This is a genomic window from Sphingomonas sp. BLCC-B65 (assembly GCF_028550675.1).
Lineage (GTDB): Bacteria > Actinomycetota > Actinomycetes > Actinomycetales > Microbacteriaceae > Microbacterium.
This window is the reverse complement of the sequence record NZ_JAQQGL010000001.1, coordinates 1,769,871-1,825,652: the sequence shown is the minus strand read 5'-3', so window position 1 is coordinate 1,825,652 and position 55,782 is coordinate 1,769,871. Positions and strand designations below refer to the sequence as shown.

At 69.1% G+C, this 55,782-nt stretch carries 56 protein-coding genes and 1 tRNA gene (2 of these 57 running past the window's edge); 27 read left to right on the top strand and 30 right to left on the bottom strand.

Features of this window, described 5'->3' with window-relative positions; genetic code table 11:
* Positions 1 to 184, top strand: the 3' portion of a protein-coding gene (locus tag PP359_RS08595) for an NUDIX hydrolase (RefSeq protein ID WP_039415234.1). 254 nt of this gene lie to the left of the window's left edge; 184 of the gene's 438 nt are visible here — the last part of the coding sequence; its start codon lies beyond the left edge, outside the window; its stop codon occupies positions 182 to 184.
* A gap of 18 nt (positions 185 to 202) precedes the next feature.
* Here PP359_RS08595 and PP359_RS08590 read toward each other — a convergent pair whose 3' ends face one another.
* Both PP359_RS08590 and PP359_RS08585 read right to left on the bottom strand, forming a co-directional pair.
* The gene (locus PP359_RS08590) at positions 203 to 679 is read right to left on the bottom strand and encodes an aminoacyl-tRNA deacylase (protein ID WP_036319491.1); all 477 of its coding nucleotides are present in this window, start codon (positions 677 to 679) and stop codon (positions 203 to 205) included.
* Positions 672 to 1,241 carry a hypothetical protein gene (locus PP359_RS08585; RefSeq protein ID WP_036319490.1) on the bottom strand — a complete coding sequence of 190 codons (570 nt, stop codon included), beginning with the start codon at positions 1,239 to 1,241 and terminating at the stop codon, positions 672 to 674. Before PP359_RS08585 ends, PP359_RS08590 begins: the two co-directional genes overlap by 8 nt.
* Positions 1,242 to 1,332: 91 nt before the next feature.
* Here PP359_RS08585 and PP359_RS08580 point away from each other — a divergent pair, with 91 nt between their 5' ends.
* Complete coding sequence (locus tag PP359_RS08580; protein WP_036282703.1) at positions 1,333 to 1,890, top strand: peptidylprolyl isomerase; 558 nt, start codon at positions 1,333 to 1,335, stop codon at positions 1,888 to 1,890.
* Between the two features lie 20 nt (positions 1,891 to 1,910).
* Positions 1,911 to 2,756, top strand: coding sequence for a rhomboid family intramembrane serine protease (locus PP359_RS08575; RefSeq protein WP_112932169.1), 846 nt, complete (start codon positions 1,911 to 1,913; stop codon positions 2,754 to 2,756).
* 104 nt (positions 2,757 to 2,860) lie between these two features.
* Here the strand turns inward: PP359_RS08575 and PP359_RS08570 are convergent, their stop codons facing one another.
* Positions 2,861 to 3,100 (bottom strand): cell division protein CrgA, encoded by a 240-nt coding sequence (locus PP359_RS08570; RefSeq protein WP_005054721.1) that lies wholly within the window; start codon positions 3,098 to 3,100, stop codon positions 2,861 to 2,863.
* A gap of 55 nt (positions 3,101 to 3,155) precedes the next feature.
* Here PP359_RS08570 and PP359_RS08565 point away from each other — a divergent pair, with 55 nt between their 5' ends.
* The 3 genes from PP359_RS08565 to PP359_RS08555 are packed head-to-tail and all read left to right on the top strand — an operon-like array spanning position 3,156 to position 4,937.
* A complete protein-coding gene (locus tag PP359_RS08565; RefSeq protein WP_294946437.1) occupies positions 3,156 to 4,088 on the top strand; it encodes a class E sortase in 933 nt (310 codons plus the stop codon).
* Positions 4,088 to 4,246 carry a hypothetical protein gene (locus tag PP359_RS08560; RefSeq protein ID WP_036319487.1) on the top strand — a complete coding sequence of 53 codons (159 nt, stop codon included), beginning with the start codon at positions 4,088 to 4,090 and terminating at the stop codon, positions 4,244 to 4,246. Before PP359_RS08565 ends, PP359_RS08560 begins: the two co-directional genes overlap by 1 nt.
* Complete coding sequence (locus PP359_RS08555; RefSeq protein ID WP_499250334.1) at positions 4,227 to 4,937, top strand: anthranilate synthase component II; 711 nt, start codon at positions 4,227 to 4,229, stop codon at positions 4,935 to 4,937. The genes PP359_RS08560 and PP359_RS08555 overlap by 20 nt, the downstream gene beginning before the upstream one ends.
* Here the strand turns inward: PP359_RS08555 and pknB are convergent.
* The 7 genes from pknB to PP359_RS08520 form a co-directional block, all read right to left on the bottom strand.
* Positions 4,872 to 6,575 (bottom strand): Stk1 family PASTA domain-containing Ser/Thr kinase, encoded by a 1,704-nt coding sequence (gene pknB, locus PP359_RS08550; RefSeq protein WP_036319483.1) that lies wholly within the window; start codon positions 6,573 to 6,575, stop codon positions 4,872 to 4,874. The genes PP359_RS08555 and pknB overlap by 66 nt on opposite strands.
* 101 nt (positions 6,576 to 6,676) lie before the next feature.
* Positions 6,677 to 8,407: a protein kinase domain-containing protein gene (locus PP359_RS08545; RefSeq protein ID WP_499250333.1), complete on the bottom strand. Its 1,731-nt coding sequence runs from the start codon at positions 8,405 to 8,407 to the stop codon at positions 6,677 to 6,679.
* Positions 8,404 to 9,864, bottom strand: coding sequence for a peptidoglycan D,D-transpeptidase FtsI family protein (locus tag PP359_RS08540; protein WP_295777272.1), 1,461 nt, complete (start codon positions 9,862 to 9,864; stop codon positions 8,404 to 8,406). The genes PP359_RS08545 and PP359_RS08540 overlap by 4 nt, the downstream gene beginning before the upstream one ends.
* A complete protein-coding gene (locus tag PP359_RS08535; RefSeq protein WP_036319477.1) occupies positions 9,861 to 11,252 on the bottom strand; it encodes an FtsW/RodA/SpoVE family cell cycle protein in 1,392 nt (463 codons plus the stop codon). The genes PP359_RS08540 and PP359_RS08535 overlap by 4 nt, the downstream gene beginning before the upstream one ends.
* Positions 11,249 to 12,487: a PP2C family protein-serine/threonine phosphatase gene (locus tag PP359_RS08530; RefSeq protein WP_499250332.1), complete on the bottom strand. Its 1,239-nt coding sequence runs from the start codon at positions 12,485 to 12,487 to the stop codon at positions 11,249 to 11,251. Before PP359_RS08530 ends, PP359_RS08535 begins: the two co-directional genes overlap by 4 nt.
* A 10-nt stretch (positions 12,488 to 12,497) precedes the next feature.
* On the bottom strand, positions 12,498 to 13,043 hold the full coding sequence (locus tag PP359_RS08525) for an FHA domain-containing protein FhaB/FipA (protein WP_036319471.1): 546 nt from the start codon (positions 13,041 to 13,043) through the stop codon (positions 12,498 to 12,500).
* Positions 13,040 to 13,771 (bottom strand): FHA domain-containing protein, encoded by a 732-nt coding sequence (locus PP359_RS08520; RefSeq protein WP_295817976.1) that lies wholly within the window; start codon positions 13,769 to 13,771, stop codon positions 13,040 to 13,042. The genes PP359_RS08525 and PP359_RS08520 overlap by 4 nt, the downstream gene beginning before the upstream one ends.
* Before the next feature lie 238 nt (positions 13,772 to 14,009).
* On the opposite strand from PP359_RS08520, the gene PP359_RS08515 reads away from it, so the two are divergent.
* The 8 genes from PP359_RS08515 (at position 14,010) to PP359_RS08480 (ending at position 21,662) form a co-directional block, all read left to right on the top strand.
* Positions 14,010 to 14,093 (top strand) — tRNA-Leu (locus PP359_RS08515).
* A 131-nt stretch (positions 14,094 to 14,224) separates the two neighbouring features.
* Positions 14,225 to 14,944 carry a response regulator transcription factor gene (locus tag PP359_RS08510; RefSeq protein ID WP_499250331.1) on the top strand — a complete coding sequence of 240 codons (720 nt, stop codon included), beginning with the start codon at positions 14,225 to 14,227 and terminating at the stop codon, positions 14,942 to 14,944.
* Positions 14,941 to 16,407 carry a sensor histidine kinase gene (locus PP359_RS08505; RefSeq protein ID WP_499250330.1) on the top strand — a complete coding sequence of 489 codons (1,467 nt, stop codon included), beginning with the start codon at positions 14,941 to 14,943 and terminating at the stop codon, positions 16,405 to 16,407. The genes PP359_RS08510 and PP359_RS08505 overlap by 4 nt, the downstream gene beginning before the upstream one ends.
* A 77-nt stretch (positions 16,408 to 16,484) precedes the next feature.
* Entirely contained in the window at positions 16,485 to 17,510 is a 1,026-nt protein-coding gene (locus PP359_RS08500; protein WP_499250329.1) for a phosphodiester glycosidase family protein, read from the top strand.
* A 9-nt stretch (positions 17,511 to 17,519) separates the two neighbouring features.
* The gene (locus PP359_RS08495) at positions 17,520 to 18,626 is read left to right on the top strand and encodes a GtrA family protein (protein WP_347418160.1); all 1,107 of its coding nucleotides are present in this window, start codon (positions 17,520 to 17,522) and stop codon (positions 18,624 to 18,626) included.
* On the top strand, positions 18,623 to 19,276 hold the full coding sequence (locus PP359_RS08490; protein ID WP_294979415.1) for a DUF4956 domain-containing protein: 654 nt from the start codon (positions 18,623 to 18,625) through the stop codon (positions 19,274 to 19,276). The genes PP359_RS08495 and PP359_RS08490 overlap by 4 nt, the downstream gene beginning before the upstream one ends.
* A complete protein-coding gene (locus tag PP359_RS08485) occupies positions 19,273 to 20,094 on the top strand; it encodes a VTC domain-containing protein (RefSeq protein WP_294979418.1) in 822 nt (273 codons plus the stop codon). Before PP359_RS08490 ends, PP359_RS08485 begins: the two co-directional genes overlap by 4 nt.
* Positions 20,095 to 20,105: 11 nt before the next feature.
* Positions 20,106 to 21,662: a carbohydrate-binding domain-containing protein gene (locus PP359_RS08480; RefSeq protein WP_499250328.1), complete on the top strand. Its 1,557-nt coding sequence runs from the start codon at positions 20,106 to 20,108 to the stop codon at positions 21,660 to 21,662.
* A 51-nt stretch (positions 21,663 to 21,713) separates the two neighbouring features.
* Here PP359_RS08480 and PP359_RS08475 read toward each other — a convergent pair whose 3' ends face one another.
* On the bottom strand, positions 21,714 to 22,379 hold the full coding sequence (locus tag PP359_RS08475) for a GntR family transcriptional regulator (protein WP_347418162.1): 666 nt from the start codon (positions 22,377 to 22,379) through the stop codon (positions 21,714 to 21,716).
* 143 nt (positions 22,380 to 22,522) lie between these two features.
* On the opposite strand from PP359_RS08475, the gene PP359_RS08470 reads away from it, so the two are divergent.
* The 4 genes from PP359_RS08470 to PP359_RS08455 all read left to right on the top strand — a co-directional run bounded on the left by PP359_RS08470 (position 22,523) and on the right by PP359_RS08455 (position 26,141).
* Positions 22,523 to 23,887 (top strand): ABC transporter substrate-binding protein, encoded by a 1,365-nt coding sequence (locus PP359_RS08470; RefSeq protein WP_347418163.1) that lies wholly within the window; start codon positions 22,523 to 22,525, stop codon positions 23,885 to 23,887.
* A gap of 85 nt (positions 23,888 to 23,972) precedes the next feature.
* Positions 23,973 to 24,893 carry a carbohydrate ABC transporter permease gene (locus PP359_RS08465; RefSeq protein ID WP_239498505.1) on the top strand — a complete coding sequence of 307 codons (921 nt, stop codon included), beginning with the start codon at positions 23,973 to 23,975 and terminating at the stop codon, positions 24,891 to 24,893.
* A 37-nt stretch (positions 24,894 to 24,930) separates the two neighbouring features.
* Positions 24,931 to 25,800: a carbohydrate ABC transporter permease gene (locus tag PP359_RS08460; RefSeq protein ID WP_347418164.1), complete on the top strand. Its 870-nt coding sequence runs from the start codon at positions 24,931 to 24,933 to the stop codon at positions 25,798 to 25,800.
* 2 nt (positions 25,801 to 25,802) lie between these two features.
* Positions 25,803 to 26,141: an L-rhamnose mutarotase gene (locus PP359_RS08455; protein ID WP_347418165.1), complete on the top strand. Its 339-nt coding sequence runs from the start codon at positions 25,803 to 25,805 to the stop codon at positions 26,139 to 26,141.
* A gap of 2 nt (positions 26,142 to 26,143) precedes the next feature.
* On the opposite strand, the gene PP359_RS08450 is transcribed toward PP359_RS08455, so the two are convergent.
* From PP359_RS08450 to PP359_RS08395, 12 genes are all read right to left on the bottom strand, one after another.
* Complete coding sequence (locus PP359_RS08450; RefSeq protein ID WP_347418166.1) at positions 26,144 to 26,908, bottom strand: FadR/GntR family transcriptional regulator; 765 nt, start codon at positions 26,906 to 26,908, stop codon at positions 26,144 to 26,146.
* A 9-nt stretch (positions 26,909 to 26,917) separates the two neighbouring features.
* Positions 26,918 to 28,096, bottom strand: a complete 1,179-nt coding sequence (locus PP359_RS08445) for a mandelate racemase/muconate lactonizing enzyme family protein (RefSeq protein WP_347418167.1) — start codon at positions 28,094 to 28,096, stop codon at positions 26,918 to 26,920.
* Positions 28,097 to 28,143: 47 nt separating this feature from the next.
* Positions 28,144 to 28,905 carry an SDR family NAD(P)-dependent oxidoreductase gene (locus PP359_RS08440; RefSeq protein ID WP_347418168.1) on the bottom strand — a complete coding sequence of 254 codons (762 nt, stop codon included), beginning with the start codon at positions 28,903 to 28,905 and terminating at the stop codon, positions 28,144 to 28,146.
* Positions 28,902 to 29,753 carry a fumarylacetoacetate hydrolase family protein gene (locus PP359_RS08435; protein WP_347418169.1) on the bottom strand — a complete coding sequence of 284 codons (852 nt, stop codon included), beginning with the start codon at positions 29,751 to 29,753 and terminating at the stop codon, positions 28,902 to 28,904. The genes PP359_RS08440 and PP359_RS08435 overlap by 4 nt, the downstream gene beginning before the upstream one ends.
* Before the next feature lie 30 nt (positions 29,754 to 29,783).
* On the bottom strand, positions 29,784 to 30,740 hold the full coding sequence (locus PP359_RS08430) for a sugar kinase (protein WP_347418170.1): 957 nt from the start codon (positions 30,738 to 30,740) through the stop codon (positions 29,784 to 29,786).
* Positions 30,737 to 31,375, bottom strand: coding sequence for a bifunctional 4-hydroxy-2-oxoglutarate aldolase/2-dehydro-3-deoxy-phosphogluconate aldolase (locus PP359_RS08425; protein WP_499250327.1), 639 nt, complete (start codon positions 31,373 to 31,375; stop codon positions 30,737 to 30,739). Before PP359_RS08425 ends, PP359_RS08430 begins: the two co-directional genes overlap by 4 nt.
* A gap of 8 nt (positions 31,376 to 31,383) precedes the next feature.
* Positions 31,384 to 32,142: an SDR family NAD(P)-dependent oxidoreductase gene (locus tag PP359_RS08420; protein ID WP_499250326.1), complete on the bottom strand. Its 759-nt coding sequence runs from the start codon at positions 32,140 to 32,142 to the stop codon at positions 31,384 to 31,386.
* Positions 32,139 to 33,161 (bottom strand): zinc-dependent alcohol dehydrogenase, encoded by a 1,023-nt coding sequence (locus tag PP359_RS08415; RefSeq protein ID WP_112932189.1) that lies wholly within the window; start codon positions 33,159 to 33,161, stop codon positions 32,139 to 32,141. The genes PP359_RS08420 and PP359_RS08415 overlap by 4 nt, the downstream gene beginning before the upstream one ends.
* The gene (locus PP359_RS08410; protein ID WP_347418173.1) at positions 33,158 to 34,033 is read right to left on the bottom strand and encodes an amidohydrolase family protein; all 876 of its coding nucleotides are present in this window, start codon (positions 34,031 to 34,033) and stop codon (positions 33,158 to 33,160) included. Before PP359_RS08410 ends, PP359_RS08415 begins: the two co-directional genes overlap by 4 nt.
* On the bottom strand, positions 34,030 to 34,992 hold the full coding sequence (locus PP359_RS08405; protein WP_499250325.1) for an aldo/keto reductase: 963 nt from the start codon (positions 34,990 to 34,992) through the stop codon (positions 34,030 to 34,032). Before PP359_RS08405 ends, PP359_RS08410 begins: the two co-directional genes overlap by 4 nt.
* A gap of 83 nt (positions 34,993 to 35,075) precedes the next feature.
* Entirely contained in the window at positions 35,076 to 36,212 is a 1,137-nt protein-coding gene (locus tag PP359_RS08400; protein ID WP_499250324.1) for a GDSL-type esterase/lipase family protein, read from the bottom strand.
* Positions 36,213 to 36,217: 5 nt separating this feature from the next.
* A complete protein-coding gene (locus PP359_RS08395) occupies positions 36,218 to 37,312 on the bottom strand; it encodes a LacI family DNA-binding transcriptional regulator (RefSeq protein WP_433719978.1) in 1,095 nt (364 codons plus the stop codon).
* 88 nt (positions 37,313 to 37,400) lie between these two features.
* Here PP359_RS08395 and PP359_RS08390 point away from each other — a divergent pair, with 88 nt between their 5' ends.
* The gene (locus PP359_RS08390) at positions 37,401 to 38,603 is read left to right on the top strand and encodes a serine hydrolase domain-containing protein (protein ID WP_499250323.1); all 1,203 of its coding nucleotides are present in this window, start codon (positions 37,401 to 37,403) and stop codon (positions 38,601 to 38,603) included.
* A 47-nt stretch (positions 38,604 to 38,650) separates the two neighbouring features.
* On the opposite strand, the gene PP359_RS08385 is transcribed toward PP359_RS08390, so the two are convergent.
* Positions 38,651 to 41,185 carry a glycoside hydrolase family 2 protein gene (locus tag PP359_RS08385; protein WP_499250322.1) on the bottom strand — a complete coding sequence of 845 codons (2,535 nt, stop codon included), beginning with the start codon at positions 41,183 to 41,185 and terminating at the stop codon, positions 38,651 to 38,653.
* A gap of 166 nt (positions 41,186 to 41,351) precedes the next feature.
* Between PP359_RS08385 and PP359_RS08380 the strand changes: the two genes are divergently transcribed.
* The 5 genes from PP359_RS08380 to PP359_RS08360 all read left to right on the top strand — a co-directional run bounded on the left by PP359_RS08380 (position 41,352) and on the right by PP359_RS08360 (position 49,016).
* Positions 41,352 to 42,722, top strand: a complete 1,371-nt coding sequence (locus PP359_RS08380) for an ABC transporter substrate-binding protein (RefSeq protein ID WP_112932195.1) — start codon at positions 41,352 to 41,354, stop codon at positions 42,720 to 42,722.
* A gap of 74 nt (positions 42,723 to 42,796) precedes the next feature.
* Complete coding sequence (locus PP359_RS08375; protein ID WP_135949536.1) at positions 42,797 to 43,687, top strand: carbohydrate ABC transporter permease; 891 nt, start codon at positions 42,797 to 42,799, stop codon at positions 43,685 to 43,687.
* Entirely contained in the window at positions 43,684 to 44,562 is an 879-nt protein-coding gene (locus tag PP359_RS08370) for a carbohydrate ABC transporter permease (protein WP_239498508.1), read from the top strand. Before PP359_RS08375 ends, PP359_RS08370 begins: the two co-directional genes overlap by 4 nt.
* 51 nt (positions 44,563 to 44,613) lie before the next feature.
* Positions 44,614 to 46,701: a right-handed parallel beta-helix repeat-containing protein gene (locus PP359_RS08365; protein WP_347418178.1), complete on the top strand. Its 2,088-nt coding sequence runs from the start codon at positions 44,614 to 44,616 to the stop codon at positions 46,699 to 46,701.
* A 71-nt stretch (positions 46,702 to 46,772) separates the two neighbouring features.
* The gene (locus tag PP359_RS08360) at positions 46,773 to 49,016 is read left to right on the top strand and encodes an alpha-L-rhamnosidase (protein WP_347418179.1); all 2,244 of its coding nucleotides are present in this window, start codon (positions 46,773 to 46,775) and stop codon (positions 49,014 to 49,016) included.
* A gap of 16 nt (positions 49,017 to 49,032) precedes the next feature.
* Here PP359_RS08360 and PP359_RS08355 read toward each other — a convergent pair whose 3' ends face one another.
* A complete protein-coding gene (locus tag PP359_RS08355; RefSeq protein WP_036319583.1) occupies positions 49,033 to 49,719 on the bottom strand; it encodes a GntR family transcriptional regulator in 687 nt (228 codons plus the stop codon).
* A 60-nt stretch (positions 49,720 to 49,779) separates the two neighbouring features.
* Between PP359_RS08355 and PP359_RS08350 the strand changes: the two genes are divergently transcribed.
* Both PP359_RS08350 and PP359_RS08345 read left to right on the top strand, forming a co-directional pair.
* The gene (locus PP359_RS08350) at positions 49,780 to 50,985 is read left to right on the top strand and encodes an MFS transporter (protein ID WP_347418180.1); all 1,206 of its coding nucleotides are present in this window, start codon (positions 49,780 to 49,782) and stop codon (positions 50,983 to 50,985) included.
* Between the two features lie 9 nt (positions 50,986 to 50,994).
* Complete coding sequence (locus PP359_RS08345) at positions 50,995 to 51,741, top strand: SDR family NAD(P)-dependent oxidoreductase (RefSeq protein ID WP_347418181.1); 747 nt, start codon at positions 50,995 to 50,997, stop codon at positions 51,739 to 51,741.
* 45 nt (positions 51,742 to 51,786) lie between these two features.
* Here PP359_RS08345 and PP359_RS08340 read toward each other — a convergent pair whose 3' ends face one another.
* Complete coding sequence (locus PP359_RS08340) at positions 51,787 to 52,437, bottom strand: GntR family transcriptional regulator (RefSeq protein ID WP_347418182.1); 651 nt, start codon at positions 52,435 to 52,437, stop codon at positions 51,787 to 51,789.
* Between the two features lie 208 nt (positions 52,438 to 52,645).
* Between PP359_RS08340 and PP359_RS08335 the strand changes: the two genes are divergently transcribed.
* Positions 52,646 to 52,852, top strand: a complete 207-nt coding sequence (locus PP359_RS08335; protein WP_028496198.1) for a cold-shock protein — start codon at positions 52,646 to 52,648, stop codon at positions 52,850 to 52,852.
* A gap of 95 nt (positions 52,853 to 52,947) precedes the next feature.
* On the opposite strand, the gene PP359_RS08330 is transcribed toward PP359_RS08335, so the two are convergent.
* From PP359_RS08330 to nucS, 4 genes are all read right to left on the bottom strand, one after another.
* A complete protein-coding gene (locus PP359_RS08330; protein WP_347418183.1) occupies positions 52,948 to 53,976 on the bottom strand; it encodes a hypothetical protein in 1,029 nt (342 codons plus the stop codon).
* Positions 53,973 to 54,473 carry a septum formation family protein gene (locus PP359_RS08325; protein ID WP_036319444.1) on the bottom strand — a complete coding sequence of 167 codons (501 nt, stop codon included), beginning with the start codon at positions 54,471 to 54,473 and terminating at the stop codon, positions 53,973 to 53,975. Before PP359_RS08325 ends, PP359_RS08330 begins: the two co-directional genes overlap by 4 nt.
* 136 nt (positions 54,474 to 54,609) lie before the next feature.
* On the bottom strand, positions 54,610 to 55,305 hold the full coding sequence (locus PP359_RS08320; protein ID WP_347418184.1) for an HAD hydrolase-like protein: 696 nt from the start codon (positions 55,303 to 55,305) through the stop codon (positions 54,610 to 54,612).
* Positions 55,306 to 55,325: 20 nt separating this feature from the next.
* A protein-coding gene (gene nucS, locus PP359_RS08315; protein WP_039415284.1) for an endonuclease NucS crosses the window boundary here: on the bottom strand, positions 55,326 to 55,782 show its 3' portion. 236 nt of this gene lie beyond the right edge of the window; only the last 457 of its 693 coding nucleotides appear in the window; the start codon falls outside the window, past its right edge; it ends in the stop codon at positions 55,326 to 55,328.

The window sequence follows — 55,782 nt, the reverse complement described above, 5'->3', positions numbered from 1 at the left end:
GCCCCTGCATACGCTGCGCATCGTCTACCGCGCGCAGGTGACGGGAGGTCAGCTGCGCCACGAGAAGAACGGATCGACCGATCGGGCGGAATGGTTCGACCTCACGGCGCTGCCGCCGCAACGGGTGAAGCTCGTCGACATCGCGCTCGGGATGGCCGGGGTGGCCGTCACCGGCGCGGTCTGAGCGCGCAGCGCGATGCGCTCAGGACGCCGCCGGCTGCGAGATGTCGGCGACCGTCGCATCGTATGCACGGATGAGGTCGTCGGCGTCGACGAACAGGCTGTAGCCGTGAGCCCCGGCACCCATCGCGATACGTCTGCCCACGATCGACGCGTCCGCGTACACCGGCCAGTCGTTCGTGCTGCCGATCGGCACGATGGTTCCCCGCTCGTAGCCGGTCGCGGCCAGAGCGAGCTCCGGCTCGGGGAGTCTCAGCTTGTTCACCCCGACCAGCGCGCGCAGTTTCGGCCAGGAGATCGCCAGATCTCCCGGGATCAACGCGAACAGATACGTGTCGTCGGACTTCTTGACCACGAGTGTCTTGACGATGTCAGCAGGCTGCAGACCGAGCAGGCCGGCCGCCTCCGCAAGGCTGGATGCCGCGGGCCGCTCACGAAGCTCGATGGCCAGGTCGCGCGCGGCGGCCGCATCTCGGACGCGGTCGAGGGGATCAGGCATCCGGGGCGCGCAGCGGGTCGTCCGCCACCCACAACTCGTCGTCCGCGCGAAGGGTCTGCCACGCCGCGTAGACCACGCCGGCCGCCGCCGCGATGCCGAGGAGGATCGCGATGACGCCCCCGGCGCCGATCCCCTTCTTCGCAGCGGGGACGCTCAGCTGCTTCGTCGCCTTCTTGCCGTACTTGTCGGCCTTCTTCTGCAGGGCGGCGAGGTCGATCGATCCGAAACCGCGACCGGCGGCCAGATCCTGGCGCTTCTCGTTCGCGGCATCCCACACCGAGAGCGCCGAACCGATCAGGGCACCCGCCGTCGGGACGACCTTGTCGTTGTAGACCTTCTTGGAGGTCGCGACGCCCTGCTCGACATAGGGGGCGGCGTACTTCTCGTAGGTGTGCTGCACGGTCGGCACGACCTGCTCGCGGTTGTAGTTGCCGAGCTGGCGGCCGGCTTCGCGGGCGACCTCGCCCGCCTGTCCGATCAGGACCTGCTGCGACTCCCACAGCGTGTTCGCCTGGTGCTGGAGCTTGCGGAGTTCCTTCTTGCGCTTGCGGCTGAGGCTCACGGTGCCCTCCCTGGGTTCCGGCTGGGTTTCATCCCATCTTGCCAGACCTCCCGGGCCTCGCGAGGGGTTGACAGGTGAGAGAATGCTAGGCATGCCGATCCACACCGCCGTCGCGACCATCCACACCAACCACGGCGACATCGTCGTCAACCTCTTCGGAGACCACGCACCGCGCACCGTGCAGAACTTCACGGGTCTGGCCGACGGCTCGCAGGCCTGGACGCACCCGGCGACCGGCAAGCCCGGCGAGGGTCCGCTGTACAAGGACGTCATCTTCCACCGCATCATCCCGAACTTCATGATCCAGGGCGGCGACCCGCTCGGTCAGGGCGTCGGGGGCCCGGGCTACAACTTCAACGACGAGATCCATCCCGAGCTCACCTTCGGTGCGCCCTACCTGCTCGCGATGGCCAACGCCGGACTGCGCCGCAACGCCATCACGGGCAAGGCCGAGGGCACCAACGGCTCGCAGTTCTTTATCACGACCGATCCGACGCCGTGGCTCAACGGCAAGCACACGATCTTCGGCGAGGTCGCCGACGACGCCTCGCGTGCCGTCGTCGACGCGATCTCGGCCGTTCCCACCGCCGCGGGCGACCGCCCGATCGAGCCCGTCGTGATCAGCTCGATCGACGTCGTCCCCGCCTGAAGAGAGCGGAACCGGCCCGCGTGACCGACTCCGACATCCGCACCAATCCGGACAACTTCTGCTACCGGCATCCTGACCGCCAGAGCTTCGTGCTCTGCCAGCGGTGTCTGCGCACGATCTGCGGAGAGTGCCAGACGCCGCTGCCGGTGGGCGTGATCTGTCCGGAGTGCCTCGCCGAGCAGCGCCAGGCCGCCAAGGCGAATGTCACGCGGATGCCGCGACGGCGTCCGTCCGGCATCGACGGCAAACCGGTCGTGACGTACACGTTGGTCATCGTCACCACCGTGTTCTACCTGATCGGACTGATCCCGGGCATCGGCCCGCTGGTTCAGAGTCTTTTTGCGTTCGCACCGTGGCTGGCCTACACGCAGCCTTGGCGATTGTTGACCGTGACGCTCGTGCACGCGAGCCCTTTCCACATCGCCTTCAACATGCTGGCGCTGTGGGCGCTGGGACGCAGTCTCGAACCGCTGCTCGGGCGGTGGCGTTTCTTGGCGCTCTACCTCCTGAGCGCGTTGGGTGGATCCGTGCTGGGCGCCTTCGTCGCGCCGACGACATGGGTCGTCGGCGCTTCCGGTGCGGTCTGGGGTCTTCTGGGCGCGATGTTCGTCATCGGTCGTCACCTCGGCGCCAACGTCACCGCGATCGCCGTGCTTCTCGGGATCAACCTCGTGATCACGTTCCTGCCCGGATCGGGCATCGCGTGGCCGGCTCACATCGGCGGCGGGCTCGTGGGTGCGCTGATCGGCGTGATCTTCGCCCGAACGCGCAAGATCCGACAACGGGGGCTGCAAGTATGGTTGCTCGTCGCGGTCGGGGCGGGTCTGCTGGGCCTCCTCGCGGTGCCCTTGTTCATCTACGCCTAGGCCGTCAGCGGAGACTTATCCACAGGTTCATCCACAGATGGGGATGAATTACACCCGTGTAACTCACAGGCACTGACACCTGTGGAGAGGCCGAGGGGTGGTGGTCAGCGCCAGCGCGTCGTCATCAAGAACCCGATGAAGGCGATCCCGAAGCCGATGACGAGGTTCCATCCGGCGATGCCGGGAATCGGCAGCGCCTGGTTGCTCAGGTAGAACACGATCACCCACAGCAGCCCCAGGATCATGAGCCCGAGCATGATGGGCTTGAACCACACCGGGTTGGGTGCGGACTCGCCTTCGCCGTACTCCGCGACCTGCTCGTCGTGCTTTCCTGAACGCGCCATGGCCAAGATTCTACCTGGCAGGTCTCCCCCAGCCACGCTGTGCGACAATCACAGCGTGAAGGACGGCACCGGCGACAACGCAGCCGAGGGCATCGACCCCCTCGAGCACACGTCTCGACGTGCGCGGCGTCTTGCCGCGCAGTCGGAGGGGTCCGGGCCGACGATCCCGGCGCAGACGAACTCGCAGGAGCCGGAGGGCACGTCCCCGGCGGCGCGCCCGGTCAAGCCGGTGAAGCCGCGGCGACGAGCCTCTTTCCTCGGCGTGCTCGGCGAGTTGCTGATCACGGCCGGCGTCGTCGCACTGCTCTACGTCGCCTGGCAGATGTGGATCGGTGACTGGATCATCGGGTCTCAGAAGCACACCGAGGCCAGTGCGCTGTCGCAGAGCTGGCTGCAGCAGGCATCGCAGAGCCCGACGGCATCCGACACTCCGTCTCCGTCTCCGAGCGCGAGCTCATCTCAGGAGGCTGCCGCACCGGTCGTTCCGGTGATGGCGCAGAAGGACTACGGTCAGCAGTTCGGGGTCATGTTCATCCCGCGTTTCGGGCCGAACTGGCAGTTCACCGTGGCCGCGGGCACCGGCCGTCACGACATCCTCGACGCGGGCGAGATCGGTCACTACACCGACACCGCCATGCCCGGAGAGGTCGGCAACACCGTGTACGCCGCCCATCGGTGGACCTCGGGCGCACCCTTCGACCCGATCGACAAGCTCGTGATCGGCGACGCCATCGTCATCCAGACCCCGGACGGCTGGTACACCTATCGCTTCCGTACTCTCGAGTACGTCCAGGCGACGCAGGTCGAGGTCTTGCTGCCCGTTCCGCAGCAGGTGGGCATGGCGGCCAACGGCCGCTACCTCACCCTGACCAGCTGTGCCCCGAAGCTCAACATGCTCGAGCGCATCATCGCATACGCCGTGTTCGAGAGCTTCACTCCGACCTCGGCGGGACCGCCCGCCTCGCTGACCCAGGGAGTGTCTGCCTGATGTATGCCGCCCTCTGGCGCGTTCTGCCCGGCCCGGCCTGGGTGCGCATCGTGATTCTGCTGGTCCTGCTCGCCGCGGTGCTCTACGGGCTGTTCTGGTACGTGTTCCCGTGGGTCGGCCAGTTCATCAATCCGCAGGATGCCACGGTCGGCGGCTGACGGGCGTCGCGTCCTCGTCGTCGACAACCACGACAGCTTCGTCCACACGCTCACCGGCTATCTGCAGGAGCTGGGTGCGACGACCGACATGGTCGAAGCGGATGCCGTCGACGACCCGGGAGCGTTGATCGCGCCGTATGCCGGAGTGCTGATCTCGCCGGGGCCCGGCGCCCCCGCGGATGCCGGGGCGTCGATCGACATCGTGCGCGCGGCGGGGGGTCAGGGGATCCCTCTGCTCGGGGTGTGCTTGGGCCACCAGGTGCTCGCGGCGGCGTTCGGCGCGACGGTCGCCGAAGCCCCCCGACTGCGCCACGGCACGACGTCGCAGGTGTGGCACGACGGCGCGTTTCCCTTCACGGGACTGCCCTCACCTTTCGCCGCGACGCGATACCACTCCCTCGCCGTCGTTCCGGACTCCCTGCCCGCCGAACTCCAGGTGACAGCGCAGACGTCGTCCGGAGTCATCATGGGACTCGCCCACCGTGACCTGCCGCTCTGGGGGGTGCAGTTTCATCCCGAGTCGGTGCTCACCGAGGGGGGCCATCTGCTGCTGGGCGCATGGCTCGAGCGCCTCGGAGTCACCGGCGCCGAGGCGCGGGGCCGTGAGCTGCGGCCCCTGCGCGGACTACTTTCCGGTGCAGACGCGGAGCTCGACCGTGGAGTGGATCGGCACGTCGCCCGGGGGCAGTGACTGCCCGGCGACGATCGGTGTCGATCCCACGGCGGGGCACGACGGGTCTTCGACGACGCTCGCGGTGAGCTTGAGGTCATCGGACGTGAGGTCGCGGGTCGCCGCGTCGACGGTGTAACCGACGAGATTCACCAGAGCGACCTTGCCGCTGGCGACCGTGAGGTTCACGCGCGTTCCGACCGGGATCTGCGTGCCGGCGGTCTGGTCGGCGGAGATCACGATGCCCTGCGCGAGGTCGGGATCGCTGCGCGTTGTCACGGCGCCGAGCTGCAATCCGACGGCCTTCAGAGCCGCTTCGGCATCTGTCGAGGACTTTCCGGCGATATCGGGCATGGCGCTGGTCTGCTGTCCCGTGGAGACGTAGACCGTGATCGTCTGGCCGGGCGCGACGATCGTGCCCGCGGCGGGATCGGTGCGGATGACGTTGCCGGCGACGATCCCGTCGTCGCTCTGGTCCACGCGCTTCGCCTCGAGATCCTGCCCCGACAGCTTCTCGCTGGCGCGGTCCCACGACATGTCGACGACGTCCTCGACGACGCGCGAGTTCTGGGGAACCGCGCTGCCGGGACGTATCGTGATCACCCAGATCAGCACGGAGATCAGCACGACGGCGAGCAGCGCTACGCCGGCCCAGATCCAGGCGGCCGGGGGTCCGGCCTGCGTCCGTCGCATCGTGGTGTCGGCGGTGAGCTGTCGCAGCGACCGGGCCGTCTCGGCAGCCTGTCGCGGATTCGCACCGTACAGCTCGCTCGCCAGCGCGCCGACCTGCTTCTTCGTGGGGGCGTGACCGTCCACGGTGGCGTCGAGCGCCTGGCGGAACGACGCCGCGTCCTGGTATCGCTGGAACGGGTCCTTGGCGAGAGCGCGCAGCGCCACGGCGTCGATCGAGCGCGGGATCGCATCGACCAGTTCGGACGGCGGCAGGGGCGTCTCGCTCACGTGCTGATAGGCGACGGCGACCGGTGACTCGCCGCGGAAGGGCTGGCGACCGGTGAGCAGCTCGTACAGCACGATGCCGGCGGAGTAGAGGTCGGCGCGCGCATCGACCGGCTCGCCCTTGGCCTGCTCCGGCGACAGGTAGGCCGCGGTGCCGATGATCGCGGTGGTCTCGGCGACGGTGGAGGAAGAGTCGGACACGGCGCGCGCGATGCCGAAGTCCATCACCTTCACCTGGCCGCCGGCGGTGATCATGACGTTTCCGGGCTTGATGTCGCGGTGGACGACGCCGGCGCGATGGGAGTACTCGAGTGCTTCGAGGATGCCGTCCACGTAGCGGATGGCGTCGCCGACGGGCACGCCGCCATCGCTGACGACATCCTTGAGAAGGGTGCCCTCCACGAGTTCCATCACGATGTATGGCACGGGATGCGTCGAGCCGTCCGGGTCGGTCTCGGCATCTTCACCGGCGTCGTAGACGCGGACGATCGCGGGGTGCGACATCCTCGATGCCGACTGCGCCTCGAGCCGGAACCGAGTGCGGAACGCGCTGTCTTCGGCGAGCTCCCGCTTGAGGATCTTGATGGCCACCTGACGCCCGAGGGTCAGGTCCTGCCCGCGATACACGCTGGCCATGCCTCCGCGGCCGATGAGTTCATCGACCCGATACCGCTCGGACAGCACACGCGGATCTGCAGACACTTCTCTCCCCTGGGCTGACTCATAGCCAGCCTAATAGAACCCTCCTGTGCGACCCCTGGACCCGTCAGTCCGCGCCCCCCACCCCGGGGGCGCGACGCCGCTCAGGGAGCCGGCGTGCCCGTGGGCGTCGTCGTCGTCGGGATCGGAGCCTGACCCTCCTGCGAGTCCGGGCTCGTGCGATCGCCGCACTGCGCGCTGTACTTCACGAGGATCAACGAGCCCGGCTGCACGTTCTTGTCCGCCGTCACCTGAAGGCTCCGCGGAGCCGTGGGTGACTGGTAAGTCGTGCTGTTGTTGGCGTTGAAGGTGCCGTTGATCACGGTGAAGTTGTACGCGGTCACCGAGGACCCGGCCGGGCATCCGCTGAACGCATCCCACGTCACGGTGAAGGTCTGCGACCCCTTCGGGTCGTTCGTCACCGTCGGCGCGTTCGGCGTTCCGATCGGGCTCATCTCGTCGTAGAAGGTCAGCGTCACCGGGCTGCTGAGCTTGACGTTGCCCGTGGTCGGGTTGGTCTGGTACACCTTGCCGACCTCGTCCTGCGTCGTTGCCGCGGATCCCCGCTCGCAGGAGACGTTGGTGAAACCGGCCTTCTCAGCGATGGCCTTTGCGGCGTCACACGTCTGCCCGATCAGTCCAAGGCTGTCGATGGCCACCGTCGTGGGACTCGCCGAGGGTGACGGGGGCGTCGCGGAGCGGCTGGGTGTCTGCGATGTCGAGCTCGACGTCGGAGCGGGCTGCGCGCCCTGATTCGCGAAAAGGGCGAACAGCGTGCCGCCCAGCACGATGAGCAGCAACGCGATGAGCGCGACCAGCGGCCACGTCCACGGGCTGCGCTTCTTCTTCTGCGGCTCGTCCGCGGCGTCGGCGGCCGCGACGGCGCCCACCGCGCCCGCCGTCGGCAGCAGACGTGTAGCCTCCTGGGTCGCGACGCCCGGCGTGAGGAGCTTGGTCGCCTCGTCCATGGCCATGCCGCCGGCGATCGCCGGGACGATGGCCGCCGCGCCGGCGACATCGCCGCGACGAAGTGCGGTCGCCGCGCGGGCGACCGCCGAGGCGGTCGCGGGACGGTCCTCGGGCTTCTTCGCGATCATGCTCATCACGAAGTTGCGCACCGGTTCGGCGATGGTGGCGGCCAGCGGCGGCGGGGTGTCGTTGATCTGCGCCATCGCGATCGCCACCTGCGACTCCCCGGTGAAGGGACGCTTGCCAGCGAGGCACTCGTAGGCGACGATGCCCAGCGAGTAGATGTCGGTCGCGGGGGATGCCGCATGGCCCGACGCCTGCTCCGGCGACAGGTACTGCACGGTTCCCATCACCTGACCGGTGGCCGTGAGCGGTACCTGATCGGCGATACGGGCGATGCCGAAGTCTGTGATCTTCACCCGTCCGTCGGGTGTGATGAGCAGGTTCCCCGGCTTGATGTCGCGGTGCACGAGGCCGGCGGCGTGCGCGGCCTGCAGGGCGGCCGCGGTCTGAGCGACGATGTCGAGGGTCTTGTCGGTGGACAGCGAGCCCTCGCGCTCGAGGATGGTCGACAGGGCTTCCCCGGGGACGAGCTCCATCACGAGGAAGGCGGAGCCGTTCTCCTCGCCGTAGTCGAAGACGCTCGCGATCCCCTCGTGGTTGACGAGCGCCGCGTGGCGGGCCTCGGCACGGAAGCGCTCCAGGAAGCCCGGGTCTCCCATGTACTCGTCTTTGAGGATCTTGATCGCGACGGTGCGTCCGATCACATGGTCGGTGGCCTCCCAGACCTCACCCATGCCGCCGATTGCGATCCGCGAATCCAGCTCGTAGCGTCCACCGAAGCTCACACCCTGTGTCGGTCTCATCTGCTCAGCACCGCCTCCATGACTTTCTTCGCGATTGGAGCCGCGATCCCGTTGCTCGTGCCGGACTGCCCGAGACCTCCGCCGTTTTCCACCATCACGGCGACGACCACTTTCGGGTCGTTGGCCGGGGCGAAGCCCGTGAACCAGAGAGTGTACGGATCCGAGGGTCCGTGCTCCGCGGTACCGGTCTTCCCGGCCACGTCGACCCCGTCTATTGTTGCACCGCTGGCCGCGCCGTCACGGACATTGGAGATCATCAGCGAGGTCATCGTCGCGGCATCCGTCGTGCTGAGCGCACGGCCCAGCTCGGTGTCGGTGAACGTCTCCTGCACGGTCAGATCGGGCGCCACGACGCGGTCGACCATGCGCGGCTTCATGACCATGCCGCCGTTGGCGATGCCGGCGGCCACCATCGCCATCTGCAGCGGGGTGGCGGTGACGCTGCCCTGCCCGAACCCCGTCAGGGCGACCTTGTCGGCCGAGAGGGCGCCCGTCGGGTATGCCGAGGTGACGACGCCGAGCGGGATGTCGATGCTCGCGTTGTTGAAGCCGTACTTCTCGGCTTCGGCGCGCAGCGCGTCCTGACCGAGGGCGACGGCGAGCTGGGCCATCGGGATGTTGCAGCTCAGGCGCAGGGCGGTCGCGATGGTGACCTGATCGCCCGGGCCGCATGTGTTGCCGTCGAAGTTGCGGATCGAGGTCGACGTGCCCGGCAGCGTGTAGGTCGCGGGGTTCGGGAAGGTCGAGTCGGGCGTGAACTTGCCCGATGCCAGCGCTGCCGAGACGACGACGAGCTTGAAGGTCGACCCGGGTGGGTTCAGCGTGCCGATGGCGCGGTTGTCGAGCGGGTTGACCGCGGCGTTCATCAGCTGGTCGTAGGTCGTGTTGACCTGCTGCGCGTTGTGCACGGCCATCGCGTTGGTGTCGTAGCTCGGGCTCGTGACCATCGCGAGAACGCGCCCGGTCTTGGGCTCGAGGGCGACGACGGCGCCCTGATAGGTGCCGAGCGCGTCGAAGGCGGCCTTCTGGATGGCCGGGTCGAGGGTGAGCAGCACGTTGGAGCCGCGCGCGGGCTGACCCGTGATGATCTGATCGACGCGCGAGAGGAACTGCGAGTTGGCGGTGCCCGAGAGCTCCTTGTTCATCGCCTGCTCGAGTCCGGTCACCGAGTTCAGCAGCGGGTTCATGTAGCCGGTCACCGGCGCCCACATCTGGGGGTCGGCGTACTGGCGCTGCCAGGCGTACACGTCGTCGCTGGGCACGGAGTCGGCGATGACGGTGTCGCCGGCGATGATCGACCCGCGCTGCACCTCGAACGAGTCGTAGAGCGCGCGCTTGTTGAGCGGGTTCTCGCTGAGATCGCCGGCCTGGACGACCTGGATCCAGCTGGTCGCGCCGAACAGGGCCACGAACATGGCGAGCATGATCAGCGACAGCCGTCGCAGTTCGCGGGTCATCCGATCACCACCCGGGGGCGCGAGCGCACGGCATCCGAGATGCGCAGCAGCAACGCGACGACGATCCAGTTGGCCACCAGCGACGATCCGCCCGCCGCGAGGAACGGGGTCGTCAGCCCCGTCAGGGGGATGAGTCGGGTGACGCCCCCGACCATGATGAACACCTGGAGCGCGATGGTGAACGACAGGCCGGTGGCCAGCAGCTTTCCGAAGTCGTCCTGGCCGGCGATGCCGATGCGGATGCCGCGACTGGTGAACACCATGTACAGGCAGAGGATCGCGAAGACGCCGATGAGCCCCAGCTCTTCGCCGATGCTAGGGAAGATGTAGTCGCTCTGCGACAGGGGGGTCAGCCCCGGCCGTCCACGCCCGAGACCGGTTCCGAGCAGGCCGCCCTCGGACAGGCCGAAGATGCCGCTCACGAGCTGATAGCTGCCGCCCGCGCTGTCGATGACGGCGGGGTTGAAGGCGTCCAGCCAGTTCTGGAAGCGCCCACCCACGTAGCTGAGCACCTGCGAGGCGATGAGGGCGCCGCCGACGGCGAGGAGCAGGCCGAGCACCGCCCAGCTCGTCTTGCCCGTGGCCACGTAGATCATCGCGATGAACATCCCGAACATGAGCAGACCCGTGCCCAGGTCGCGCTGGAAGATGATGATCGCCATCGAGGCGAGCCAGATGAGCAGAAGGGGACCGAGCTCGCGGGCGCGCGGCCACGTCATGCCGAGGAAACGCGTTCCCACCGAGGTGAGGGCCTCGCGCGTGCGCACGAGATAGCCGGCGAAGAAGATGGCCAGCGCGATCTTCGCCAGCTCGCCCGGCTGGAAGGAGAAGAGACCGCCGATGGAGATCCACACATCGGCGTTGGCGTCGGTGCCCAGTCCCGGGACGAAGGGGAGCACGAGCAGCAGGATGCCGACGAAGCCGAACACGTACGTGTAGCGGAAGAGCACGCGGTAGTTCTTCAGGAAGATCACGATGGCGACCGCCGCGGCGCTCGCGATGGCGAGCCACACCAGTTGACGCGTCGAGAGGGCGTCCCACCCGGTGCTCTGGTCTTCGATGTCGATGCGGTAGATCATCGCGAGGCCCAGACCCGACAACACGGTCGCGATGGGAACAACGAACGGGTCGGCTTGAGAGGCCTTGAAGCGCAGCACGATGTGCAGGGCGAGCACGAGCACCGTCAGCGCGCCGCAGTAGTAGAGGAACGTCCAGTCGATGTGGCCGAGCGCGCCCAACTGCACGAGGGCGATCGCGGCGCCGTTGATCACGAAGGCGAACAGCAGCAGCCCGAGTTCACGGTTGCGCTGCGTCTGCGGCATCCGGAGCTTTCTCAGCGCCTTGACGACCGTGGTGTCGGCCTGGACGGTGTCGGTCGCCGAGCTCATCGTTCACCCTCCAGAGTGGTGCGCAGGGTGTCGACGATCTGCTCGGCATCGGAGAGCGACCGGGCCGAGATCGTCGAGGTGACCGCGAGACGTTGATAGAACGGCAGATCGTTCAGGGAGATGCCGGTGTCCTCGTAGACGGACGAGAGGGAGATCGGTCCGATGTCCTGCTGGATGCCGCGGTAGATGACGACGGTGTCGGTGTCGGCGCCGACGAAGTACCGCGTCTGAGTCCAGGCGTAGGCGCCGAGCGCTGCCGCCGAGAGGGCGGCGAGGATCGCGATCAGGCCGACGACCCACCAGATGCGCCGACGGCGGGCGCGTCGGCGGTCTTCCTCGATGAGCTCCTCGAGGAACTCCGCGGCGGGCTCGAAGTGCGTCGGTTCGTTGGCTGCCTGGCGGGCGGTGTGCAGCCAGCTGGTGCGCCCGGGGCGGGCGGCCGGCACGTCGACGCCCTGCGGGTTGGATGCCGAGCCGACGATCGTCGCGGTACCGCTGAACATCGGGTGGCTGCCGCCCACATCGACGATGACGACGGTCACGTTGTCGGGGGCGCCGCCGTCGAGCGCCTGCTTGAGCAGGAGATCGGCGGTGCGACCCGGCGGGTAGTGGTGGCCGAGCACCTTGCTGGTGTGGGCGTCATCGACGACGCCGGACAGGCCGTCGGAGCAGAGCAGCCAGCGATCACCGGGCTGCGTCGGCATGATGAACGTGTCGACCTCGGGGTCGGGGTCCATGTCGCCGAGTACGCGCATGAGCACGGACCGGCGCGGGTGGTAGCGGGCTTCTTCGGGAGTGATGCGACCCGAGTCGACGAGGCGCTGCACGAAGGTGTGATCGGTCGTGATCTGGGTGAGCGCATCGTCGCGGTAGAGGTAGATGCGCGAGTCGCCGATGTGGGCGATCACGGCGTAGTCGTCGACCATGATCAGGCCGCTGACGGTGGTGCCCATGCCCGCGAGCTCGGGCCGTCGTGCGACGGTGCCGATCAGCACGCCGGCGGTCGAGGAGATGGCTTCCTGCAGCGCCTGTTCGGCCTCGGCGGTCGACGTGTACGGGCGGTCGAGGTCTTTGAGGCGGTGGACGGCGATGCTCGAGGCGACGTCGCCTCCGGCGTGGCCACCCATCCCGTCGGCGACGACGAAGAGATTCGAGCCCGCGTAGCCCGAATCCTGGTTGTTGGAGCGCACCTTCCCCGTGTGGGAGATGGCGACGCTCGATCCCTCGAAGACCATGGGAGGCGGGCTACTTCCTCAGCTCGAACGTCGTCGCGCCGACCTTGATCGGTGCGCCCACGCGGATGGGCACCGGGGTGCTCACGCGAGCACCGTCGTGCCAGGTTCCGTTGGTGGAGTCGAGGTCCTGGATCATCCACTGGTCGCCCCAGAGCAGCAGGCGCGCGTGGTGGCTGGAGGTGTAGTCGTCGCGGATCACGAGCCCCGACTCGCTGGAGCGGCCGATCGTCAGCGCGTCAGAACCGAGCGGCAGCTCGAGGCCGGCCTTCGGGCCGCTCGTGATCACGATGCGCGACACGGCGTCGCGGGTCGCCTTCTGCGGTCCGCTCGGGCTCGCAGCGGCGGCAGGAGCGGCCGGGGCGATGGGTGCCGTTGCCGCCTGAGCGGGGGCGGGAGCGGATGCCGCGGGGGCGACACCGGCGGCCGCGGGTTCGGGCAGCTTTCGCACCTTCACCCCGAAGAGGTCGGCGCGCAGCGAGTAGACGACGGCGAAGACGAAGAACCACAGCAGGATCAGGAATCCGATCTGCAGCAGCAGGAGAGTCAACTCGCTCACGCGGATCCTCCGATTCCAAAGGCGCGGGTCGCGTCGGCGGCAGAGGTCGAGGGTCGAGGGGGCGCGGCCTGTGCGATGACGCGGAAGACGATCTCGGTGCGGCCGATCGTGACCACGGAGTCGGGGAGCAGCGGCGCTTCGGTGATCTTCGTACCGTTCAGCTGCGTGCCGTTGGTCGATCCCATGTCGCGCACCATGGCGCGCTCGCCGTCCCAGAGGATCTCGACGTGGCGACGGCTGGTCCCGGCATCCGGGATCGTGATGTCGGCGTCGCTGCCGCGTCCGATCACGGTGCGTCCCTTCGCCAGCGTGTGCTGCGCTCCGGCGATCTCGACGATGCCGCGCCAGGCGACCTGGCCCGCCGCAGTCTGCGAGGCGACCCGCAGCGTGCCCGTCGACAGTGTGGGATCGCCCGCGAGGGCGATCGTGACGGGGCCGGCGAAGGTGAATCCCTGCGCCTTCGCGTGAGCGTCGACGAGGGTGTGCAGTTCGGAGTCCAGCGCGCTGCCCAGGCCGAGCATGCGCTCGGCATCGGCCGGCGACATGCGCACCTCGAAGGTGTTCGGGGCGAGGATGCGGTCGCGGCTGACGACGGCAGCCTTCGCATCGAGCTCGCTGCGCAGGGCGGCCGCGATCTCGACGGGCTGAATGCCGCTACGGAAGGACTTCGCGAACGCGCTGTTGACTGCGCGCTCGAGTCCCTTCTCGAAGCTGTCCAGTAGTCCCACAGGGCTCCTCAGGATCGCCGACCGGTGCGTACATGCTAGTTGCACAGGCTGAGCAGACGCGGAACGCGCCGATCTGGCGCGCGGGGGAATGGGGGTTTCGACTCCTGCCGCTCGCTCAACGAGCGGCAGATGGCCAGCCCGCTCGTTGAGCGAGACGGGCACCGCCGAGTCGAAACGGGTCTCGGAGCGTGATATCCTCGGGAAGTTGAGTCCGTGAGATCTTCGGAGATCGCGGCTCGCGCGAGTGGCGGAATAGGCAGACGCGCTGGCTTCAGGTGCCAGTGCCCGAAAGGGCGTGGGGGTTCAACTCCCCCCTCGCGCACAGCGACGAAGAGACCGACCGGTGATCGAACCGGGCGGTCTCTTTTCTTTTGTGCGCGCGTGCGGAACTCACATGCATCTCTTCGAAGATGGCGTGGTCCCGGTCGGGGCGGACAGGGCATTCTGGGACGCATGGACAGTCCCCGACCCACGCTCACTCGCATCGACGGCAGTCCCGTTCGCGCGCTCGTCGTGGACGACGAGCTCAACCTTGGGGAATTGCTGCGGATGGCGATGGCGAAGGAAGGATGGGACGCGCGTGCGGTCACCGACAGTCGCCACGCCCTCGAGGTGATCGCCGACTTCGACCCCGACCTCCTGGTGCTCGACGTCATGATGCCCGACCTCGACGGTGTAGAACTGCTGTCGCGGATCCGGGCGAGCGGAAACGACGTTCCCGTCCTGTTCCTGACCGCGAAAGACGCCGTCGAGGACCGTATCGCGGGGATGGCCGCCGGCGGTGACGACTACGTCACGAAGCCGTTCAACCTCGAAGAAGTCATCCTGCGGCTGCGCGCGATGGCGCGTCGTCACGTCGCTGCGGCTGCGGCCGTGGACGACCTGCTCCGGGTCGGCGATCTGACCCTCGACGAAGACGCTTACGAGGTCAAGCGGGCGGGAACGCCCATCACCCTGACGGCAAAGGAGTTCGAGTTGCTGCGCTACCTCATGCACAACGCTCTGCGCGTCGTGAGCAAGTCGCAGATCCTCGACGCCGTGTGGGGCTACGACTTCGGCGGCGACAGCGGTGTCGTGGAGATCTACATCTCCTACCTGCGGCGCAAGATCGACTCCGGTTCCGATTCGATGATCCACACCGTGCGCGGGGTGGGTTACATGATCAAACCGTGAACCTGCGCCGGCCTCTGACGCTGCAGCGCGCCCTCGTCCTCGGCACGGGTGTTCTGGTGGCGCTCGCGATCGTCGTCATGAGCGTCGCGACGGTGTTCGCGCTGCGCGCCTTCGTCTACGACCGGCTCGATGAGCAGGTCGTCGGGGGTCTGGCGGTTGCGGGGGGCGACGGGCATGCCCAGGGCGGGGGTGCAGATCACGGCAACGGATCGTCCGCCGCGAAAGAGCCGGATCCACGCGTCGGCTCTCTCCAGGTCGTGCTCGATGCCGCCGGCACGCAGGTGTCGGCGTCGTATACGCGTGCGGACGGCACCGAGGTCACTCTGTCCGCCGACCAGGTGGCCTCGCTGTCGGCATCCGTGCCCACCGATCGCCAGCCGGTGACCGTCGATCTTGGCTCTGATCTGGGTTCTTTCCGTGTTGCGGCGCAGTCCGTCGGCGGACGAACGGTGATGTCCGGGATGTCGTTGGCGGATGCCGCGGCGACCACGACCGCGCTGACGACGATCCTGGTCGCCGTCGGCGGAGTGACACTCGTCGTCACGATCGGAGCTCTTTCCCTTCTCGTTCGCCAGCGCCTGCGACCCCTGGAGCGTGTGGCCGCGGTCGCGCAGCGGGTATCGGCGCTGCCGCTGGGTCGCGGGGACGTCGAGATCCCTGATCGCGTCGCCGACGCCGACACCGATGTGCGCACGGAGGTCGGGCGCGTCGGTGCCTCGCTGAACGATCTGCTCGGACACGTGCAGGCGGCACTGGCCGCCCGCCAGCACAGCGAGAGCGAGCTGCGGCGATTCATCGCCGACGCCAGTCATGAGCTGCGTACGCCTTTGGCCAGCGTGCGTGGCTACGCGCAACTGTCGCTGACCGGGCCGGAGGCGATGTCGGATTCGCAGCGGCGATCGCTCGAACGCATCGAGTCGGAGGCGCGTCGGATGGCATCTTTGGTGGACGATCTGCTGCTGCTGGCGAGACTCGACGCCGGACAGCGCCTTCGTGACGACGACGTCGAATTACCGCTTCTCGCCATCGATGCGGTCGATGACGCCCGCACGGTCGATCCCACCCGCCACTGGCGCCTGCAGATACCGGGGGACGCCCCGATCACCGTGCGCGGTGACGAGGATCGCTTGCGTCAGGTCCTGGCGAATCTTCTGCGCAACGCCCAGATGCACACCCCGCCGGGGACGACCGTCACGACGTCGCTGGCACGAGACGGTGACGAGGTGGTTCTGGGTGTGCGCGACACGGGCCCCGGCATCGACCCGGCGGTGCGCGACGGTCTCTTCCAGCGATTCACCCGCGGAGATCGCGCGCGTAACCGCAACGCGGGAAGCACGGGCCTCGGCCTCTCCATCGCGGAGGCGATCGTCGCCGCCCACGGCGGCACCATCACGGTCGACAGCACTGTCTCCGGGGCCAGCTTCAGCGTCCGCCTGCCACTCAACCGACCCCGGCCCTCATAGGTCAAACATAGGCTTGCATAGCCGATACCGAAACTTCGGCAGGGTTCGATTAGTCCGCGCTCCGTAGACCTGTGGGTATGGACAACGCCCACCGAAATCGCGACACCGCCAGCACGGACACGGCGCCCGCTCCCGACAGGTCGCGGCGTCGCATCCGGCGTCGCACTCTGCTGATCGGCGCCCTCAGCCTGACTCTCGTCCTCGGCGGCACCGCCTGGTGGGCCGCCGATCGCTACCTCATTCCGCATGTCGAGGTCGCCGACGTCGCCGCCTACGAGGCGGCCCATGCAAGCGTCATCGCCACGGCGTCCGCCACGGCATCCGTCTCCGCATCAGACGCGACCGCAGAGAAGACCCTGACGGACACCTCCTACCGCGACGGTTCCACCTCCGTCACGGTGTCGACCGTGACCACGGGGTCAGGCTCCGACATCGTCACCTACTACGTCGCGGATGTGACCTTGGGCACCGCGACCGAACTCCGTTCGGCCTTCGCCAACAACCAATTCGGCGAGAACATCGTGCAGACCACGAGCGAGATCGCCGCGGCTCACGATGCGGTCTTCGCGATCAACGGCGACTACTACGGGTTCCGCTCCACCGGCATCGAGATCCGCAACGGCGTGATCTACCGCGATGAGCCAGCGCGCCAGGGTCTCGCGTTCTACCTGGACGGCCACGTCGAGGTGTACGACGAGGCGCAGACCTCCGCCGATGCGCTGCTGGCGGCAGGTGTCTGGAACACCCTGAGCTTCGGGCCGGCGATCGTCGAGGGCGGGCAGGTCGTCTCGGGCATCGACGACGTCGAGGTCGACACCAACGTCGGAAACCACTCGATCCAGGGTGACCAGCCGCGCACGGCCGTCGGCGTCATCGACGACAACCATCTCGTCTTCGTCGTCGTCGACGGACGCCAAAGCGGCTACAGCGAAGGCGTGACGCTTCCCGAACTCGCGGACATCATGATCTCGCTCGGTGCGACCACCGCTTACAACCTCGACGGTGGCGGCAGCTCCACGATGTACTTCAACGGCACGGTGATCAACTCACCCTCCAACGGCGGTGAGCGCGGCACCAGCGACATCCTGTACCTGGCGGGCTGAGCGATGCACGTGCTGATTCCCGCTTACCAGCCCGGGCCGCAACTCGCGCCTCTCGTGGCCGATCTGCGCGCGGCCGCTCCGGAGCTCGACGTGCTCGTGGTCGACGACGGCAGCGGTGACGACTTCGCCGGTGTCTTCGCCGCCGTGCGTGCCGCGGGTGCGCGCGTCATCGCCCACGACGTCAATCGGGGAAAGGGCGCCGCCCTGAAGACCGGGTTCGCTGAGCTCGCCGCGAGCGCGCGCGGTGCCGGCGTCGTCACCGCGGATGCCGATGGGCAACACACCGTGCACGACATCGTCGCCGTCGCCGCCGGTGTGCAGTCGACCGTCGATGGGGGCGTCGACGCGCTCGTGCTCGGAGTGCGGACGTTCGGGCGGGCCGTTCCCGCGCGCAGCCGCTTCGGCAACGTCGCCTCCCGCCTCCTCTTCCAGCTCGCTACGGGGCGACGGATCTCCGACACCCAGACGGGACTGCGCGGCCTTCCCGGCAGCCGCCTTACCTGGGCGCTCAGCATCCCCGGCGACGGCTTCGAGTACGAGCAGCGGATGCTGCTGCGCGCAGCGCCCGATGCGGTCGATCTGTACGAAGTCCCCATCGACACGGTGTATCTCGGACGCAACGAGTCGAGTCACTTCCGGCCGGTGCGGGACTCGCTCAAGGTGCTGCTGCCGGTGCTGCTGTTCGCCGGCTCGTCCCTTGCCGCCTTCGTCGTGGACACGCTCGCGCTGCTGCTGCTGACCGCGGTGACGGGCTCGCTGATCGCGTCGATCATCACCGCGCGCGCCGTCTCGGCATCCGTCAACTTCGTCGTCAACAGACGGATGGTGTTCCGTGCGCGGGGAAGCAGCGTCGGCGCCCAGGCGTCGCGGTACGCGGTGCTCGCCCTGGCGCTGCTGGCATCGAACATCGCCTGGATGTCCTTCCTGACCGACGCGGGGCTGGCACTCCTGCCCGCGAAGGTCATCACCGAAGGCGTGCTGTTCATCCTCAGCTACGGAGTTCAGCGCTCCCTTGTCTTCCCTCCATCACTCGCGCCCGCGCCGGGCGCCGCGCCGCCTCGCGCCCTCCTCCAGCCCGTCCCCACCACCTCATCTCACACAGGGAGAAACCGATGACCGTCACTGCCCTCCTCCTCGCCGCCGTCGACCTCGCCGCCGCCGTCGCTCTCAGCGCGATCTACTTCCACCGCCACCGCCGACGTGACCTCGTCGTGGCCTTCCTCGGCGTCAACGTCGGCGTTCTCGCCGTCGCGTCGGTGCTGGGCACGGCGGAGGTGGCGCTAGGGCTTGGTCTCGGCCTGTTCGGAGTGCTCTCGATCATCCGGCTGCGCTCGAGCGAGATCACGCAACGCGAAGTCGCCTACTATTTCGCGGCGCTCGCGATCGGACTCATCTGCGGTCTCCCGCACACCGATCTCGTGCCGCCTTCCGTTCTCGTCGCGCTCATCCTGCTGGTCCTCGCCGTCGCCGACCACCCGCGCCTGCTCTCCCGCAGCCGCCACCAGAGCGTTCATCTCGACCGCGCCATCGCCGATGAGGATGAACTGCGCGCCGAGCTCGCTCGGCTGCTCGGCGGCGAGGTGACCGCTCTCACCGTTCAGCGGCTCGATCTCGTCGACGACACCACGCTCGTCGACGTGCGCTATCGCATCGACCCGCCGACGCGGCAGAGTGCGACTCGCGCTGCGATCGGAGAAGGCCTTCTGACCGCGGCGCCGCAAGTCGGCGACACCCGTTTCGCCGACCTCGTCGGAGGCGCACGATGAGCGCACGCTCCCGCATCCACACCACGCTCGGTGCGATGCCGCCGGTGACGCTCGACGAGGCGACGGCGGATGCGGCGCTGCTGACGCGGATCGACCGCAAGTACGTCGTTCCCCTCGACGAGGCCGCCGATCTCCTCGCCGACCTGGCATCGCAGCCCTGCGCTCCGCGGGTGCTCGAGATCGACGGGCGCCGGCAGATGGCCTATCGGTCGGTGTACTTCGACACGCCGGATCTGCTCAGCTTCCGCCTCGCCGCGCACGGGCGCCGGCGACGCTTCAAGCTCCGCACGCGCTCGTACATGGACACGGGGTCCACCTATCTCGAGTTGAAGACGCGCGGGGCCCGGGGGCTCACGCAGAAGGACCGAGACGACTACAGCGCACAGACGCCCGACGAACTGAGCGCCGATGCCCGCGGCGAGGTGGCGCTCGCTCTCGACGCCATCGGGATCGACGCGGCGCGCGCCGACGATCTCGACGCGCGTCTGCAGACCCTCTACCACCGCTCGAGCCTCGTCTGGTCCGCTTCGCCGGATGCCGGGGCATCCCGCGCCACCGTCGATCTCGACCTCGAGTGGGTCGACGCCTCGGGTGCCGGCTTCCTCGTCCCGCGCTTCGCGATCATCGAGACCAAATCCCCCGGAAGCGCCGGCACGCTCGACCGCGCGCTGTGGCGCGCAGGTCATCGCCCGCAGCGCGTCAGCAAGTACGCCACGGGCATGGCGGCGCTGCGCGGCGACCTCCCCCGAAACCGGTGGACGCGTGTGCTCGCAGGTCCGTTCTCCTCCGCCGTCCACACCTCTCACCCCTCTTCCTGAAAGGACGCATCATGCGCCGCCGAATCCTTCCCTTCGCCCTTCCCCTGGCCATCGCGGCCGTCGTTCTCACCGGCTGCAGCGTCACCGCCACGCCCACGGCATCGTCCTCGGCGAGTGTCGCGGCGACGTCCGCCGCCGCACAGACCGTCGCGGACATCGATGCTGCGGTACCGGCCGCCGCAGCCGCGGTGCTCGCCGAGAACGCGGACGGCACCGTCGTGAACGACGACGAGTGGGACGCTGCGGACGCCGTCGGGATCACGCTGTCCGGATCGACAGCGACCAGCGACGCGGCAGGCGTGGAGGTCTCCGGCTCGACCGTGACCGTCACCGCCGCCGGTGTCTACCGTGTCAGCGGCAGCCTCGACGGTCAGCTGGTGGTCGCGGCTCCCGATGACGCCCTCGTCGTTCTCATCCTGGACGGTGCGAGCGTGACCGCCTCGACGGGTGCGGCGATCCAGGTCGTCTCGGCGGATGACGTGGCGATCAATCTCGCTGAGGGCTCCACCAACACGATCACCGGAGCCAGCTCCGCGGATGCCGATGCGAGTGCCGCCGTCTACGCCGACACCGATCTGACGATCTCCGGCTCGGGCGCGCTCGCCGTCACGGACTCGGGCAACGACGGCATCTCGGCCACGGACGACCTCGCGATCATCGGCGGAACGATCACCGTGAACGCCGCCGACGACGGCCTGCGAGGCAAGGACTCGCTCATCATCTCCGGAGGAACCGTCTCGATCACCGCCGGCGGCGACGCTCTCAAGAGCGACCAGACCGACGATGCGACGAAGGGGTACGTGTGGATCGGCGGAGGCACGGTCGATGCCACCGCAGGAGATGACGGCATCGACGCCCAGACCGACGCCGTTATCAGTGCCGGAACGTTCACCGTGGCCAGCGATAACGACGGCATCCACTCGGAGACCATTCTGGTGATCGCGGGTGGCGACGTCACCGTCACGCGCTCCAACGAGGGCATCGAGTCGGCTGACATCCGCATCGCGGGCGGCACCACGCGGGTGACCTCGACCGACGACGGGGTGAACGCGTCGGGCAACTCCTCCGGTGGCGGGATGGGCGGCGGCATGCAGGACACCGGTGAGAAGCTGACCATCTCTGGTGGGACCCTCCTGGTCGACGCCCTGGGCGACGGCCTGGACTCGAACGGGACGATCGAGATGACCGGGGGAGAGGTCACCGTGTTCGGCCCGACCGCCAACGACAACGGCGCCCTCGACTCCAACGGCGGCATCACCATCTCGGGCGGAACGCTCGTCGCCATCGGCAGCAGCGGAATGGCGGAGACGCCGGAGGCGTCCTCACCACAGGGATGGCTCGCCGCGTCCGTCAGCGGAGCGGCGGGATCGACGGTGCAGATCACCGACGGGTCCGGCGCCGTCATCTCCTCCTATACGGCGACGAAGACCTTCGCCTCGGTGGTGTTCTCCTCGGCAGAGATCACGAGCGGCCAGACCTACACCGTGACCGTCGACGGGGCCGCGACATCCGTCACCGCCGGTGTGGCGGCCGCCGGTGGCATGGGCGGAGGCGGTCGGGGGCGCTGAGCTCCCGTCGCGGAGCCGCACGGGCGCACAACGGCGGCTCCGCGACGCGTCTCAGCGGGCGGGCGGGACAGCGCCCGGCGTGACGCCGTAGAGGCGTCGGATGCTGTCCTCGGCCCCGCCGGCATCGCGCGTCGCGATCCGATCACGCAGCAGCTGCCAGTTATCGCGGCGGGGGGCGGCCTCGGCGCGGACCCCTGACCATCCGCGCAGGTTGCGTTCGACGACGATGGACGTCTCGTGGATGATCGTGTCGAAAACGCTGTTGCCAGTCGCCCGCGCAGCGACGATGCCCAGGCGGGATGCCGCGGAGAACACCGCGGCCGCGTCGCCCGTGTCGATGCCCGCCAGTGCCGCATCGACCGTGGCGACGAGGTCAGCGAGATCTTCGTCGGAACAACGCGACACCGCGAGGCTGAGCGCATTGCCGAGGAAGTAGGCGGCGAACTCGCCGGTGTCGCGGCGCAGTGCGTCGCTCGGTGCCGTGACACGCGTGTAGCGACCGACCGCGATCTCGACGAGCCCGAAGCGCTCCAGTCGCTGCAGTGCTTCGCGGACCGGTGTTCTCGAGACGCCCAGCTGCTGAGCGAGCTCGACATCGCGGAGGCGATGCCCGGGAGGGAACGTGCCGTCGGCGATCGCCGCGCCGATGCGCGCGTAGATCTCGTCACTCAGGATCATCCCGCTGACGAGTTCGATCGGGGCGAGCGTCGCACTCATTTGAACGAATGGTACGGCCCCCTGTCGTGCCGCGACAGGGGGCCGTGTCCATGATTGCCATTAGATGAGATGTATGATGTACTAGCTCTCGCCGTCGCCCGACGGCCCTGTCGTCAACGACGCCGACCAGAAAAGGACGCGCAATGGCATCACAGCATCGACGCTCACGTCTTGTCCCTCGCATCATCGCTCTCGCCACGGGCCTCGCCGCCGTGGCCGCCCTCACCGCCTGCTCGGGTGGCTCGGGTGGCGGCGGAAACTCACAGTACGGCTTCGATGCCGCCGAGCAGGACGCAAAGGCGCCCATCACGGTGTGGGTCGACTCCTCCCGTGAGCCCATCGCCAACGCCTTCAAGGCGGCGAACCCCGACCTCACCGTCAACGTCGAGACCTACGACGGCAACTCCGGCGGCAGCGACTCGTTCAAGACGAAGATCGCCCTGTTCGACCAGTCCGGCTCGGGCTGGCCCGACGTCGTGTTCTCGACGCAGCAGAACGACACGTCGTGGGCCAGCAAGTCGACCAACGGCGGTCAGCCGTTCGCGGCCGTGCTCAACAAGGGGCTTCTTTCGGACGACTTCCTCAACGGCTTCACCAAGGGCGCGCTCGACCCGATGACCGTCGACGGCAACGTCTACGGCGTGCGCAACGACCTCGCTCCGGTCGTGTACTGGTACAACGACGCGCTGATGAAGCAGTTCGGCTACGACGTGCCCAAGACGTGGGAGGACTACCAGGCGCTCAGCGACAAGGTCGCAGCCGAGCACCCGGGCTACATCCTCGGCTCCGTCGGTGACTCGTTCGAGGGTCCGTACATCTACTACTGGGGCGCGCAGGCTCCGGTCTTCCAGGTGAATGGTGACACGTTCACGAGCAACTTCTCCGACCCGAACGCGGTGAAGGCCACGAAGCTCATCGACCACATGCTCGCCAACAAGACGCTCGTCAACGACAGCGTGTTCGGTGCGGACTTCGTGTCGAAGTACAGCGGCAAGGTGCTCGGTATGCCCGGCCCGGCGTGGTACTCCGGAGCGCTCTTCCAGAACAAGGACAGCCTGAACGCGCCCACCGGTACCGTCGGCGCCTCCGCCCCGCTGTATTGGAGCGGCTCGGACAAGGTCACCGGCAACGTCGGTGGTGGCGTCTGGTACGGCTCCAGCCACTCGAAGAACCTCGCCGCCGTGGCGAAGTTCCTGCAGTACGCAACGAGCTCCGACGACGCGGTCAAGCTGGCTTCGGGTCTTCCGGCCTACCAATCGGCGGCAGACAAGTGGCTCACGCAGCAGGCCAGCTCCGGCTACTACGTCGGCGACTTCAAGTCGGCGCTCACGACGGCGGCGAGCAGCGTGTGGAGCGGTTGGGGATACCCTTCCTTCAGCCCCGAGGTCGCCTACGCCTCGATCGTCATCCCCGGTATCTCGGCCGGAAAGACCCAAGCCGACCTGGTCACGCAGCTCCAGAAGGAGTACGACAACCAGGCCCAGGTGCAGGGCTACACGGTCAAGTAATTCCCGTTCCACGCGGATGCCTCGGCATCCGCCGCGAGCAAAGGAAACTCTCATCACCACTTCGCTCACGGCTCCCGCCGCCGCCGTGGCCTCTTCGGAGGCCCGGCGGGGGCGGGAGCCTCGCTCCTCCGCCCGACGTCGCCCGGATCGCTCGCAGAGCAGGATCGGATACATCTTCGTCTCCGGCTACGCGATTCTGCTGCTCGCGTTCGGCATCATCCCGACGCTCTATGCCGTCTTCCTCTCGTTCACGAAGAACGGCTCCTTCGCCGGCTTCGACAACTTCGTCAAGGTCTTCACCGACTATCGTTTTCTCCCCGCGGTGATGCACGTCGCGATCTACCTGGTCTTCTACCTCGTCTCGCTCCTCGTCTTCGTCGTGCTCCTTGCTCTTCTCGTGCACGGTGTGGGGCGCCGGTGGCTGTCGACGAGCTACCGCTTCGTCTACTACATCCCCGGAGCCCTCGCCGGCGCGTCGAGCGTCATGCTGTGGCTGTTCCTTCTCGACCCGACGGTCAGCCCGGTCGCCTTCCTGCTTCGTGCTTTCGGCTTCGAGAACTTCGTGCAGACGGTCTCGGTGGACAACTTGCCGATCATCTTCACGATCATCGCCTTCTGGACCGGCGCCGGCGGCTGGATCGTCATCATGTACGGTGCCCTCAACAACATCTCCGCCGATGTGCTGGAGGCGGCCCGCATCGACGGCGCCGGGGCAGTGCAGACCGCGATCCACATCCAGATCCCGCTCATGCGCAAGTGGATCTCATACATGGCCGTGATGTCGCTCGCGGCGGGCACGCAGCTGTTCGTCGAGCCTCGTGTGCTCTCCCAGGCCTCCAAGGGGGTCGTTCCGCCCGACTACTCCATCAACCAGCTCGCGTACCTGTACGCGTTCCGCCAAGGCGACTTCAACGGCTCCGCCGCGATCTCGCTGCTGCTCCTGCTCGTCGCAGGCGCCCTGTCGGCGATCTTCGTCTTCCGAGGAGGACTCTTTGAGCGCGATTGATCTCCACGTGCGCGCGCGCCGTCGAAACGGTGCGGCGATGTCACCCGCCCGGTGGATGGGCCGGGCCCTCGTCACCGTCGTTCTGGTCTTCTTCACCCTCTTCTTCGTCGTGCCGATCGTCTGGCTGCTGCTCGCGCCGACGAAGACACCGCGCCAGCTCCTACTGGACGGACCCTTCACCTTCGGAGGATTCGACACCCTGGCGAGCAACTGGAACGAGCTGATCCAGTTCCAGGGCGGCATCGTGTGGACCTGGATCGGCAACTCGGTGCTGTACACCGGTGTGGCCCTGCTCGTCACTCTCGTCGTGACAATCCCTGCGGGCTACGCGCTCGCGCTCACCGAGTTTCGTCTACGCAAGACGTTGCTGGTCGTCACCCTGGTCGTCATGCTCATTCCGAGCACGGCGCTCGTGCTGCCGGTGTTCCTCGAGATGTCGGCGCTGAAGCTCGTCGGCAACCCGCTCGCGGTGATCCTGCCGTTCTCCTTCTTTCCCTTCGGCGTCTACCTGACCTACATCTACTTCTCGACGAGTGTGTCCAAAGATCTGTTGGATGCCGCGCGCATCGATGGGGCCGGCGAGTGGCGCGTGTTCGGGCGCATCGCGATGCCGCTGGCCACGCCCGTCATCGCGCTCGTGGGCTTCTTCAACCTGGTCGGAAACTGGAACAACTACTTCCTGCCGTTCGTGATGGCCCCGGGGCGCAAATCGCCGATCCAGGTTGGGCTGGCGGAGCTGCTGTCGAACGTTCCGCTGTTCAACCCGACAAGTGGCGCATCGATCACGATCTCGTTGCCGGTCCTGGCGCTCGCCACGCTCGTCTCGGTCGGTCCCGTGCTCGTGATCTTCCTCTTCTCGCAACGCTTCCTCGTGACCGGCATGACCGCGGGCGGGACGAAGGAATGAGGATGTCGTCGACCCCGGTGCGTCGGTTCGGCATGGCCGCCCGACTCGTCCCGGAGAAGCGGGCGGAGTACCTCGAGCTGCACGCAGCCGTCTGGCCGCACGTCGAGGAGATGAACACGCGCTGCGGCATCCGCAATTTCACGATCTTCGTCCTCGACGACGTGATCCTCGGGTACTACGAGTACGTCGGCGACGACTACGAATCCGACCAGGCGATCATGGCGCAGGATCCGATCTGTCAGCAGTGGTGGTCGTACACCGCGCCCTGCCAGCTGCCGCTGCGCAGCGGTTCATCGAGCCCGAACTGGGAGCAGTTCGCGGAGGTCTGGCACCAGGACTGACGTCAGGGCTTGCGGGCGGTGGGCTGACGCCGGCGCTGCCACGCGTCGAGGATGTGTGCGCGCATCGCGCTCTCGGCGGCCGCGGCATCCCCCGCCTCGATCGCCTCGAGAACGCGGCGGTGCTCCTCGAGGGTCAGATGGAAGACATCCTTGGACGGGTTCGTCGTGAAGCGGGCCGACTCGCGCGCGCGTGAGTACAACGTGCGGGTGATGCTCTCGGCGAGCGGGATCTGCGACTGCCGCATCACTTCGAGGTGAAAGAGCATGTCGGCGTCGTTGTACTCGTCCTCGTGATCGATGGTGTGCTCCATGCGCTCGTAGGCTGCGCGCAGGGCATCGAGCTCGGCATCCGATCGACGACCCGCCGTCGCGGCGGCCATCGCGCCTTCCAGCGCGCCGCGCACGACCGCGAGATCGTCCAGTACGCCCAGCGACGCGTCGTTCTCGAGCATGACCTGCAGAACCACCGGATCGAGGACGTTCCAGGACTCGCGCGTGCGCACGGTCGTCCCGCTGCCCTGCACGACGGCCACGAGGCCCTTCTCCTCGATGCGCTTGATGGATTCACGCACGACCGTGCGGCTGACGCCGAAATGCGCGCTCAGCTCCGTCTCGATCGGCAGCATGGTGCCTTCGGGGATCTCCTCGGTGATGATCGCCGTCACGAGGTCGTGGACAACCGCGACGCCGAGCCGCGACACCGGGGTGCGCGCCGCCTTGCGATCGAACACGCGCGGCGGTGCGGCCTCCGGCCGAAGATCATTCATCGCAACATTCTATGCGTCGCGGTGCGTGGCGGGAGAAGACCCGGCTCGTCTCTCGGCAGCAAGGCTGAGCCCCGCGCGCAGGGGTCGCACGTGCGGTCCCGCGGACTGCAACCAGTCCCCGTCGTGGACCGCGGCACCGATCGCCTGCTCGTCCACGGTCAGTCCTGCGCCTGGGGCATCGCCGAGGATGATCCCTCCCTCGTCCACGTGCTCGTCGACGCGGACGCCGAAGGGCATGCCGAGGTCCTGGACCTCCGCGGTGAGGTGGTTGGGCACCGCCGCGGCGGCGTGACTCACTGCGGGATTGCTGGTCAGGCCGACCGGGCTGATCGGCAGATCGCGTGCATGGGCGGCGTAAGCCAGTCGCAGGAAATGCGTGATCCCCCACACGGCGCCGGTCTGCACGACGTCGACGGCGCCGAGGTCGAAGAGCGCGCGGAACTGCTCGAGGCCGGTCAGGTTCTCGCCGGTGGCGACGGCGGCGCGCACCGACTGCGAGAGCCGCGCGTGGCCGTGGGCGTCCCAGCGGCGCAGCGGCTCCTCGATCCACGTGAGATCGATCTCCGCCTCCACGGCGCTCACGTAGCGCACGGCCTGCTTCAGGTTCCATGACTCGTTGGCGTCGAGCATGAGCGCGGGATGCTGCGTGTTGCGCGCCAACTGCTCCTGAACGATACGCAGGCGGCGCAGGTCGGTCTCGACATCGCGTCCGCCCTTGAGCTTGCCACTCGTGAAGCCGCGCTCCGCCATCGCCGCGTAGAAGTCCGCCAGTCGATCGTCGCTGAGAGCGATGTCGAGGCCCGACGCGTACCCCGGGACGAAGCGGTCCCGACCGCCGAGTAGACGCCACAGCGGCTCGCCGAGGGCCTTGGCCTTGATGTCCCAGAGAGCGGCGTCGAGCGTGGCGATCCCCCCGAACGTGGCCCCGTTGTGACCCGCCTTGAAGACGTGGGCGAGCATGCGGTCGTACAGGCCGGAGACGCCGCGGGGATCCTGGCCTTCGAGGGCGGGGAAGATGCGGGCGATGTCGTGGTCGGAGCCGACGGCCACCCCCTCGATCCCCTCATCGGTCTCCACGATGACGATCGGCACCTCGGTGATGCCGGATGCGATGAAGCCGTTGACGTCGCCCACGGGCCGCCCCCAGTCACGGTGGGTGCGGAGCGTGCGGTAGCCCGTGATCTTCATATCGTCCTTGACACTTTCCGGGGTGAATTCCTGCTATAGAGCATACATCATATGAACGATGAACGGACGCGGAGATGAGTCACACCCCCGTCCACCTCCAGCGCCGTGCCCGTGGTGGATCCCGCGCGGGGACTGGCGAGGTACAAGATCGCGTCGGCGACCTCCTCCGGGGTCACCATCCGCCCCGTCGCCTGTCGCGCATCCAACGCGGCCCGCTCGGCGGTCGGATCGGGGAACTGCTGCAGCATCCGCTCGACGAACGGCGTCGACACCGTTCCCGGGCTCACGCAGTTGACACGCACGCCCTCCGACACGTGGTCCGTCGCCATCGCGTACGTGAGCGCGAGGACGGCGCCCTTCGACGCGTTGTAGACGGCGCGCTGGGGCAACCCGTTGAGAGCGCCGATCGAGCACACGTTGACGATCGCTGCGTGCGCGGATGCGCGCAGATAGGGGAGCGCGGCGGCGCTGACGCGCGCCGTGCCGCGGACGTTGATGTCGAGCACCCGCTCCCAGTCGTCCTCCGTCGCCTCCTCGACGGTACCCACGCAGCTGACCCCGGCGCTGTTGACGACGACATCGACCCCACCCAGACGCTGAGCGATGGCCTCGATGGCCACGTCGACGGAGCGCCGCGAGGTGACGTCGGCCTCACAGCCCATCACCGCGGGCGGCAGTGCGGCGAGGGAGCGGTCGAGCACGGCCACCGTCGCTCCCGACGTGAGGAGTGCGTTGACGCTGGCCAGGCCGATGCCGGACGCACCCCCGGTGACGACGGCGACGATGCCGTCGAAGTCTCCGGCGCTCATGCGTCGACCAGCCGTTGCGCCGCCCGCCCAAGACCGTCGATCTCGAGCTCGACGAGATCACCGGCGCGCAGATACGGATGATCGGCCCGTCCGAGGGCGACCCCCGCGGGAGTCCCGGTGTTCACGAGGTCGCCGGGGCGCAGCACCATGAACTGCGACAGGTACCAGATCACATGGGCGACGGAGAAGATCTGCTGCGCGGTCGACCCGTTCTGTCGTTGCGCGCCGTTCACCCACAGGCGCAGGCCGAGCGCCTGCGGGTCGTCCACCTCGTCGGCGGGAACGAGCACCGGCCCCAGGGGATTGAACGTGTCACAGCTCTTGCCCTTGTCCCACTGCCCGCCGCGCTCGAGCTGGAACTCGCGTTCCGAGACGTCGTGCGAGACGACGTACCCGGCGACGTGTCGGAGGGCCTCGTCGGGCGAGGTGAGATAGCGGGCGGTGCGGCCGATCACCACCCCGAGCTCGACCTCCCAGTCGGTCTTCTGGGATCCGCGCGGGATGAGGATGTCGTCGAACGGGCCGACGATCGTGCGGGGATCCTTCATGAAGACGACCGGTTCGCCGGGAACCGCTGCGCCCGTCTCGGCGGCGTGATCGTGGTAGTTGAGGCCGATGCAGACGATCTTGCTGGGGAAGGCGATCGGCGCGCCGGTGCGGAGGTCCGCGGCATCCGGCAGAACCGTCAGCCGGTCGGCGTGCCACGCTTCCCGCGCGCGCACCAGTCCGTCGTCGGCGAGGAAGGCGCCGTCGATGTCAGCGGTGAGGGGGCGCAGATCCCACGGGACGCCGTCGCGCCACATCGTGGGGATCTCGTGTCCGAGGGGTCCGAGTCGTGCGAAGCTCATGGGCTGTCTCCGAGGGTGTGGGGGTGACGATCAGCGGACAACGGTGATCCCGAAACCCTGATCGAGGTCGGACTGTCGCGCGGCACCTTGCCAGTCGCCGGGGTGCAGGCAGGCGAATGCTCCACACCGGGTCGCGACCCGCAGCCGCTCGTATGCAGGGTGCCCCGCCGCGCGCGCGGCGAGGTAGCCGGCGGCAAAGGCGTCACCGGCGCCGACCGTGTCGACGGGGGAGATCTTGTCGGCGGCGATCCGGTGCGCGGCGCCGTCGATCTCGGCGATCGCGCCTCGATCACCGAGCGTCACGACGGCTTCGCGTGGACCGAGTGCGCCCAGGGCCCGGGCGAGCTCGGCGAGCGGGACGGCACCCGAGGGCCGTGACACCAGCTCGGCCTCCTCATCGCTCGCGAAGACGATGTCGACACGCGGGAGAAGATCGAGATAGGCGGCGCGGGCCCGATCGCGGTCCCACAGCTTCGAGCGGTGGTTGACGGCGAAGGAGACGAGCAGGCCGTGAGCGCGGGCGCGGTCGACGGCCTCGTGCACCGTCGCACGAGCGCTCGCCGAGAGCGCGAGCGTCACGCCCGTGATGTGGATGATGCCGTAAGCGGCGAAATCGAGCCGATCGAGGTCGGCGGGGGTGAGGCGGCTTCCCGCGCTCCCGGCCCGGTAGTACTCGATCACCGTCGTTCCCGCCCTCGGCGTGGACTTCAGCATGAGACCGGTCGGCGCCGCGGGGTCGGTGATCGCGAGCACGTCGACCCCCTCCGCGCGCAGGTCACCGCAGACGCGACGCCCCAGCGCGTCATCGCCCACGCGTCCCAGCCACGTCACGGGCACGCCCAGACGCGCGAGCCCGACGGCGGTATTTCCCTCGGCGCCTCCCGTGTCGATGGATGCCGCGGGCAGGCGCTCGAAGCCGCCGATGCCGTCTCCACGGAGCAGACCCATGCTCTCTCCGAGGGTCAGCACGCGCAGGGGGGCGCTCATACCCGGCCTCGCACCGCGTCGCAGAGCTCGCGGCACGCGCGTGCGAGATCGCGGATCGCCCCGAAGTCACCCGCCGAGATCTGCGCCCGCGGCACCATCCAGCTGCCGCTGCCGGCGAACACGGTCGGGCGACGCAGGTAGTCGCCGAGGTTGTCGACACTCACACCTCCGCTGGGCAGGAGGCGAACGTCGGGAAACGGGCCGGCAAGAGCGTCGAGGTAGGCGGGTCCGCCCAAAGCCGAGGCCGGGAACACCTTGAGATGCGTGTAGCCGTCCTCACGCGCGCGTTGCAGTTCCGTCGCCGTCGCGATGCCCGGGATCATCGTGAGGCCGCGCTCGCGTGCCCTCACGTTGACGCCCGCGGCGTAGCCCGGCGACACCAGGAACCGCGCCCCGGCATCCGCCACGGCATCCACTTGGTCGGCGCTCAGCACCGTGCCCGCGCCCGCGATGAAGCCGTCGACGGCGGCCGCCGCGCGCAGCGCCCCCAGACCCGCTGGCGTACGCAGGGTGAACTCGGCGCAGCCGATACCGCCGTCTCGCAGCGCCTCCGCGAGCGGGGCGCCATGGAGGGGGTCGTCGAGGACGACGACCGGCACGATGCCGATGCGACCGATCGTTTCGAGCGTGTCCACGGTGCCGATCACCGGCCGAGCCAGCCGCCGTCGACGGGGAGGGTGATGCCCGAGACGTAGTCGGAGGCGGGTGCGGCGAGGAAGACGGTGGCGCCCGCGAGGTCGGACGCCTCACCCCAGCGTCCGGCGGGGATGCGCTCGAGGATGGAGCGCGAGCGGTCGATGTCGGCGCGCAGCGCCTCGGTGTTGTCGGTGGCGATGTAGCCGGGGGCGATCGCGTTCACGTTGACGCCGTGCGAGGACCACTCGTTGGAGAGTGCCTTGGTCAGACCGGCGATGCCGGACTTCGCGGCGGCGTACCCGGGAACGTTGATGCCGCCTTGGAAACTCAGCAGCGACGCGGTGAAGATCACCTTGCCGCGTCGGCGCTCGAGCATCTGACGGGCGACGGCCTGGGTGAGTCGGAACTGGCTGGACAGGTTGATCTGGATGACCCGGTCCCACAGTTGCTGCGGGTGCTCGGCGGCGGGGGCTCGTTCGATCGTGCCGGCATTGTTGACGAGGATGTCGACGCGGCGTTCGGCGAGGGTCTGGCCCAGAGCGTCGACGGCATCGACGTCGGCGAAGTCGCACGCGATGCCCTCGAAACGGCGGCCCGTCGCCGTGACGGCGTGCTTGATGTCGCTGCCGGATGCCGGTTGCGAGGCGCTGACGCCGATGATGTCGGCACCGGCCCCGGCGAGGGCCACGGCCATCGCGTATCCGATGCCACGGCGCGCGCCGGTGACGACCGCCGTCGTTCCCGTCAGGTCGAACAGATCGCTCATGACTGACCGGCCACGTCGACGAGGATCTTCATGGCACGGCCGGCTTCGAGGTCGGCGAAGGCTTCCGCGGTGTCGCCGAGCGAGACGATGCGCGTGATGAGTCGGTCGGCGGGGATCACACCCTCGGTGATGAGTTCCACCGCCGTCTCGAAGTCGGCGCGCTGATACACGCGTGCGCCCAGGATGCGAAGTTCCCGCCAGAACACCCGCTGCAGGTCGATCGGACGGGGAGTCGGGTGGATCGCGACCACGACCAGGGTGCCGCGGACCTTGACGAGGTCCGTCGCACCGAGAACGGCGGGTGCGGCGCCGGAGACCTCGAAGACGACGTCGGCGCCCGCGCCCGCTGTCCACTCCTCGACGGCATCCTTCTGGTCGCGCTCGCGCGGATCGAGGGTCGCGAAGCCGAGCTCGGCGATCTGGGCACGTCGCTTCTCGTCGAGTTCGATCACGAGCACGTCGGCCCCGGCATGACGGGCGACGGTCGCGATGAGCAGACCGATCGGGCCGCCACCGATCACGACGGCCTTGTCGCCCGGGACGAGCTCGCTGCGGCGGACATCGTGCACGGCGACGGCGACGGGCTCGATGAGGGCGGCATGGTCGAGCCGTGTGTCCGCGGGCACCCGCACGAGTGCGCGCACGGGCACGTTCCAGCGCTGTTGCAGCGAGCCGGGGGAGTCGATGCCGATGAAGTCGAGGTTCTGGCAGATGTGCTCGTTGCCGGCAACGCACGCGGGGCACGTGCCGTCCCAGTCGAGCGGCATGACGGTGACGGCCTCACCCACGTCCCAGCCCGACACCCCCTCGCCGAGCGCGGCAACGGTGCCGCTCATCTCGTGCCCGAAGACGAGCGGCATGCGGACACGCGCGTCCATGTTCCCGTGGAAGATGTGCAGATCGGTGCCGCAGAGGCCGGTGTAGGCGACCGCGAGCTGTACCTCGCCTGCGGCGGGGGGTGTCGCGGGAGCGTCCACGGCGATGAGTTCGCGGTTGCCGGCGTAGGCGAGACCGTTCACGCTGTCGTCCTCTCGATGGTCGGGGTGGAAGGAAGTCGGTAGAAGGCGCTCGCCGTGCCGCCGAGCGCGGCGTCGCGATCGGCGGCATCCCAGCCGCCGATGATCTCGGTGAGCGCGGCGTGGGCGCGGTGATGCCCGCCGGCGCGCACGACGATGGGCCAGTCGCTGCCGTACATCAGCCGTGCCGGGCCCAGGATCTCGACCGCGTCGTCGATGAACGGGCGGATGTCGTCGACCGACCAGGCGGTCGCGTCGCCCTGAGGCGGGTAGAGCCCGGAGAGCTTGGCATGCACGAGCGGGTGCGCGGCGGCATCCCGCAGCAGTCCGCGCCAGCGCAGTCGCTCCTGGGCGGTGCCCCCGATCGGCGGCTTGCCGAGATGGTCGGCGACGATCCGCAGCGAGGGATGGCGCCCGGCGAGGCCGGGGATCTCGCCCAGCGCCTCGGCGGAGGAGGTGACGAAGTCGAGCGCGAGGCCGGCCTGCGCCAGCAGGGCGAGCGCGTGGTTCTGCGCCGAGCCGGACAGCCAGCCCGGCTCGCGGTCGTGGATGAGATTGCGGATGCCGACGATCAACGGATCGCTGGCGAACCCCTCGAGGCCGCGCTCGACCGCAGCGGGGTCGTCCAACGGCAGCCACGCGACGATGCCGGCCACACGGCGTGGGTGTCGCCGCGCCTCGGAGCGCATGAGCTCCGTGTCGGCCGCGTTGTCGGCGGCCTGGACGAGAACGACGCGGTCGACACCGGCGTGGTCGAGGTCTGCGGCGATGTCGTCGATCAAGAGGGTGCGATCGATCGGATCCAGCGCCGACGTGAGCCAGGGGTAGGGAGCTCGGGTCGGGTCCCAGACGTGCAGATGCGCATCGACGATCATGCGGTCTCCAGTTCCGTCCAGGCCTCGTCCGAGATCGGTGTCTCGTACCTGTCGACCGTGCTGTTCACCTGGGTGGCGTTGCGCATGCCCACCACGACCGAGACCACCGCGGGGTCGCGCAGCGGGTACTGCACCGCCGCGTCGGGCAGTGTGATGCCGTGGCGGGTGGTGATGTCGGCGAGGCGCCGTGCGTGGGCGATGACGTCGACGGGCGCGGGCCCGTAATCGTAGGTCGCATCGTCACGGACGATGGGACTGCTGAGCAGGCCCGAGTTGTAGACGGCGGCGGAAACCACGGCGACGCCGCGCTCGTGCGCCAGGGGCAGCATTTCGTCCTGGGCTCGGCGGTCGAGAAGCGTGTGCCGTCCGGCGACCATGACCACGTCGACATCGCAGTGAGCGATGAACTGCGTGAGCATCTCCGCCTGGTTCATTCCGGCGCCGATCGCACGGACCACACCTTGTTCGCGCAGTTCGACGAGCGCATCGATCCCGCTCGTGGACGCCTCGTCCCAGTAGTCGTCCGGATCATGCAGGTAGGCGATGTCGATGCGGTCGAGCCCCAGCCGATCGAGGCTGCCCTCGATGGAGCGGAGCACGCCGTCGCGGGAGAAGTCCCACTTGCGCTGGTGCGTGGCCGGTGCGGCGAAGCCGTTCTCGTCGTCGAGCAGTCCCGCTGCCGCACGGGCGGGGGTGGGGATGAGGGCGCGTCCGACCTTCGTCGAGACGACGAACGCGTCACGCGGCCGGCCCTGCAGCGCCCGTCCGAGGCGCAGCTCCGACAGTCCCACGCCGTAGTGCGGTGCGGTGTCGAAGTAGCGGATGCCGCGGTCCCACGCCGCCTGCACGGCCTCCGCCGCCTCGACGTCGGAGGTCTTGCGATAGAGGTTCCCCAGCTGCGCGGCCCCAAACCCCACTTCGGAGACATCGATACGGCCGCCGATGGCTCGCTGAAGCATGTGACCTCCTTGTTCACAAATGATCATACATCACATGTGAGGTCACATCGAGAAGTGCGAACCCGCCTCCTGCCGGTCGCGGCTCAGACGTGCGGCCTGACCAATGGCGCACCCGCGGTGAACGCGTGCGCCGCGAAGCGAACGCCCATCCGCTCGTAGGCGGCGGCGTTCGGGTGAAGCCCGTCGTCGAGGTCAGCCACCTCGGTATCCGGAAGCAGCTCTCGACCGTCGAGGAAGAAGAGTCGCGCATCGTCCGCGCGCGCCGCGAGCACCCGCGCGAGCGCCTCGCGCACGACGCGGAGGTTCATCGCCCCGCGCTCGATCTCCGCCGGCGTCCCCGCGCTGCGTGCGCGGCCGCGATCGTCGAGAACGGTGGGACCCGGCGCCTCTTCGTGGGCCGGGCAGGGTATCGGCCCGAGCATCAGCACCGGCGCCTGTGGATGCCCTTCGCGCACGGTGTCCAGAAATCCATGCAGCACCGGTTCGAACATACGGCGACGCATGAGGTCGCCGTTGACGACGTTGATGCCGATCTCGATGCTGATCGCATCGGCCGGCTGGTCGCGGATCGTTCGAGCGACGAACGGGTCGCCCACCGCGTTGCCGCTGAAGCCGAGGCTGCGCAGGCTGTAGCCGCCGTGCGCCGCGGCGATCGCCGGCCATGTGCGGGTGGGCGCCGACGCTTCTCCGCACTGGCTGATGGACGACCCGTGGTGCACCCAGACGGGTCGATCGTCGCGCGGCGGCGTCACGGGTGCGTCGGCGCAGAGCGCGACGAGCTCGACGGCCGTGGTGTGCGGAAGCCAGATCTCGATCTCGCGCTCGCGTCGAGTGGCGCCGGTGTGGAACGTCACGGCGACGGGCGGGTGCTCCTGGGTCACCGTGCCGTCCGCAGCGACGAGGGTCTGGGCCGCGCCCGGCACGAAGACACGCTCGCGGTGCGCGCCGTCGACGACCAGATCGAGCACCGCCGGCGCTGCCGGGCGTACGCCGGTGTCGATGCCGATGATCGCGAGCTCCAAGGTCACACGCGTCGCCCCCGTGCGAGCGGCGATGCGCACACCGGATGTCATGCCGACGACGAAGTCGAAGACGGGGTCGGGGATCTGCCGTCGCGTCCAGGCCGGAAGCCGCCGTGGGCGCGAGCCGTAGATGCCCGGCACGCTGTCCAGTGCGCCGACGACGGACACCGCCGTCGAGGGGAAGGCGGTCGTGAACACCGTGTTCATCCGTGGGGCGAGTCCGTGCGCGACGTGCCGATGACGGGAGGTGCGGTGACCGTGCGCAGCAGGGTCTCGACCAGGCGATGACGGCGGTCGTCCCCACCCCGGGTCGTCGCCCCTTCGACGAATCGGGGAACGACGGGAGACGCATCGGCATCCTCATCGTCCAGGCTGCCGATGAGGTGACGGGCGGCGCGCTCGCCGACATCCGTCAGCCGAGGATCGATGGATGCCAGGTAGGGATCGATGTCGTCGCCGTAGCCCGCGACGTGGTCATAGCCGACGATCGCGACGTCCTCGGGAACGCGCAGGCCGGCCGCCTCGAACCCCGCGGCCAACCCGATCGCGATGGCATCGCTGCCGGCGAAGACGGCGTCGACGGTCGGCGTGCGGGCGTGGAGGATCTCGGCGGCGAGATGGCCCCATCCCCGGCTGAACGACCCGTGGAGGACGGCGGCCGGCTCGAGGCCCGCCTCGCCGAGCGCCGCAGCGAAGCCGCGCGACCGCTCGCGGACGGAGGGGAGGTGCTCCTCGGCGGTGACGTGGGCGATGCGCCGCCGCCCGAGTGCGATGAGGCTCTGCGCGGCCAGCGCGCCCCCCGCACGCTCATCGGGGTGGATGCTGCTGGCATTCGTCGCATGGTGCGGTCCGAACGCATGGACCACCGGCCCGGAGAAGGAGACACCGAGGTCGTCGATCGCGACATCCGGACCCTCCCCGATGACGATGATGCCGTCGACTTGGCGATCGATCATGTGCCGGATGTGGTCGCGGCGCAGGTCCGGCTCGTGCTGCGCGTCGTACAGGACGCTGGCGAGGTCGTGCGCGCTGAGCGCCCGGTTGATGCCGATCAGAACGGGCATGCAGAACGCGCCGGCCGCATTCTCCGCGAGGACGCCGATCGTGCGACTGCGGCCCATGGCGACACTGCGGGCGAGAGCGTTGGGCCGATAGTCGAGGTCGCGGGCGGCCGCGAGCACCCGCTCCCGCGTCGCGTCCGCGACGCGACCGGTGTCGTTCATGACCTGCGATGCGGTCGGCACCGACACGCCGGCGGCACGGGCGACATCGACCAGGCGGGCAGAGCGCTGCGGCATCCTCACCATCCCTCGCTCCCGGTAGGGCACCGGGGCCGTGTTTTCGATGAGCAGTCTATGCCAAAGCGGTTCGGCATAGACTGCTCGTGTGTCCAATGATGGTGCCACCGAGATCGCCGTGCACGGCGACGTCCGCTCCGATTTCGCTGCCGTGCGCTCGGCCTTCGCCGATGTCCTCCAGGCCGACCGAGCCGGGGGCGCCCTCTGTGTCGTCCACCGGGGCGAGACCGTCGTCGATCTGTGGGGCGGTGTCGATCCCCTCTCCGGGACGGCGTGGGAGCGCGATTCCACCACGCTCGCGTTCTCGGCAGCCAAGGGCATCGTCGCGATGCTGGTGGCCCAGCAGATCCAGCGGGGAACGATCGATCCCCTGGCGCCCGTCGCGGCCTACTGGCCGGAGTTCGCGGTCGCGGGCAAGGCGTCGATCACGGTCGCCGATGTCCTCACGCACACGGCGGGGATGCCGACGCTTCCGCTCGATGACGCGCGGGATCTTCTCGATCCCGTGCGGTTGGCCGCACGCGCCGCGCAGCGTTCCCCCGACTATCCGCCGGGCAGCGCCCGGGTCTACCACGTGCTCAGTTACGGCCTGCTGGCGGGCGAGATCCTTCGTCGCGTCACCGGTCTCGACGCCGGTGCGCTTCTGCAGCAGGAGATCGCGGCGCCGCTCGGCGCCGACCTCTGGCTGGGTACGCCTCCCGAAGCAGACGGTCGATTCCGGCCGGTGCTGATGGACCCGATCGTGCCGCCTCCCGAGCCGGGCGGCACCGACTCCGCGTCCGGGGCCGCCTGCCGATCCGCCTACACGAGCACCCTGCAGATCGTGCCCCTCTTCGAGCGGGAGGACGGCGTGCAGGGAACGGAGCTCGTGAACGGCAGCGACTTTCGGAGGGCGCTCGTTCCCGGGGGCGGGCTCGTCGCCACGGCGCGCGGCATCGCGCGCGCCTACGGTGCCTGCGTCGCGCCCGTCGACGGCGTCCGACTGCTCGACGACGACACGGTGGCGAGGGTCTCGGCGGACTGGCTGGACGGCGTGGCCGAGCCGGCATGCAACCCCGCCGCGGCGCTGACCACGCGCTGGGGCCTCGGCTTCGAGATCGCTCACGAGCTCTGCCCCATGCTCGGGTCGGGCTCGTTCGGCCACGCCGGCATGGGCGGGCGTCTCGCCTTCGCTCATCCCGGATCACGCACGGGCTTCGCCTTCATCGGTCAGCGGATGCTCTTTCCCGAACCGGGGCGCGACCCACGCTGGCGACGTCTGCTCGACGCGCTGGCGCCGGCGCTCGGCTGAACGGGGGGTGCTCGCGGCATCCGCCGGGGGAGGATGCCGCGAGCAGCTCATCCGTGCGCCGCTGCGCTCCGCGCGGCCTTCTCGCGTTCGAGCTGCGCCAGTCCGCGATAGTCGGGATCGGGATCGCTCGCCGCGTGGGCGGTGCGGACCGCCGCGCGCACGCGCTCGGGCGTGAACACCGCGGGGTGTGCCGTGCGTATCCGCCAGATCTCGTGCTCGCCCGGCAGGAGGGTGATCACGTTGCGGTCGGCGTGCGCCTCGGGGTCGAGAGCATCGACAAGCAGCGTCACGTCGCGCAGGAGCGTGTGCGCGTCGATGCGGATGCCGACACCGTCCGGCGCGACCTCTACGTTCAGCTCGAACGCCGGAACGCGATCGGGAAACTGCCGGTCGGTCCCGCCGAGCAGCGAGCTGCGGGTCGGACCGTCCGGCGCGAGCGCCGTGGCGATCAGGAGTTCGTCGGGCGCGAGCGCGGCGGCGATCACGGAGAGGTCTACGCGGGTCGAGCGATGAGGTTCTGCGACGACACGGAGTGAGCACCGCTCGACCAGATCGTCCGGACGCCAGCGCTGCACCTCGACGTCCACCGACCAGACCGTGCTCGTGCTGTTGCACACGAACAGCGCAGGAACCCCGTCTTCCTGGCGCAGCACCACGATGCGATCGCGATGCGCCTCGCGCACGGCGTAGGCGACGGGCTTGAACCGATCGTTCACGTCGATCATCGACCAGGACAACGCGGGCCAGCAGTCGTTGAGCTGCCACACGATCGTTCCGCGGCAGAAGGGTTCCAGAGAGCGGAACCGTTCCACGCCGTACCGCACCGCCCGCGCCTGATCGAGTTGGGCGAGCCAGTACCACTCGTCGAAAGCACGCGGGACGCCGAAGTGCGCCGCGAGCACGTCGTTGATGCGCTCCGTTCCGCCCTCGGCCTTCTGTCGCTGCACCGTGCCGGGGGAGAACGGAGCGGGATCCGCATCGTGCGTCACGGCGTCGAAGGTCACACGTGCGGGAGGGCCCTGGAAGCCGAACTCCGAGACGAAACGCGGCCTGACGTCGTCGTAGGCGCGATAGTCGTCGGGTATCCACCAGTGCACGACACCCCGTGTCGGATCGTTGGGATCGTCCCACCGCCCGCCCGAGGACGGACTGCCGATGAGGTACGTGCGCCCCGGGTCGAGCTCGGCGGTGAGGGTCGGCAGGAGGTCGGTGTAGAAGCATTCGCCCCAGGTCGCGCCGTCGAGGGCGTGCTCCCAGTCGTGCAGGAACCAGAACCAGAGGTTCTCGTTGTTGCCGTTCCACAACGCCAGGCTCGGATGGGGCATGAGGCGGGTGATGTTCTCGCGCACCTCCGCCTCGACCTCGGTGCGTAGCGGCTCCTCCTCCGGGTAGGCCGCGCACGCGAAGAGGAAGTCCTGCCAGACGAGCATTCCGGCCTCATCGCACGCTCGGTAGAACTCGTCGGACTCGAAGACGCCACCTCCCCAGACCCGCAGGAGGTTCGCCCCCAGGTCTCGGGCCTCCGCGACACGTCGACGCACGTCGTCCTCTGTCACCGCGGCGAGCGACGTGTCGTCGGGAATCCAATTGAACCCGCGGACATACAGCGGCACGTCGTTCACGGTGATGCCGAAGCTGCGCCCGACCTCGTCGTCGACCTGCTCGACGACGAGGTCGCGGAAGCCGACGCGACACGTCTGAGTGTCGAGCACGTCGCCGTCCGAGGTCGTCAGGGTGACGACCAGATCGTGCAGGGTCTGCGGGCCGAGTCCTGCGGGCCACCAGCGCTCTGGCGCGGGAACGTCGAGGCGAGCGTGCGCGTGGACGGCGCCGGGTTCGACGTCCACCTGGACGCCGACGTCCCCGATCCTGGCGATCATGATGAGGGCTGAGTCGGAGCCGACCGCACCCGAGCGCTCCAGTTCGACATCCAGGTCGACGACGCCGTCCGCGCCGTCCAGGCGAATCGTCGGTCGCAGCGCGCTCAGACGGGCGGTCGACCAGGCTTCGATCTCGACGCGGCGCCAGATTCCCGACCCGGGCAGCGCGGGGCCCCAGTCCCAGCCGAACGCGCAGGCGTTCTTGCGGATGAACGGAGACAGATCGCTGAAGACGCTCCATCGTGCGCCGAGACGGTCGCGTTCGGCGGTGGCCATCGCCACGGGCGAGTCGATGTCGATGCGCAGCGCGACGGCATCCGCGGCGAGCTCCGGGACGGGGACGCGCCACGTGCGGTGCATGTTGCTGAGGCGGGCGCGCTCGTCGCCGTCGACCCGCAGCACCGCATGTGTATCCACGCCGTGGAGAACGAGGTCGATGCGTTCCGCGGTGGTGTCGATCTGCTCGAGAGTGGTCTCGTACGACCAGTCGGACTGTCCGATCCACGCCAGCCGGCGCTCGTTGTCGCCCTCGTGGGGGTCGTCGATCGCGCCCGCGCTGCGCAAGGCCATGTGGACGTCGCCGGGAACGGGGGCGGCAAAGCGACGCGGGGTGCCGTCGGGTGCGTGGGCGACCGCATCCGGCACCGGGCCGGACAGGGCGGTGAGCTGCCACGTGGCAGGGGTGGGTAGGCGCAGGAGCACGTGTTTTCATCCTTGAAGTCGGTCGCTCGGAGGCGGATGTGGTGATGCGGTCTTGCATCGTCGGCCCTTCGGGGGCTATCGTGCAAAAGCGCTTTGGCATCCCGATGAGTTCAAAGTACAACACGCACCGAGTGTCGGCAATCCGGCACCAGAAAGAGGAGTTTCGATGAAGAGACCACTCCGCATCCGAGGTTGGGTGGGCGCTGCAGCCCTCCTCGGCCTCGCATCGACCGGGCTCACCGCATGCAGCGGCGGCGCGAGCCCTGACCCGACCGGCCCCGTCGAGATCGTCATCGGCAATCAGCCGGCCGCGACCGAGACGGCGCGACTCGCGCAGTTCAACGCGCTCGTGGAGACCTTTAAGAAGGACCACCCGACGTACGTCGTCACCACGACCGAGGACGGTTGGGACGCTCAGACGTTCTCCGCCCGCCTCGCCGCCGGCGACCTTCCCACCGTCATGGGCGTGCCCTTCACGGAGATCCGCGGCCTCATCGAGCGCAAGCAGGTCGCCGACATCACGGATGCCGTCGACCAGCTCGGTGTCACCGCGAAGCTCAATCCGCAGCTGGTCGATCTGGTCAGCGCCGACGGGCGCTCCTACGGCGTTCCGACGATGGCGTACGCCATGGGGCTGGTGTACAACCGCGCCCTGTTCACGGCCGCGGGCCTCGATCCCGACTCCCCGCCCACGACGTGGGACGAGGTGCGCACGGCAGCCAAGACGATTCACGACAAGACCGGCGCCTACGGTTTCGCACAGGTCACCACCGACAACCAGGGCGGCTGGGTGCTGGGAGCCGAGGCGGCGTCGCGGGGCGGATCCCTCGTGAACGACAAGGGCGATCAAATCACCTTCGATGACAGTGCGACGACCGACGCGCTGCGCCTCATCCACGACATGCGCTGGACCGACGCCAGTATGTCGCCGAACGGGCTCATGGCGGCGCTCGACCTGGCGCAGGCATTCGCCGGCCGCCAGGTGGGGATGTTCGTCCTCCAGTCGGATGCCTATCGTCCGCTGACCGAACAGCTGGGCTTCCCCGGTTCCGACTTCGGCTTCGCGGCGATGCCGACCGCCACCGCCGGCCAGGCACCCGTCACGCTGTCCGGCGGCAACATCGAGGTCGTGCGCCCCGACGCATCTCCGGCACAGGTGAAGGCCGCGGTCGAGTGGGTGCAGCTGTCCGCTCTGGCGAAGTACGAGAGCAAGGATGCGGCACAGGCCGACGCGAAGGCACTGGCCACGCAGGGCTCGGCCGTCGCGATCCCGGGCCTGCCCGTGGTCACCAGCGCGGCGTACGACCAGTACCTGTCCTGGATCTCCGACCTCAACAACGTTCCGCTGGCGAACTTCCGGCCCTACCTCGACAAGGTCGCCGAGCAGAAGGTGCAGTCTGAACCGCCTGTGAAGGGCCAGGACATCTACGCGACGCTCGATCCGGTCGTGCAGGCCGTCATCACCGACCAGAACGCCGACATCGGCACCCTGGTATCCGACGCGGCGAAGAAGGCGCAGGCCGTCTTGTCCCGGTGAGCACCGTGCTCGCCCGCGGTGGGGCGGCGGCGCGCCGCCCCACCGCACCCCTCTCGACACCGACGGAGTCCCGCATGTCCGCCCGCTCTCGACGCCACCGGCGCAGCGATCTGGTCGCCCTCGCGATCGCCGCGCCGACGATCGTCGTCTTCGCCGCCTTCTCCTGGTGGCCCATCGTCCTCGGCGCGCTGATGAGCTTTCAGCGCACGACCTTCATCGGCCCCGTCGACTGGGTCGGGTGGGACAACTTCGTCTATGTGCTCGAGGACCCGCAGCTCGCTCAGGCGGTCGTGAACACGCTCTGGTTCACCGCGCTCGCGATCGTGTTCGGATTTCCGCTGCCCCTGGCGCTCGCCGTCGTGATCTCGACGGTGCGGGCGCGCGCCCGCGGGGCGTATGCGGCGCTCGCCTACTTCCCGGTGATCGTTCCGCCCGTCGTCGCGATTCTGCTGTGGCGGTTCGCGTACGACCCGGCGCCGACGGGCCTGTTCAACAGCGCGTTGCGGCCACTCGGAGTGGGCCCGTTCGCCTGGCTCAACGATGCCGCGCTGGCGATGCCGTCCATCGTGCTTCAGGCGACCTGGGCCGCTGCCGGGACGAGCGTCCTCGTCTACCTCGCGGCGCTGACCGCCGTGCGACCCGAGCTGTACGAAGCCGCCACGCTGGACGGCGCCGGTGTGTGGGGGCGAATCTGGCATGTGACGCTTCCGCAGATGCGCACGATCATCCTGATCATGCTGCTGCTCCAGCTCATCGGGGCCGCACAGGTATTCACCGAACCCTTCCTCATGACCTCCGGCGGACCGCAGAACGCCACGCTGACCGTGCTTCTGCTCATGTACCGCTACGCGTTCGGCGGGTCGGCGGATTACGGCGCGGCGACAGCGCTCGGAGTGCTCCTCGCGCTCGTGCTCGCCGTGCTCTCCACCGTCTACCTCCGACTCACCAGGAGGTGGCAAGAGTGAGCGAGGTCGCGATCCTCACCCCGGCCGAGCGCCGCCGCCGCGGCGTCGCGGTGCCGCTGTTCGTCGTGCATGCGCTCGTTCTCGTCGGGCTCGCGGTCGCCGGACTCGGCCCTCTGCTGTGGCTCGTCGCCGCATCGCTCGGAGAGACGGGTGACGTGCTCGCCGACCCGCTCGGCGTGTTCGCCCGGATGACCGAGTGGCAGCACTACGTCGACGCCTTCCGTGGCGTCGACACGGCGCGTCTGCTCGGTAACACCCTCGTGCTCGCCGCAGGTTCCGCCGCTGTGACGGTGGTGGTCGCCCTGAGCGCCGGATACGTCATCGCGATCATGCGCCCCCGATGGGCTCCGATCTTCTCGGCCGCGGTGCTCGCCACCATCTTCCTCCCGGCGATCGTGTCGTTCGTTCCGCTCTACCTGACCGTCGTCGACCTGTTCGGGACCGGTGTCTCGCTGCAGAACACCTACTGGGCCGTGTGGCTGCCCGCGGCGGCCAACGCGTTCGCGGTGCTGCTGGTCACGGGCTTCCTGCGAGGCCTGCCGCGCGAACTCATCGAGGCCGCGCAGATCGACGGGGCCGGTCCCCTCCGGATCATGTGGAGCGTGGTCCTGCCGCTTGCGCGCCCGATCCTCGGGGTCGTCGCCCTGCTCGCGGCGATCGGAGCCTGGAAGGACTATCTCTGGCCGTCGCTGGTGCTCACCGACCCGAAGCTGCGCCCGATCTCGGTGGCGCTGCCGATGCTCGAGCGGACGAACGAGTTGACGACGTTCTTCGCGATCCTCGTGGTCGCCGCTGTCGTGCCCATCGCACTCTTCCTCGTCTTCCAGCGGCCGCTTCTCGCGAATGCGGGCTTCTCGGCCGGCATGAAGGACTGAGGATCGCACTCCGTCCGCAACGGTGCGGACGGTGCACCTGAAGGAGAACCCATGAAACGACGGATCGTCCCCCTCCGTCTGCGCATCGCGACCGCTCGCCCGCGGCCCCGGACGCTCGGCCGTCTCGCGCTCGCAGCGGCGATCGTCGCCGGCGGCCTGACGGCCGGCGCCGTGTCGGCCCCCGCCGCGATCGCGGCCGGAACGACCTATTACATCGACAGCGCGACCGGCAATGACGCCGCGGCCGGCACCAGCCCGGCGACGGCGTGGAAGTCCCTCGCCGCGGCCACGTCGCGCACGTTCGCGGCGGGTGACAGCATCCTGCTCGCACGCGGTGGTGCGTGGAGCGGTCAGCTCGCGCCCAAGGGCTCCGGTGCGTCGGGGGCGCCGATCACCATCTCGGCCTACGGCACCGGCGCGGCGCCGTCGATCTCGGGTGCACCGCTGGCGACCGGCGGCGCCGTCCAGCTCGAGAACCAGAGCTGGTGGACCATCGAGAATCTCGCCATCACGAACAACTCCGGCACCGACAACTTCGGCGCGACGACGCCGGGCACCGCGCGCGCCGGCATCCAGGTGCGAAACTCCGCGGGCAACACGACCCTGCGGGGGATCGTCATCCGCGGCAACACCGTGAGCGACGTGAACGGGTGCTTCGCATGCAGCGGCCTCGACGCCCATGACAACGGTGGCATCGTCGTCGACACGACCGCCATGGGTGCCAACTTCGACGGCGTGCTCATCGAGAACAACCACGTCGAGAACGTCGGCCGCACGGGCATCGTCGTCTGGGACAACAGCTACTTCACGACCAGCCAGACGGTCGTCGTGCAGTCCGCACTCACGTCGAACGTGCGCGTTCGCGCCAACACCGTCATCGATCCCGACAGCGACGGCATCCTCGCCTTCGGAACCGACGGCGCCGTGCTGGAGAGCAACGTGGTGCGCGGCGCCGGTCAGCGCACCTTCGAGGGCTCCGACATGCCCGCATCCGCCGGCATCTGGCCCACGCGGGGCATGAACACCCTCGTGCAGTTCAACGAAGTGTCCGGCACGCGCCTCCACAAGACGGACGGCCAGGGCTTCGACGTCGACATGGGCAGCACGAACACGCGCGTTCAGTACAACTACTCTCACGACAACGAGGGCGGCTTCCTCCTGCTGATGGGCGGCTTCTCGAGCGATGTCGTCGTGCGCGGCAACCTGTCGATCAACGACGCGTGGGGCGGTCAGAAGGGCGTCATCACGTTCTCGTGGGGTGTGCCGGCGCCGGTGCGCATCTACAACAACACGATCGTGATCCCCCCGGGTTCTCCGGCCAAGCCGATCTACTGCGACGGGGATGCCGGGGCGTGCGCGTCCTCGACGCCCGGCCAGTGGTGGTTCACGAACAACATCGTCGACAACCGCGGCACGGGGGAGTACACCTACCCGGGCCTGGGGACGAACGCGGTCTTCTCGTCGAACCTCTTCTCGGGGAACCATCCGGTGAGTGAGCCGGCGGACGCGGCGAAGATCACCGCCGATCCCGCGTTCGTCGCTCCGGGGACGACGGGTGACGGCTTCGGCGTGGCGAACGCGTACAAGCTGACGGCTGGGTCCCCGGCGATCTCCAGCGGCGCCGTGCAGTCCGCCAACGGGCTGCGCGACTTCTTCGGCAACGCGGTCTCGCCCACCGCGGCACCCTCACGCGGCTTCCATGAAGCCGCACCGCCGTCGCCCGCCCCGGCGCTGTTCGATCCGGCGGCGGACTGGAGCATCAGCACCGCGCGATCGGCGAACATCGTCATCGACACGACGGGGCCGCTGTCGAACATGGCCGGCGATGCGGCACGGTTCAAGCGCACCAACAACGCCGCCGGCTGGATCCGGTGGGATGCGGCACCGGGCAAGGTCGTGACCCTCACGACCTTCCACTTCTCGCAGCCGCCGTCGGCGATCACGATCGTGGCACTGGACGCCTCGGGGGTCGAGACCGCCGTGCCGACGACGGCGACGGCCGCGGTCGCGACGACCAACGGATGGACCACGCGCACCATCACGAGCGGGGCGCTGCCGGCGGCGACCCGAGCCGTCGAGGTGCGCTTCGGACCGGTCTCCGCCTGGGGCATCCAGGTCGGCGACGTCACGATCAATTGATGACCCCTCGGCGGCGGTGGCGGACCCGACCCCGCCGCCGCCGAGGCGACCACGCTCCACCGGAGGCGATGATGATCGAGCACGCTCTGATGCTGCGCGCACCCCGCAGCGACGACCGCGTGGTCATCGATGGTGCGCCGCGATTCACCCGGATCATCGATATTCCTGCGCGACACGGCCCCGTGGTCACCGCTCGGCTCGCCGTCACCGCGGAGGGTCTCGTGGAGCCCGCCATCGACGGCGTCGGTGTGGGCCGCGACGTGCTGAGCCCGGGATGGACCTCCTACCCGTGGCGGCTGCGGGTGGCCACCCACGACGTGACGGCGATGATCGTCGCCGGTGCCCGTCACGAGCTGCGGCTCACCGCGGGCCGGGGATGGTACTGCGGCCGTCTGGGGTGGTGGGGTGCGGAGCGTCTCTACGGTGACGAGCCGGGTGTGGCGGCCGCGCTGGAGATCACCTTCGCGGACGGCTCGACGCTCGGCGTGGTCACGGACGCGACATGGGACGTCACCGCGTCGGCAATCGTCCGTGACGATCTGTACGACGGGCAGACCATCGACCTCACCCGGGACGGCGGCCGCTCGCATCCCCCCGACACGGAACGGATCGACGCGACGCGGCTCGTGCCGCGGATCGGCCCGCCGATCGTGCGACACGAGGTCATCTCACCCGCGGAGATGTCGACCGACGGGTCCGACGCGGTGATCGTCGACTTCGGTCAGAACCTCGTCGGGTGGACGCGACTGCGCGTGCAGGGCCCGCGCGGTCACGTCCTCCGCATCCGTCATGCCGAGGTGCTCGAACACGGAACGCTCGCCACGAGACCGCTGCGTTCGGCCCGCGCCGAAGACATCGTGACGCTGAGCGGCGGCGAGGACGTCATCGAGCCGACGTTCACCTTCCACGGCTTCCGGTACGCCCGCATCGAAGGGTGGGATGCCGTCGAGGGGTCGGTCGAGGCGGTGGTCGTCGGCAGCGACCTCGAACGCACGGGACGCTTCTCCTGCGGTGATGCCCTCCTCGACAGGTTCCACCAGAACGTCGTGTGGAGCCTTCGCGGCAACACCGTCGGCCTCCCCACCGACTGTCCTCAGCGCGATGAACGCCTGGGATGGACCGGCGACATCGCGGTCTTCGCACCCACGGCCTGCTTCCTGTTCGACATGTCGGCCTTCCTGCGCGACTGGCTCGCCGATCTGCGGGCGGAGCAGCGGGCTGCACAGGGTCGCGTGCCGTACGTCGTGCCGGATGTGCTGCGCAGCTGGACGGTCGATCCGGGTGCCGAGCCGGAGTCCGCGGCGATCTGGAGCGACGCCGCCGTGTGGGTGCCGTGGGCGATATGGGAGGCCTACGGCGATGTCGCTGTGCTCGAGGAGAGCTACGAGAGCATGACCGCACACGTCGAGCGTGTGTGCGGACGGCTCTCCGCGCGTGGCGTGTGGGAGGGCGACTTCCAGTTCGGCGACTGGCTCGATCCGACGGCACCACCCGACGATCCGTTCGCCGCGGTCGCCGATCGCGATGTGATCGCCACCGCGGCTCTGTATCGGAGTGTCGCCATCGTGGCGCAGACGGCGCGCGTTCTGGGGAGAGCGGAGGACGCCCGCGACGCCGAGCTGCGGGCCGATCGTCTGCGGCGCGACTTCGCACGGGTCTACGCCACGGCGAACGGGCGCCTGCGCTCGGACGCCCCGGCCGTCTACGCCCTCGCGATCGTCTCCGGTGTGCTGACAGCGGATGCCGCGCGTGCAGCAGGCCGCCGCCTCGCCGAACTGGTTCGCACCGCTGGTCACCGCGTCAACGCCGGCTTCGCGGGCGCGCCGTACCTCTGCGACGCACTCACGCGCACCGGCCACCTCGACGACGCGCACGCGCTGATGCTCAACGTGAACCCGCCGTCCTGGCTCGCCCCCGTGGCGCAGGGCGCGACGACGATCTGGGAGCGGTGGGACTCGCTGCTGCCCGACGGCAGCGTGAACCCCGGGGAGATGACGAGCTTCAACCACTACGCCCTCGGCGCGGTCGCCGACTGGATGCATCGCGTCATCGGCGGTCTCGTCCCGGCGGCGCCGGGGTGGGCTCGGGTGCGCATCGACCCGCGTCCGCCGGCGGGCCTCCCCTGGGCATCGACGAGCATCGACTCTCCGCGCGGGCGCATCGCGCTCTCCTGGTGGCGAGACGGGGAGGGCGCTCTGCGCGCCGAGTACGAGGCTCCGGACGGCGTCGAGGTCGACATCGCGCCGGCAATGGCCGGTCGGGTGAAACGCGTCGACGTCGTCACGAGGGCTGCGCCGCACCGCGTCGACGGGTGAGGCGGCCGGCGCGATCTCAGCCCGCGGCGGCCGACTCCACGATCGACAGTCCGCGCCCGCGCAGGCGCAGGCGGTCCTCGGACAGCGAAGCGAGCAGCCGGTCGCGCGTGCCGCGGGCGTGCGCGACGACGAGCGCCCGTGCGCGCTCGGCATCCCGGGCGGCGACCGCGGTCACGATCTCCCGGTGTTCGGCGGCCGCCTGGGCCCGGGAGGCGGCGCTGCGCACCTCGAGCCACCGCGTGCGGCTGAGGCGCAGAAGCGTGCCGGCGATCGCGTCGACCAGGAACGGGTTGCGCGACAGTCGTGCCAGGGCGACGTGGAAGTCGCTGCCGTCGCGCAGGACCGCGTCGGCATCGTCGTGCTCGCCGCCGGCGCGAACGATCGCATCGAGGCTTTCGAGGTCCGCATCCTCGGCACGGTCCACGGCGAGCGCCACGACCGCGGTCTCGAGGGCCTCGCGGTACTCCATGAGCGCACGGATCTCGCTGAGGTCGATCGGAGTGACCCGCCAGGTGCGGGCGTCGCGAAGCGTCAGGCCTTCGTTCTCGAGGCGCATGAGGGCGGCGCGGATGGGGGTGCGGGATGCGCCCAGCATCGACTCGAGGCCCCGTTCACTCAGCCGCTCACCCGGTAACAGGTCGAGGGACAGGATGGCGGCGCGGAGGCGCTCGTACGGACCGCTCGTCTCGGGGGAGGTGGTCATCATCGCTCCTCTGGTGCACCAAAGTGGTATACCAGAGTGTACCCGACGGAGGATCCGACGATGCCGAGCACGAAAACGACGACGGCCACGCCCACGCGGGCGTGGCTGATGCTGGCCCTGGGTGTGCTGGCACAGGCCGCCGGCACCCTCCTGGTGTCGGCGCCGGCGTATCTGATCCCGCTCCTGCACACCGAGCGCGCCATGCCGCTCGCGCAGGCCGGGCTTCTGGCATCGGCGCCCACCATCGGCATGGTGTGCACGCTCGTCGCGTGGGGGGTCCTCACCGACCGCTACGGCGAGCGGCAGATCATCGCCGGCGGACTCGTCCTCACCGCGGTGTTCTCGCTCGCTGCCGCCGCAGCGAGCGGCGACGGATATCTCGTTCTCGGCGTGCTCCTCGCCTTCGGTGGCGCCGCCTCGGCCAGCACGAACGCCGCCAGCGGCCGCGTCGTGATCGGCTGGTTCCCCGTGGAGCGCCGCGGACTCGCGATGGGCATCCGCCAGATGTCCCAGCCGCTCGGCGTCGCCACCGCTGCGCTGATCGTTCCACCGCTGGCCGACGGCGGGCTCGCCGCGCCCTTCGTCGTGGTCGCCGTCGTGACGGCGGCGCTCGCCGTGCTCTGCGCGTGGGGCATCCGCAATCCTCCGCGACCTGCGCGCCGCGCCGGTGGAGCGGATGCCGCGGCCAACCCCTATCGCGCCGGCGCGTTCCTGGTCCGCATCCACGTGGCCTCGGCTCTGCTCGTCGTCCCGCAGTTCGCGCTCTCGATCTTCGGCCTGGTGTGGCTGGTGACGGCGATGGGATGGAGTGCGGCGGCGGCCGGCGTCCTCGTGGCGGCGTCGCAGTTCGTGGGCGCGCTGGGCCGGATCGTCGTGGGCCACCTCAGCGACCGCGTCGGCACGCGCGTCGGCGTGCTGCGGTGGGTGGCCGGCGCCGGTGTCGTGGCGATGGCGGCGCTCGCGGTCGCCGGCGCCGTGCACGCCGACGCGCTCGTCGGCGTGCTGTATCTCGTCGCGTCCACGATCGCGGTCGCCGACAACGGCCTCGCGTACACGTCGGTGGCCGAAGCGGCCGGACCCTTCTGGTCGGGTCGCGCCCTCGGCATCCAGAACACCGGGCAGTTCGTCGCGGCGTCGGCGGTCGGCCCGCTGGTCGGGTCGCTCGTCACCCTGGTCGGCTACCCCCTCGCCTTCGCGCTGGTCGGCGCGACGCCGCTCGCCGCGCTCGCGATCACTCCCCGCCGAGACCGCGGCATGCACGGTTAGCGTGGTGTCATGAACGACCCGCATCGCTCCACCGTCGTCGTCTCCGGTGCCGGCACCGGTATCGGCCGTGCCGCCGCCCTCCGCCTCGCCGCATCCGGTCGCCACGTCACCCTCGTCGGCCGCCGGCGGGCACCGCTCGAGGAGGTCGCCGCCCACGATCCGTCGTCGTTCCTCGTCGTGGATGCCGACGTCAGCACCCCCGACGGCGCGCGCCGTGTGGCGGATGCCGTGCGCGACGCGGGGCTGGGCTGTGTCGGTGTGGTCGCCTCCGCCGGCGGGAACGCCCCCGCGGCGTCCGACGACAGCCTCGAAGCAGTCCGCGATCACTGGCGTGCGGGATTCGACCTCAACGTCGTGACCGCGGTCCTGCTGGTCGAAGCGCTGCGACCCGCGCTGGAAGCCGACGGGGGGCGCGTCGTGCTGCTGTCGTCGGTCTCGGCCCTGCGTGGCTCGCGGACCGGTTCGTACGGTGCGTCCAAGGCTGCCCTGCACGCGTGGATGTTCGATCTCGCCGCGCAGCTGGGCCGCTTCGGCGGCACAGCCAACGTCGTCGCACCGGGATTCGTGCCCGGGACCGAGTTCTGGGCGGGGGTCTCGGACGACGTCGTGCAGAACCGCATCGCGCAGACCCTCGTCGGCCGGGTGGGCACGGCCGAGGAGATCGGCGGGATCATCGCCTGGCTGCTCGGTCCGGATGCCGGGTGGGTGACCGGCCAGATCATCTCGGCGAACGGCGGCATGGTGCTCGGACGCTGAACGCCGCCGGTCACTCGGCATCCGCCGACTCGCATCGGCGCGGAATCAGTGCAGATCGTGGAGCCGTCGCAGCGTCTCCTCGGCGCCGCGACCGTCGCGCTCGGCGAGCTGGCGTCGCAGCGCGTCGAAGAGGTCGACGCGACCGGCCGCTGCCGTGAGGAACGGGTCCCAACCGCGCAGATTCCGCTCGATCGTCAGCGCCACCTCGCGAACGACGCCGATGAACACCGTGTTGTGGGTGGCGCGGGTCATGAGCTCGAACATCTGCGTACAGCGGGAGAACAGCGACGCGATGTCGCGGTGCGCCGCGCTGTCGACGACGGTGCCGGCCACCGCGACGATGCCGTCGAGCTCGGCGTCGGTGGCGTTGGCGAGCGCGAGACGGATCGCGTTGCCCATGAGGTAGGCGGTGAACACTCCGGTTTCGCGTCGCACGCGCTCGTCGGGCACGGACACGCGGGTGTAGCGTCCGACGGCGATCTCGACGAGGCCGAAACGCTCCAGGCGCTGCAGAGCCTCTCGCACGGGAGTGCGCGAGATGCCCAACTGCGCCGCGATGTCGCCGTCGCGCAGACGTTCTCCGGGCGCGAGGGAGCCATCAACGATGGCCGCGCCGATGCGCGCGTAGACCTCGTCGCTCAGGCTCACGCCCGTGGTCAGATCGTTGTGATCGATCGGTCGAAGAAAAGTAGACATCTTGCTGAGACGGTTCGGGTCATCTCAGTGACGAGTGTACGGCTGCCGGCCGCCGGCGGGCGAGCGTGTCGGGGTTGCCACCTTTGGCTGTGTTCTTGCAACGTTTGTGTCACCTTGTCTCATCTGATACTGCGCGAGGCCATGCCGACCGTTAGCGTGGAGCCCGTCGGCGCACTCGCGTCGTCATCGCACGTCAGTAAGGCAGTTCATGAGCACCAGCGGTACCGTCAAGTGGTTCAACTCGGAGAAGGGCTTCGGGTTCATCGCTCCCGATGAGGGCGGCGCTGACGTCTTCGCCCACTACTCCGCCATTCAGTCGGGCGGCTACCGCTCGCTCGAGGAGAACCAGCGCGTCGAGTTCGAGATCGCCCAGGGCCCCAAGGGCCTGCAGGCGGAGAACATCCGACCCCTGTGAGTTCGACGGCCCGCTTTCGAGCGGGCCGTTTTCACGTCGGAGCGAGCCGTCGTCCACACTGTGTGGGACGACGGCTCGTTCGTCGTGAGCGAGGATCACTCCAGATCGAGCCGCACGATCTGCTCGGCGCCGACGGCGGCAGCGGCGACGGCGGCCACGAGGTCGGGGTAGGCCGGCAGGATCTCCGGCGTGCGCTTCGATGATCCCGGCAGCCCGAGCAGCCAGCGGCGGGTGGTTCCCGTCGGATCGACGACGACGAGTCGGCGGCGGGGATAGGCGGGCGGGCTGAGACGCACGGCGCGCTGCTGTGCGAGGAAGAAGGTCTGCCCGTCGACCGTGACGGCACCCGCCGACACATCGACGCGTCCGGGTACCGAGCGAGCCCGCGCGGCGGTGACGAGCGCGACGACGCCCAGGATCACCGCGAGCACGAGCAGCAGTGGCACGACCACGACCGACACGATCTCGCGATCGTCGCGCACCAGCACGCCCGACATCGCCACGGCGATCGTGACGACGGCGATGGCGACGACAACGGCGGCCGCGACGCCGGCGCGACGTGCGCTGCGCCGCACTGCCGTGGCATCGGGGCTGAAGCTCCGCGTGCCGACGAGAGACGCAGCGGTGTGGATGCCGTCGGCCTCTCGGACGGCGACGTGTTCCGTGAGCGGCGAGAGCAGGGCCACCAGCTCGGTGAACGCCTCGCGTGACAGCGGGACGTTCACTTCGTCGCGGCGGCCGGGCGACTCCACGATCAGCGTCCGATCGACACCGGACGGGATGCCGTTGGTGTAGCGCTTGGTGATGCGACTGGTGAACGCCGCGTTCGAGCGCTCCCATCGATGCAGCAGCTGTCCGGGACGGCGGATCTCGACGGCGTCGCGGTCGACGATCACGCGCGTGTTCGCGTACCAGAGCGCGCTGCCCCACACGAGCGCGACGACGATGACCGCGGCCGTGATGGCGAGAGTGGCCCGCGTCGACCTGCTCGTGGTGACGGGCAGGAACGAGGGCAGGGCGAACAGTGCCAGGGCGCCGAGGACCGCCGACAGGACGAGGGCGCCGAGCGCCCGTCGGGCGAGAGAGCCGCGGAAGACGACCTGCTCGCCCGACGGCGTGCTCATCGGGCGGCGCCGGCGAGGCTGCCGGTCACCTTGCCGGACCGGTCGTAGACGATGCACGAGATCAGGCGGTCGTCGGCGCCCTCCCAGCTGTCCTTCGTCGGGAACAGGTAGCTGAACTCGAGCGTCGACTCTTCGTACGGCACGCCGACGAACGTCGAGAAGGCGTCTCCGCATCCCTTCTCGGCGGCGTCGGTCACCGCGCTGTCGCCGGGGTAGTCACCGGCCGGCATCGTCAGGTCGTAGTACACCTCGTTGTCGTGCGGGTCGGTGCAGGGCACGGCGGGAACATCGCTGATCTGCTCGCCACTCTGGTCGTTGAAGCAGTCGCCGACCTTGATGGTGAACGCGTCGGCCTTGCCGGATTCCGTCACCTGTCCGGTGTCGGCGTCGCGGACGGCCTGATCACCCCCGATCAGGTTCGTGATCGTGGAGCAGCCTCCGAGGAGGATCACGCTCGACACGAGGGCGGCGGCGGGGATGATGCGGTGCAGGCGCATGGGGCACTCTTTCCGGTTACGTATGTCGACTCACACTGGCCGCACGCTCCCACGCTCCGCGTGAGAGGAACAGGGGCACGTCACCGACTCCCGGCCGTGCCCCGGCCGTGCAGCGCCCCCAATATATCGGTAGAGCTCAGCCGGCGTGAGACGCCGTCTCATCATCGATGAGCAGCAGTGCCCGCAGCTGCGCCGCGTTCTCCACGGCGGCCGACGCACCATCGGCCTCGTGGGGCCAGCTGAAGCCCCACCGCACGAAGACCACCGGCACCCCTTGCGCGGCGCCGCCCTCGACGTCGTGGTGGCGGTCGCCGATGAGCACCGGACGGCTCGTGTCGACGCCCGCCGCACGCAGCCGCCGCAGGGCCTCGGCGACGATGTCGGACTTCGATGCGAGCGTCTTCTCGTCGGGGGTGGAGCCGACCATCGCCGTCATGTGCGGCGCCAGATCGAAGTGCTCCATGAGTGCGACGACCTGCACCTCCGGCTTCGAGCTCGCCGTCGCCTGGGAGATTCCCGCAGCGTCGAGGTCGGCGATGATCTCGGCCACCCCCGGGTACAGTCGCGCTCCCGTGGTGTAACCGTCGGCCTTGCCCAGGGTGCGGTAGTACGCGACGGCCTCGGTGGCCTGCTCCGGGGTCATGCCGACGTTGTCCTGGAACGAGTTGAACATCGGCGGGCCGATCCAGTGCTCGAGCTCGTCACGCGTCGGTGCGGGCTTGCCGAAGTGCTCGAGGGCGGTCGTGAGGCGCCGGAGGATGCCGTCGGAAGCGTCGACGAGGGTCCCGTCGACGTCCCAGAGCACGCACGTGAAAGGGGATCGCATCGTCATGGGTCCAGCCTAGGGTGCCGTCAGAACAGTCGCGGCGCGCCCGATTCGACGCCCTTCATGCCTTCGTAGTCGAGGGTCACGCAACGGATGCCGCGGTCGCCGGCGAGCGTCTTGGCTTGCGGTTTGATCTCTTGGGCGGCGAACACTCCCGCCACCGGTGCGAGGTGCGGGTCGCGGTTGAGCAGCTCCAGGTACCGAGTGAGCTGCTCGACGCCGTCGATGTCGCCACGGCGCTTGACCTCGACCGCGATGGTGCCGCCCGCGGGATTGCGCAGCAGCAGGTCCACGGGGCCGATCGCCGTCGGGAACTCCCGGCGCACGAGAGTGAGGCCGTCCCCGATCACATCGACCTGCTCGGCGAGCAGGCGCTGCAGGTCGGCCTCGACGCCGTCCTTCTGCAGGCCGGGATCGACACCGAGCTCGTGCGACGAGTCGTGCAGAACCTCGTAGATCCGAACGAGAAGCGCATCGCCGGTC

Excerpts from the sequence above, each read along its gene's own strand:
- PP359_RS08395 (WP_433719978.1), bottom strand. The coding sequence starts at position 37,312 with ATGCCGCAGCGCTCTGCCCGCCTGGTCGATGTCGCCCGTGCCGCCGGC.
- PP359_RS08480 (WP_499250328.1), top strand. The coding sequence starts at position 20,106 with ATGCGCCGCCGAATCCTTCCCTTCGCCCTTCCCCTGGCCATCGCGGCC.
- PP359_RS08405 (WP_499250325.1), bottom strand. The coding sequence starts at position 34,992 with ATGCTTCAGCGAGCCATCGGCGGCCGTATCGATGTCTCCGAAGTGGGG.
- PP359_RS08340 (WP_347418182.1), bottom strand. The coding sequence starts at position 52,437 with ATGTCTACTTTTCTTCGACCGATCGATCACAACGATCTGACCACGGGC.
- PP359_RS08325 (WP_036319444.1), bottom strand. The coding sequence starts at position 54,473 with ATGCGCCTGCACCGCATCATCCCCGCCGCCGCCCTCGTGTCGAGCGTG.
- PP359_RS08435 (WP_347418169.1), bottom strand. The coding sequence starts at position 29,753 with ATGAGCTTCGCACGACTCGGACCCCTCGGACACGAGATCCCCACGATG.
- PP359_RS08345 (WP_347418181.1), top strand. The coding sequence starts at position 50,995 with ATGAACGACCCGCATCGCTCCACCGTCGTCGTCTCCGGTGCCGGCACC.
- PP359_RS08360 (WP_347418179.1), top strand. The coding sequence starts at position 46,773 with ATGATCGAGCACGCTCTGATGCTGCGCGCACCCCGCAGCGACGACCGC.
- PP359_RS08365 (WP_347418178.1), top strand. The coding sequence starts at position 44,614 with ATGAAACGACGGATCGTCCCCCTCCGTCTGCGCATCGCGACCGCTCGC.
- PP359_RS08490 (WP_294979415.1), top strand. The coding sequence starts at position 18,623 with ATGACCGTCACTGCCCTCCTCCTCGCCGCCGTCGACCTCGCCGCCGCC.
- PP359_RS08330 (WP_347418183.1), bottom strand. The coding sequence starts at position 53,976 with ATGAGCACGCCGTCGGGCGAGCAGGTCGTCTTCCGCGGCTCTCTCGCC.
- PP359_RS08545 (WP_499250333.1), bottom strand. The coding sequence starts at position 8,407 with ATGAGACCGACACAGGGTGTGAGCTTCGGTGGACGCTACGAGCTGGAT.
- PP359_RS08530 (WP_499250332.1), bottom strand. The coding sequence starts at position 12,487 with ATGGTCTTCGAGGGATCGAGCGTCGCCATCTCCCACACGGGGAAGGTG.
- PP359_RS08375 (WP_135949536.1), top strand. The coding sequence starts at position 42,797 with ATGTCCGCCCGCTCTCGACGCCACCGGCGCAGCGATCTGGTCGCCCTC.
- PP359_RS08560 (WP_036319487.1), top strand. The coding sequence starts at position 4,088 with ATGTATGCCGCCCTCTGGCGCGTTCTGCCCGGCCCGGCCTGGGTGCGC.
- PP359_RS08470 (WP_347418163.1), top strand. The coding sequence starts at position 22,523 with ATGGCATCACAGCATCGACGCTCACGTCTTGTCCCTCGCATCATCGCT.
- PP359_RS08430 (WP_347418170.1), bottom strand. The coding sequence starts at position 30,740 with ATGAGCGCCCCCCTGCGCGTGCTGACCCTCGGAGAGAGCATGGGTCTG.
- PP359_RS08510 (WP_499250331.1), top strand. The coding sequence starts at position 14,225 with ATGGACAGTCCCCGACCCACGCTCACTCGCATCGACGGCAGTCCCGTT.
- PP359_RS08455 (WP_347418165.1), top strand. The coding sequence starts at position 25,803 with ATGTCGTCGACCCCGGTGCGTCGGTTCGGCATGGCCGCCCGACTCGTC.
- PP359_RS08570 (WP_005054721.1), bottom strand. The coding sequence starts at position 3,100 with ATGGCGCGTTCAGGAAAGCACGACGAGCAGGTCGCGGAGTACGGCGAA.
- PP359_RS08535 (WP_036319477.1), bottom strand. The coding sequence starts at position 11,252 with ATGAGCTCGGCGACCGACACCGTCCAGGCCGACACCACGGTCGTCAAG.
- PP359_RS08420 (WP_499250326.1), bottom strand. The coding sequence starts at position 32,142 with ATGAGCGATCTGTTCGACCTGACGGGAACGACGGCGGTCGTCACCGGC.
- PP359_RS08450 (WP_347418166.1), bottom strand. The coding sequence starts at position 26,908 with ATGAATGATCTTCGGCCGGAGGCCGCACCGCCGCGCGTGTTCGATCGC.
- PP359_RS08540 (WP_295777272.1), bottom strand. The coding sequence starts at position 9,864 with ATGACCCGCGAACTGCGACGGCTGTCGCTGATCATGCTCGCCATGTTC.
- PP359_RS08485 (WP_294979418.1), top strand. The coding sequence starts at position 19,273 with ATGAGCGCACGCTCCCGCATCCACACCACGCTCGGTGCGATGCCGCCG.
- PP359_RS08580 (WP_036282703.1), top strand. The coding sequence starts at position 1,333 with ATGCCGATCCACACCGCCGTCGCGACCATCCACACCAACCACGGCGAC.
- PP359_RS08350 (WP_347418180.1), top strand. The coding sequence starts at position 49,780 with ATGCCGAGCACGAAAACGACGACGGCCACGCCCACGCGGGCGTGGCTG.
- PP359_RS08475 (WP_347418162.1), bottom strand. The coding sequence starts at position 22,379 with ATGAGTGCGACGCTCGCCCCGATCGAACTCGTCAGCGGGATGATCCTG.
- PP359_RS08410 (WP_347418173.1), bottom strand. The coding sequence starts at position 34,033 with ATGATCGTCGATGCGCATCTGCACGTCTGGGACCCGACCCGAGCTCCC.
- PP359_RS08590 (WP_036319491.1), bottom strand. The coding sequence starts at position 679 with ATGCCTGATCCCCTCGACCGCGTCCGAGATGCGGCCGCCGCGCGCGAC.
- PP359_RS08460 (WP_347418164.1), top strand. The coding sequence starts at position 24,931 with ATGTCACCCGCCCGGTGGATGGGCCGGGCCCTCGTCACCGTCGTTCTG.
- PP359_RS08335 (WP_028496198.1), top strand. The coding sequence starts at position 52,646 with ATGAGCACCAGCGGTACCGTCAAGTGGTTCAACTCGGAGAAGGGCTTC.
- PP359_RS08555 (WP_499250334.1), top strand. The coding sequence starts at position 4,227 with ATGCCACGGTCGGCGGCTGACGGGCGTCGCGTCCTCGTCGTCGACAAC.
- PP359_RS08500 (WP_499250329.1), top strand. The coding sequence starts at position 16,485 with ATGGACAACGCCCACCGAAATCGCGACACCGCCAGCACGGACACGGCG.
- PP359_RS08320 (WP_347418184.1), bottom strand. The coding sequence starts at position 55,305 with ATGACGATGCGATCCCCTTTCACGTGCGTGCTCTGGGACGTCGACGGG.
- PP359_RS08380 (WP_112932195.1), top strand. The coding sequence starts at position 41,352 with ATGAAGAGACCACTCCGCATCCGAGGTTGGGTGGGCGCTGCAGCCCTC.
- PP359_RS08440 (WP_347418168.1), bottom strand. The coding sequence starts at position 28,905 with ATGAGCGCCGGAGACTTCGACGGCATCGTCGCCGTCGTCACCGGGGGT.
- PP359_RS08445 (WP_347418167.1), bottom strand. The coding sequence starts at position 28,096 with ATGAAGATCACGGGCTACCGCACGCTCCGCACCCACCGTGACTGGGGG.
- PP359_RS08355 (WP_036319583.1), bottom strand. The coding sequence starts at position 49,719 with ATGACCACCTCCCCCGAGACGAGCGGTCCGTACGAGCGCCTCCGCGCC.